We start from the raw sequence: 57,671 nt of genomic DNA, 5'->3' as shown, positions 1-57,671 counted from the left end.
GTAAAAACGAACCAGGTTAAAGGGGAGCTTCCCCGTATACTTCGTTTCCTTGTTGTAGTAGGCGGCGGCAGGGTAAATGAGCGACTCGTGCCCACCCCAGGAAGCGGCCATCAGAAAATGCTGCAGGCTGTTGCAGAAATCCTCTAGCTTCTGCATATCGTCTGTTTTGAGGGCAATCGTGAACTGTCCTGTATTATTGCGCAGTTGCTTTTTGGTGAGTTCATACTGCGGGTTGGAGGGCAGGAAAGGGTAATAAATCTGCTCTACCTTCTCCTGCTGTTGCAACCAGGCCACCACTTTGCGAGTCGTTTCAGCTACGCGTTCCATGCGTACGGGCAATGTGCGCAGGCCGCGCAATAGCAACCAGGCATCGTGTGGCGCCAACACGGCTCCCAGCGTCATGTACTCCCGCTCGAATATCCTGTTGATCATGTCGCGACTGCCGCAGATCACGCCTCCCATCGTGTCAGAATGGCCTCCAATGTACTTCGTGCAGGAGTGCACCACCAGGTCCACGCCCATCTGCAAGGGATTTTGATTGAGCGGCGAAGCAAAGCTGTTGTCGATGATGGTGCTGCAGCCATGTGCCTTGGCCAGTGCTGCAACGGCCTCGATGTCCTGCTGCTCAAAAGTGAAAGAGTTGGGGCTTTCCAGGTATAGCAGCCTGGTATTGGGCCGCATGGCCTGGCGGTAATTCTCTGTGTCGGTGCCGTCTACCATGGTCACTTCCACCCCGAACCGGGGCAAAAAACTCTTCATCAGCACATTCGTCCAGCCGTAAGGTTTGTCGACACTCACCACATGGTCACCTGCCTTGAGCTGCGAAAGCACTGCTGCCGAGACGGCAGCAATGCCACTCCCGAAGGCGATGGCATGCTCGGCTCCTTCCAGCGCTGCTATCTTTTTCTCGATCATGGTCACAGTAGGGTTGTTGCCGCGGGTATAGAGGTAAGCCTCCGCCTCCTGCTGGAGCAGGCGCCGCATTTCGTCCACGGTTTTGCTGGCAAAGTTGCTGGTCTGCAGAATGGGAGGCGCTACCGAATTGAAATACAGCTCGCGGTCTTCGCCCAGCTCGTTGAGAATGTAGGATAGCTCCATGGTATAGCAGATTGGTCCCCCTCTTGTACTCTCATTTCGGGCTTCAGGTTGTTGACAAACCTTTCCATCATTGCCTCCGAGAAAAGGTATAAAAACCACCAAAACCAGCCCGTAAAAGCGACTTCGAAAGCAGCACAACAACATCTGAAAAAATAATTTTTAATTTCATTACAAAACATTGATTATCAATGATTTAAAATTGAAAAAACACTGAATTTATGTCATGAATTTGCAACTGTTAGCGGGCTGAAAATGTTGTAATTACATGAAAGAGAAAGAAGAAGAAAACATCATATCCATGTATCCGGAAGAGCAGAAGCAGCTGGACAAGGAGTGGTATAAATCCATCCCGGCGCAGGTGTTCCTGAACTACTTTTTCGCGATCAATTACCACCTCGACCACTACGAAGGGATGGGTCTGCAGCAGCTAGCCTATTTTAAGGATGTGCCTGCCGAGCTACCCGAAGAAGATGTGGAAGCTATAAAGAAACTATTGTTGAACAGCTGGAACACAGAGTACGCTTTGCGCACGACAGCCGAGCTGGGCGATGAGAACTACATCCGGAACGCCTTGCACTGGACGTTTCCGCAGGCTTACTATGCCGTGTTTGCGAGCCTGCAGGCTTTCCTGTATACCCGCCAGATCAAGACGAGCAACGAGTCGCTGGTGATGCGCGAGGCAGGCCGCCTGATCGTGAAAAACGCGTATCCGCAGGCGATGAGCTTCTACGCATCGGGCCATTTCGACGATTTCCGCATCAACCGCTTGCCATTGGCACATTACAAGCCGGGTCTTCAGATTGCAGGCAAGGAGCTGGAGGCGCAGTCGCAGATCGGGCAGTTTTTGAAGACGACACGCCGCATGAAGGCCAAATCGGTGCGTCAGCAGGTACAGGCGAACCCGAACACGGCCATTCGCAGCAGCCGCACAGGCGAGGTGCTGCAGAAGTTTGGTCCACAGCACTGGCAGCAGCTGACCTGGCGCATGGGCTATACCACGCTCTTCGACTTGCTGGCCAGGCTGCGCATCTCCAACTCACATCGCGAGATCGAGCGCTTTGTGCAGGCCGACATCGACTTCAGGCTGTTCCATGAGTCGCTGCTGCAGATCGTGAGCTACTTAAACGGTATACACGAGTGCTATGTGGCCCAGGCCATGAGTTTACAGCAGTATGAGGCCTTTGTGCAGGAGCTGCCAGCCTATCTGCAAAACTCGTTTGTGGCAGCCAGACTGCAGGATAAAGTAAAACCCCTTTTGCAGGACGACGAGCAGCAACTCCGCACAGCTGCTTAAGTCCGATTTGTTCTACTACATATATAGGAGCCCCGGCAAGTTCTGCTTGCCGGGGCTTTTACTTTTCATACCGCAACCAGGTAACAGTCAACAATCAGCAATTTAATGTTTAAAAGCTCCTGTTTATTTAGCAATTTTGCAGTTTAGATATAACAGTCACCATTAGTACAAAAATCGCATGCAACTCAGCGAACAGGAACTACGCAGACGCCACGAGCGCGAAGAGCTGGAGAAAATGGGCATCAACCCATATCCATCCGAAACATTTGAAGTGACGGCCACGGCCAAAGAGATAAAGGAGAATTTCGATAAGGATAAGAACAACTACCAGGAAGTAACCCTGGCGGGCCGTTTGATGAGCCGCCGCGTGATGGGCAAGGCCTCTTTCGCTGAGCTGATGGACAGCACGGGCCGCATCCAGATCTACGTGTCGCGCGATGACATTGCGCCGGGCGAGAACAAGGATATGTATAACACCGTGTTCAAGAAGATGCTCGACATCGGTGACTTCATCGGCATCAAAGGCTATGCTTTTGTGACCCAGGTTGGCGAGATCTCCGTGCACGTAACCGAACTGAAAGTACTCACCAAGTCGCTGCGTCCGCTGCCGATCGTGAAGCGTGAGATTGACGAGAACGGCAACGAGATTGTGCACGACGGCTTCACAGACCCAGAGCTGCGTTACCGCCAGCGCTACGTCGACCTGATCGTGAATCCGCATGTGCGTGAGACTTTTAAGAAGCGTACGCAGCTGGTGAGCACCATGCGTAACTTCCTCGCAGAGAAAGGTTATCTGGAGGTAGAAACTCCGATTCTGCAGCCTATACACGGTGGTGCAGCGGCCCGTCCGTTCAAGACGCACCACAACACGCTGGACATGACGCTATACCTGCGCATTGCCAACGAGCTATACCTGAAGCGCCTCATTGTGGGTGGTTTCGATGGTGTGTTTGAGTTCGCTAAAGACTTCCGTAACGAAGGTATGAGCCGTTTCCACAACCCGGAGTTTACGGTGATGGAGCTTTACGTTACCTACAAGGACTACAACTGGATGATGGACCTGGTAGAAGAAATGGTAGAGAAAGTGGCCCTTGCCCTGCACGGTAAAACAGAAGTACAGGTTGGCGAGAATGTGATCAACTTTGCCCGACCATGGAAGCGCTATACCATGTACGAAGCCATCGAGCACTTCACCAAGATTGATATCTCGAACATGGAAGAGCCAGAACTGCGCCAGGCAGCACAGCAACTAGGCATTCATGTTGACCCAACGATGGGCAAAGCCAAGATCATTGATGAGATATTCGGTGAGACAGCAGAGCCAAACCTGATACAGCCGACGTTCATTACCGATTACCCGGTAGAGATGAGCCCATTGGCCAAGAAGCACCGCGATAAGCCAGGTCTGGTAGAGCGTTTCGAGGCTATCTGTAACGGCAAGGAAATCTGTAACGCTTTCTCGGAGCTGAACGACCCGGTTGACCAGCGTGCTCGCTTTGAGGAGCAGCTGGAACTGGCAAAACGCGGTGACGTGGAGGCCATGGCCCTGGACGAAGACTTCCTGCGTGCATTGGAGTACGGCATGCCGCCAACCGCTGGCCTGGGTGTAGGTATAGATCGCCTGACCATGATCATGACCAACTCTAACTCTATACAGGATGTGTTGTTCTTCCCACAAATGAAGCCAGAGAGAAGAGAAGAGTAAAAGAGGATTAATTATAAAGCAAAAATGGCCCGCTAAGGTATAGCGGGCCATTTTTGTTTCCTAAGTCATCTATATGCCGGCTGTCTCTAGAAGTTATCGCTATCCTCTCCTGACCTATTGTTCTTCACTTTGTTGGTAGCATCTTTCAGGCCTTTCTCTGACTTGCTGATCCAGGATTCTGTTTTAGCCCTGCCAGTACCGAGCTTCTCGTTGATGCCGCGGCCTACCCAGGCGGCGGAGTCGGACAGACGGCGACGGGTGATGCGGCCACTGTCGGGTGCCATTAATATACCTGCGAGCACACCTACGCTGGCGCCGGCAAGCAAGCCCATCGCGACCCCCAATGTGCCGCTGCTCTCCTTTTGTGAGCCATAGGATGAGGACTTGCGACTGTCGCTGCTGTAGACGGTGCGCTGCTGCACTTGCGGCTGTTGTTTCGGCTCACGCACCGAAGAGTACGTTGTGCTTTCGCTTGACTCTTTGCCCACCTGGCTGTAGGTGGACGAGGTCCGTGGGGTGTTACTGTATGTGCTTTTAGACTCTCCCAAGCTGCTGTAATCCATTTTCGTTCTCATAGTTTGCTTTGGTTTTAGTGTTCATTCATTCTTGCCAACTTGCTATACGCTCTAAAATAATAACGGGAGTATGGTCCGAAGGTTAGCGCAAGTCAAGTCCCCGAGCTCAAAAAGAAAGGCCTGCCCCTTGTCGGGGCAGGCCTTTCTTTTTCACAAAGCTGGGGTTCGCCTCAGCGGGTGCGCATGGACAAGGCACAAGCTTTGTTACAGGTATTTTCCTGCTGGTTGTTGTGTTAAACGTTGGTTACAGAAGAGCCTCCTGTGCTTGTACCAGCAGATGAACCAGTAGAACCAGTTGAACCGGTAGAGCCAGTTGATGAAGAAGACGTGCTGCCACCAGTAGTGCCGCCAGTGTTGCCACCGTTCTTGTTAGCACCACCCATTTTGCTCATCGCTTCGTTGCTCATGTTCTTGATTTCGTCAAGGCCAGTCTGCAGGTTCTTCTCCAGGTCTTTGCTCAGTTTATTCGCCCACTTCTTGATACCAGTTCTGGTATGCTCACCAGTGTCCGGAGCCATCAGTAGGCCTGCAATTACACCAGCGCTTGCGCCTGCCAACAGGGCAAGCATGATCTTTCCGCTATTATCTTTCATAGTTGTGTTATTATAAATTGTTGGATTTGATTTCTCTGATTTTTACTGTTGACCTAATAACGATGAAGCCATGTATTAAGTTATAACTATACTACAGTTTTATACTATACTGCCTCTAAATAACGAAAAAAAGCTCAGCAAAATGATTTGCTGAGCCCTAAATTATAAGCAGGATACTTCTATAAGTCTCTGATCACCTTCATGATCTCGTTTTTGGTTTTGCCCAGCTTCTGCTGTAGGCGGCCCCAAAGCTCGTCCTCCTGTCCTTCTACATAAGTCAGGTCATCTTCGGTAAGCTCAGCGTAATTCTTCTTCAGCTGGCCTTTCACATCGTCCCAGGATCCACGCATCACCAGGCTGCTGCCATCGTCAGTCACTTTGTTGCGCTCGAGCTTGTCCATAAAGTTCTTCACAGTGCGCTCCAGGTCATCACCTGCTTTGCTCAATGTTCTTTTCAGGCTATCGCGGGTGTCCAGGCCGTTATTAGGAGCCAGCAATATGCCAGCCGCTACGCCTACCCCAATACCGGCCAGCGTGGCTAGCAAAATTTTTCCTTTTTCGTCGTTCATGTTGTTTATCATTTTCTGGTGCTGTTTATTTGATAAGGCTTGGTTCCGTAAAACAGAACCTATCGTCCTTATACTTGTATTCGATTTATTTTACGTTCCAATACATACGGGGCGGTGCATACTTGGTTTGCAACACATCACGCCTCCCCGATCAACAACAAGCGCGTATAACTGATAACAAATAAAACATGATGAAAAAAACAGCTTTCGTAACGGCTTTCCTTGCCTTAAGTGCCTTCTACTCCTGCAAAAACAGCGAGATTCCCTGCATCGACCAGGCCAAGATTAACCCTGACCAGATGTGCACCATGCAGTATGACCCTGTGTGCGGCTGCGACGGAAAAACCTACGGCAACTCCTGCGAGGCTGACCGCTCAGGCGTGACTTCCTATACCAAAGGCGAGTGCGCCACCAAATCCTAAGCTATACCTGGCAAGCTATGACCGAGAAAAGATACGTTAAACAGAGCAGGCCTTTCCGGGTGCCAACTACCGACGGAAAACTGATAGAAGAGCATTTCGGCAAAGCCTCTACCCAAACCGATGCCTTCAGCGTGGCCCACATGGTAGCACCTCCGCGCTGGAGCGAACCACATCAAACCCCGGAGTTCGACGAGATCACGATTGTGCTGCGCGGCCGCAAATTAATTGAAATTGACGGTGAAGAAGTGGTTGTAGAGGCCGGCGAGTCCATCCTGATCAAAGCAGGTTCCCGCATCCGCTACTCCAACCCCTACGACGAAGAAACCGAGTACTGGTCCGTCTGCGTCCCCGCCTTCGACTTCACCAAAGTGCATCGGGAGGAGGGTTGATTTGGAGATGGATGGATTTGGAGATGGGTGGATTTGGAGATGTGGAGATGTGGATGTATAATGATTTAGAGATTTTCGGCTGTGCTCAAAAGCAAAGCTAAAAGTGACTTCGGGTTTCGCTTACATGCTAATCTATCCAAAAAAGCCCAACATCAAAAAGCCCCTGGCGCATACAGCACCAAGGGCTTTTTATTTCCGGGATGGGGAGATTCGTTTCCAAATCCACCCATCTCCAAATTTTCAAATCTTAAAACTACTGCTTATTCAGCATCTCCACCACTTCCGCGGAGATACCCATGTAAGAGAAGCCGCCGTCGTGCATTAGGTTCTGCATGGTCACCATACGGGTCAGGTCAGAGAACAGGGTAATGCAGTAGTCAGCGCAAGACTCGGCTGAGGCGTTGCCAAGCGGCGACATCTTGTCAGCATAGTCATAGAACGCGTCGAAACCACCTACGCCGGTTCCGGCTGTCGTTTTAGTAGGTGACTGCGACACAGTGTTAACACGCACCTTCTTCAGGTTGCCGAAACGGTGACCGTAGTTGCGGGCAATCGACTCGAGCAATGCCTTGGCGTGCGACATGTCTGTATAATCAGGGAACACGCGCTGGGCTGCAATGTAGGAAAGGGCCACAATCGAACCCCACTCGTTCATCGCATCCTGCTTTTCAGCCACGTGCATCACCTTATGGAAAGACAGCGCCGAAATGTCCAGCGTCTTCTGGAACCACTCGTAGTTCAGGTCGCCATAAGCCTTGCCTTTGCGGATGTTCGGGCTCATACCAATGGAGTGCAGTACGAAGTCGAGCTTGCCACCCAGGATCTCCTGTGCTTTGGCAAACAGGTTTTCCAAGTCTTCTACAGAGGTAGCATCAGCAGGTATGATCTGCGCATTGCAGGCTTCAGCCAATTTGTTGATTTCACCCATACGCATCGCGATCGGAGCGTTTGTCAGCACAAACTCAGCGCCTTCTTCCTTGGCACGCATCGCTACTTTCCAGGCAATAGACTTTTCGTCAAGCGCTCCGAAAATGATTCCTTTCTTTCCTTTAAGCAGATTGTAAGACATGTATTTGTCAGGTTAATGTTTTAAAATTTCATGATTTCGGACGGCCAGGTATAGCGCGCAGAAATTAAGCAGCAATATAGCAATAACTAGGTATAACTCAAGTCCGATGCAGCTTTCATTCGCATTGGCCCGCTCCTCTGTCCACACCTTCCGAATACAGGTCTAGGATTTCTGCGTGAGTCGTGGCCTTGCTGAACTTACAGCGACAACAACTCTTTGGCGCTCTTGTAGGCGCTTGCACTTGGGTTGGCACCTGCAATCATGTGCGCAATTTCATCTACACGCTCTTTGTCACTTAGCTTTTTGATGCGGCTGATCGTGCGGTCCTCGGTGTCGTGCTTGTACACGAAGTAATGCGAATTACCCTGCGCTGCGATCTGTGGCAAATGCGAAATGGCAATAATCTGGTGTTTCTGCGCCATTTGCTGCATCATCTTACCCACCTTCACGGCTACCTCGCCCGATATACCTGTATCGATTTCGTCGAACACGATAGTCGGCAGGGCGGTCTTGTCGGCCAGCATGTACTTGATACTGAGCATCAGGCGGGAGAATTCACCACCGGATGCGGCTTTTACCAAAGACTGCGGCTGCGCTCCTTTGTTGGCACTGAACAAAATGCTGATCTCGTCGGTACCGGTAGCGCTCGGCGCGGCGGTTTTGTGCTGAATAACAATGCGGGCATTAGGCATTCCGAGATCGGCCAGCAAGGTATAGAGCTCCTTCTCGAACTGACCAAAAGAGGCTTTCCGGCGTTCTGAAAGCACAGTGGCCTTCTCCAGCATTTCCTTCTCCGCTTCCTTCATGGCTTTTTCGGTGCTGGAGAGGGCGTTGTCGAGGTTGAGGACGCTGCCTACTTTGCCTTCCAGCTCACGCTGTATTTCGAGCAGTTCCGCAATGGACTGTACCTGGTGCTTGCGCTGCAAGGTATAGATCACGTTCAGGCGCTCCTGCACCTCCGTGGTGCGGGCCGGATCGGCTTCGGTTCTGCGCTCAGCATCCTCCAGCTCACCAGCCACGTCGTTGAGCTCAATCATGCAGCTCTCGGTGCGGGTGCGCAACTCTTCGTACTTCGGCGAAAAGGCCGCCAGTTGCCCGATTAGCTGCACGGTGTCTTTCAGCGCAGAGGTGATGTTGAACTCCGATTCGGTCAGGTACTGCACGGCCTGCGTCAGCTTCAGCTTGATGTCCTCGGCATTCTCGAGTTCCTTCAGTTCTGTCTCCAGTTGCTCCTGTTCATCTGCCTGCAGTCCTATTTCTTCCAGCTCATTCAGCAGGAAGGTATTGTAATCGAGTTCCTTCTGGGCCTGCGCCAGTTGGTCGGTCAATTTCTTGTAATCGCCTTCGAGCTTCTTATACCTGCGGTAGGTATCGTTGTAGTCCTTCAGGTATGAGAGGTTGCCTGCGTAGATGTCCAGCGAGGTGTTGCCGGCATAAATATCCAGGATGTTAAGCTGGAAACTGGTGTCACCCAGCTGCAGCGTGTCGTGCTGCGAGTGGATGTCCATCAGGTTCTCGCCGATCTTGCGCAGCACGTCGAGCGTTACCGGCGTGTCGTTCACAAAGGCGCGTGACTTGCCGCTCGGGCTAATCTCGCGGCGCAGAATGCACTGCTCATCAAAATCCAGGTCCTCGGCTACAAATACCTCTTTCAGGTTGTACTGCGAGATATCGAACACCCCCTCGATCACACACTTCTGCTCCTGGTTAAAGAGCAGCTTAGAGTCGGCACGGTTACCGAGCAGCAGGCCAATGGCGCCCAGCATGATGGACTTACCGGCACCGGTCTCGCCTGTAATAATATTGAGCACCGGCGATGGATTCATCTCCAACTTTTCGATCAGTGCGTAGTTTTTTATTTTAAGATCAATCAGCATATATCAGGATGCAAGACGCTTGTCACAAGGTATAAGACTTAACGCCCGGACTTAGTTCGATAATTTGGTTGTATTTTAATAAGGTGCTTCGATGTCGTAAATCACTTCCTCCACATCCGCCACAGGTATAGTGTGCTTGTTTCTGCGTCCGTCCAGCAACTCCAGCTCCTCTGCCGAAACATGCTGCAGTTCGCCCTGTACCACCACACGGGTCCTCAGCACCACTTGCACGGTCTGTTGTTGCAGCAGATCGGGCAGGTGGTCGGCCAGTTTGCTCCGATAGATTCTGATCTGACGTTTGCCCATAGGTATAGCGCGCAGGTATAGGCCTCCGCCCCGTGAAGATACGCGCTTTCTGTGAAATTTGGAAAAGGCTTAGCGCTGAAGGAGCACTTCGTATTTGGTGTTGTTAGTGGGGTCTACCTGCGTGAGCAAGGTATAGGCGGCCTGCTTATCAGCTGGAGCGGCTGTTTTAAAAATATTCACCAGCTCATCCGCCTTCGCTTCAAAGAAAGAGCGAATCACTGCCGCGCCAGGCTTCTGCTGGGATATCTTCTGGATGTTGCGCAGCACGTCGAGCGTGGCCTTGCGGGCTTTCTCCGGATCCTGCGCCATCAGGTCCATTCCCTGGCGGTGCATGGTATAGATGCCCTCCCGGAAAGGCACAAAAACTGGATCCTGCATGTTGTCGATCATCCAGTAGCGGTTGCGGTTGCCCTCAAACGGACGCCAACCCGGAAAAATAGAGTTTTGCGAGGCAGCCAGGTTCAGGATGCCACGAGCCCGGTCAAAGGCTGGGGAACCTCCCAGCCTGGCAAAGCTGTCGTTGTCCATCCCGATGATCATGTAGGCGTAGTAGGCCAGCATGGCCGACAGGTTGCCCGTGAAGTTATTTTCGGCATAGTCGAGGGGTTGTGCCTCGTTGAACTGAAAGAGCCAGTCGCGGTCGATGACGGAGAAAAGCGTGGATTCATAACCGGTGCCATAGGCCGGCCTCACTGACACGATCTGCACATTGGCACGGAACGTTCCTACCTCGGGCATTTCGGTCAGGCTGATCAGGATGCGGCACTTGATGCGCTCATCCACCCGGTAGGACTGGTTGGTCCAGCGGCGGTTGTTCATGAACTCGAAAATGCGGTTCTGCATCTCGGTGAACAGTTGCCGGTCTGTAAATGCCACCTGTTCGCTGTTCACCACCACATCGCACTGCAGCTCCTGGGCACGCGCTCCCAGGGCAATGCCCATCGTACACAGCAAAACAAACAGTCGATTAAGCATAGATTCTCTCCCAGATCAGGTTGACGATATCCTGTGCCACTTCGCTCTTGTGCTTTAAGTCAAAAGCTGTGGTCGTATCGTGCTCAATAATAGTGATTTTATTTGTATCGTGCTTAAAACCAGCGCCCGGATCATTGAGCGAATTAAGCACGATCATATTCAGGTTCTTCTTCTGCAGCTTTTCGCGGGCGTTGCTGGCCTCGTTGTCCGTCTCCAGGGCAAAGCCCACGGCAAACTGGTCTTCGCGCTTCTCCTTGCCAAGTGCCGCTGCAATATCAACGTTCTTTACGAGCTCGATCGTTAGTTCGGCGCCTGCTTTTTTTATTTTGCGGTCAGCCACTACTTTGGGTTTGTAATCGGCCACGGCGGCGGCAAATACCCAAATGTCGGCTGCAGGAGCCAGTTTCTGAACGGCCGCATACATTTCGTCGGCTGTTGTCACGGGGGTTACCGCTATACCTTCGTGCTGCGCCTGCAGGTTGGTGGGGCCTGCCACCAGCTTTACCTGAGCGCCACGCTGGGCAAAGCATTCGGCCAGCGCATAGCCCATCTTGCCCGTGGAGTGGTTGCCGATAAAGCGCACCGGGTCAATAGGTTCGTAGGTTGGGCCGGCAGTCAGGACAACAGTTTTGCCCTTAAACAGTTTTTCCAATGCCTGAGAAGTGGTTTTCTAGTACGCGAATAATTTCCTCGGGCTCGGCCATACGACCCTGCCCTACTAGCCCGCTGGCCAGTTCGCCATACCCTGCCTCGATGATGAAGTTGCCATAGCCGCGCAGTTTGGTAAAGTTCGCTTGCACGGCTGGGTGCTGGTACATGTCCAGGTCCATGGCCGGGGCCACAAACACCGGGCAGCGTGCCGACAAATACGTGGCAGATAGCAGGTTGTCGCAAAAGCCGTTGGCGAACTTGGCTACCGTATTGGCACTGGCAGGCGCTACCACCATGGCATCGGCCCACAGGCCCAGTTCCACGTGGTTGTTCCAGACGCCCTGCTCGTTGAGCACAAACTCGGTGAGCACCGGCCGCTTGGAGAGGGTGGCCAGTGTGAGCGGGGTTATAAAGGCAGAAGCAGAAGTGGTCAGGATCACCTGCACTTCTGCTTCTGCTTTCACGAGTAAGCGGACCAGCATGGCTGCCTTATACGCAGCTATACTTCCGCAAACCCCCAATACTATTTTCCGGTTTCGGAGCATGCGCCTTACAGCGACAGTTCTTCGCCTTCTTCGTCTGGTGTGCGCACGTATACTTTAGCTTCCAGGAACTCCTCAATGGCAAGGCTGGTTGGCTTCGGCAGGCGCTCGTAGTACTTTGAAATTTCGATCTGCTCGCGGTTCTCGAATACCTCCTCCAGGTTGTCCACAGTCGTGGCGAACTCAGCCAGTTTAGAGTTCAACTCTTCTTTCAACTTCACCGAAATCTGGTTGGCTCTTTTAGAGATAACCGCAACTGACTTGTATACATTGCCGGTTTGCTCTGCAAAGTCAGCCATGTTGCGGGTAACGATTGATGATGGAACGATTGCCATATATACTTGATTTATGAATTGCTTGGGTTATTTTTCTTTATTTTATCGAGCTCCGACTGCGTGCTCGTGTATACCTGTTCGGCATTGCGCAGGAAGCGGCTATCCGGATACTGGTCAATGAAGGCCTGGTAAAAATCTACTGCCTCCATGAAACGCTCCTCCTGCTTATTTGGCACACTATCCACCGCGTAACGGTATTGAGCGTCTATTCTCAGGTAAGAGGCCTCCTCGCTGTAAGGGGAAGACGCATTTTCGCGCAGAAAGTTTGTGAAGGCCACCACAGCCGACTTATAGTTACGCACTCTGTAGTACAGACGGGCACTTTCAAAGGCTTTCTTGTCCAACTTGGCGCTCAGGTCGTCGAACATCTTGTTGGCCTCTGTTGCGAACTGGCTATTAGGGTAGCGCACCAGGAATTCCTGGATCGACTCCATGGCCGTTACGGTACTCGTCTGGTCCTGCTCAAAGTCAGGCGAATCGTTGTAGAGCGACTTGGCCTGCAGGAACATCGCCTCTTCGGCCATCTCGCTGCGTGGGTAGGTCTCGTAGAAAGTGCGGAACTGGAAGGCGCTCAGCATGTACTCGCGCTGCTTGTAGTGCGTGTTGGCATAATAGAAGCGAGCCTTCTCAGCCTCTTCCCTACCTGTCATCAAAGGCATCACCTGCTCCAGCAGTTGGTTGGCACGGTAGTAGTCCTCCTTCTCGTAGTACTCGAGCGCGGCTTTGTATTTCAGGTCAACGTCGTTGCTTTTCAGTAGCTTCTGGAAGTTGCTGCAGCTGGTTGCAAAAACCAACAGGCACAACATTACGACGGTATGCAGGATTCCTCTGTTCATGAACGGGCAAAATTATACAATATCCCTGTGATTTACAAGCGTGAATATACAGCGTTTACTGGCGTGCAGGCTTTAGTTTGGCTGCCCCTGCGGCAGGTTTTTTGGCTCCGGACTGACCAGCCTTGCTGCCGGAGGTTTTGCCCTTGGCAGGCGTAGTGGCTTTTGCGGGCGTAGCCGGTGCTTTTACCGGCGTGCGTGGCGCCAGCACTTCTTTTTTATCGGGTCTGAGTTCCTCCAGCCAGGCAAAGCCCTCCAGCCTACGGTCGGAGGTCTGCAGCTCGTGCGGCGGTATAAACTTTGCCTCCGGATTTACCAGAAACGTAATAGACTTCACTTTATTTTCCGCAAAGTTCAAAACCATGTCGCTGCACACGGCCCGGTTCATACCTGTCAGCACCGAATCGCCCTCCAACGCAAAGTAAATGCTTTCTCCGTTGCCGTTCACATTCACCCGCCGCATGCGTCCGTTCTGAAAATGTGCCACCATGTTACGGCCTTTCACCTGGTTGTAGTTCTGGAGCGTGTCTTCCGAAGTGATAAAGGAATTGCTGAAAACGTACATCTTATCGATGGTCTTGTTGCGCATGTGGATGCGGATGGTGTCGCCCACGATCTGGCTCTGCTCGCTCCAAAGCGTCGGGTTGCGGTGCATGTACATGAGCGAGTCGGTGCGGTTGTAGCTCAGCGAGTCGCAAGTGCCCTGCAAGTCCGATTTAAAGATTTTGACGTTGTTGAAGGCGAACAGCATGCTCGGCTGCCCATCTGACTTCGCCTCACGGGAGATAAGCGAGTCAGCAGCCATGTAAAGCGTATCGCCATCCATGATCGACTCCATTACCGGGCTTCCCCATACCTTAGCTATACCTTGGTCGCGCCAATAGCGGCCAATTTGCCCCCGAATGGTCACATCGTCTTTGAGGGAGCGCATGGTCATGTTCACTTTTGCCTCACCGTAACCGCTGGCTTCGTCATAATACAGGTCATCGCCTCCCAAGCGGTACTCCGGCGTCACGATATAGGCATTGCGCCCAAAGCGTGACACTTTGGTAACCGTATTATAAGTGCCTTGCTCGGCATAAAGGTCACCGTTCTGGCCTTTGATAAAGGTTGGGCCCTGGAAGTAGACGATCTCGGTTTCGGTGTTGTAGCGCATGTTCTGCGCCGTGATCTCGTAATCGGGCGAGAACACTTTCACGTTCTGCTGGAAGGTAAAGATCTTTGTGTTGGTATCGTAGGTACCGCGCTGGCTCTGCAAACGGTTATTGGGCTGCACGATGGTGCCGCCTTCGGTATAAACCGCCGTGCGCGTATCCAGGTTGTAGTCCAGTGTTGGGGTCGTCAGCGTCATGCTGGGGTCCTGCATGGTCACACCGCCACTCATTTTGGCGGTACGGGCGGCTCCGTCATACACAGCCTTCGTGCCTGTCATGGTTACGGTATCGGCCTGGTTGATGCGCACATTGCCAAAGGCTTCCAGTATCTCACTGTCGCGGTACTGGTATACCGAGTCGGCATACAGGAAGGTCTCTTTCTGCTTGAAGATCACGTTGCCGATCAGTTTGTTGACACGCTTCCCGTTAATGATAGTACCGATCAATTCTTCTGTGTTCTCCAACTGCACACGCTCCTGTTGCCCCTGCTGCTGAGGTCCCTGCTGCGCCGGTGTCTGCGTCGGACGCGCTGTATCCTGCTGTGGTGTAGTGCGGGGTTGCTGAGGTGCTTGCTGCGGCTGGTTGAGGCGTGGCCGTGGTGGCTGTTGCTTCGGCACAATCTTGGGTGGCTGCGGCGGACGTACCTGCTGCGCCGCCTGCCGCGGATTAACCGGAGGCTTCTGCTGCTGCTCCTGCGCCAAAACTGTCAGCGACAATAGCGTAAAGAGAATAGAATAGACTAATTTTGTGATGTTCATGCTTTATAAACAAAAGGCAAGGGCTTGATCAGAGACAACGTCATACTTCCGGCGTTCCTATACCTGCGGCCTTTACCTGTTCTTAACTTCAAAATTATAAAAAATATACCAGCCGCTGCCTTATGCTACAGAAAGTTTCCGGTTTCATCCAATCTCACACCCTTTGCAACCCCGACAGCAAAATACTGGCGGCCGTGAGCGGCGGCATCGATTCAGTGGTGCTCTGCGAACTGCTGCACCAGCTCAAGTATACGTTTGCCATTGCGCACTGTAATTTCGGGCTGCGTGCCGAAGACGCGGAAGCCGACCAACTTTTCGCCAAAAAGCTGGCCAAAAAGTACGAGGTACCCTTTTTCACCGAAAATTTTGACACCCGTACCTTTGCCGCGCAAGAAAAACTCTCGACACAAATGGCGGCCCGAACGCTACGCTATACCTGGTTTGAACAGGTGCGCCAGCAGGAAGGTTACGACTATATTGCCACTGCCCATCATAGCAACGACCTGACAGAGACTGTATTGCTCCATCTGACCAAGGGGACAGGTATAGCCGGCCTCCATGGTATACCGCCAAAGAACGGGCACATTATCCGCCCGATGCTCACCGTCACCAAAGACGATATTTATGACTTTGTAACGGAGCAGCGACTGATCTGGCGCGAGGACACCTCCAACGAGACGACGAAGTACCAGCGCAACAAAATCCGGCATGAAGTGATTCCGGTACTCAAGGAGATCAACCCGAACTTGGAGGAAACCATGCAGCATACTGCCGAGCGGGTCAGCCAGGCCGAGGCCATCGTGCACGCCTACATCGACAACCTGCGCCAGCAAAGTTTGAAGGAGGCGGAAGACGCGGTATACCTGTCGCTGGTGCCGCTGCAAAACGCGACCGGCCTGCCGGTGGTGCTGCACGAGCTGCTGCGCCCGTTCAACTTCAGCTACAGTGTGGTGCTGGAATTGGTAGAAGCACTGGATGGTATACCTGGCAAGCAGTTCGACTCGCCGAGCCATACCCTGGTAAAGGACCGCGACCAACTGGTCATCACACCCCGCAACCTGGTTCGATTTGGCAGTGTAACAATAGCGGAAGGTCAGACTGAAGTAAACGAGGCCCACGTGCAGCTGACCTTGCGCTACGTACCGACTAACGAATACAAGCTCAACACCAAACCCCATGTAGCTGCCCTGGACGCGGGTCTGCTCAAGTTCCCGCTGCGGCTGCGCGCCTGGCAGGAGGGCGACTGGTTTGTGCCGCTGGGCATGAACGGCAAAAAGAAAATCAGTGACTTTTTGATCGACAAGAAGGTTCCGGCCAACCTTAAAGCTAAAACGCTGGTATTGGTATCAGACCAGTCCATTGCCTGGATTGTGGGCCAGCGGCTCGACAACCGCTTTAAAGTGACGGAAAAGACGGAGCAGGTGCTGGAGATTACGCTGAAGCGCAGCACATAGTGCTTTTTCGTATCACGACACACGTATCAAGTATCAAGACCTCGCTGGAGTGTGTTTGGTGAATGAAAAAAAGTCGTGCTACTTGTGTCTTGATACTTGATACGAAAACGAAGTTTTCCAATAGATTTTTATAATTTTACGGAAGTAAACCGAATCTCAAACCATAATTAAAGTATATCCTACAATGAAAGTAACCGTAGTTGGAGCTGGTAACGTGGGTGCAACGTGCGCCGATGTATTGGCTTACCGCGAAATCGCGAACGAAGTAGTTTTAGTGGATATTAAAGAAGGTTTTGCTGAGGGCAAAGCGCTTGATATCTGGCAGAAAGCCCCCATCAACCTGTATGACACGCGCACAGTTGGCGTAACCAACGACTACAGCAAGACTGCTGGTTCTGATGTGGTGGTGATCACATCTGGTCTGCCACGCAAGCCAGGTATGACACGCGATGACCTTATTTCTACAAACGCAGGCATCGTGACGTCCGTAACTGAAAACATCGTAAAGCACTCGCCTGACGCCATCATCATCGTGGTTTCTAACCCATTGGACGTGATGACATACGCAGCGCACATCACTTCCAAGCTGCCACGCACCCGCGTAATGGGTATGGCCGGCATCCTGGACACAGCCCGTTACAGAGCGTTTTTAGCTGAGGCCCTGAACGTGTCTCCAAAAGACATCCAGGCAGTATTGATGGGTGGTCACGGCGATACCATGGTTCCACTTCCACGTTACACAACGGTTGGTGGCATTCCGGTAACCGAATTGATCGACAAAGAAACGCTTGACGCAATTGTGGACCGCACCAAAAACGGTGGTGGCGAACTGGTGAAACTGATGGGTACTTCTGCCTGGTACGCTCCGGGTTCAGCAGCTGCTCAGATGGTAGAGGCCATCGTACGCGACCAGCGTCGTGTATTCCCTGTTTGCGTGAAGTTGGAAGGCGAGTACGGCATTGACGGCGTATACCTGGGTGTTCCGGTAATCCTGGGCAAGAACGGTATTGAGCGCATCATCGAGCTTGACCTGAACGAAGACGAGAAGCAACTTTTGGAGACTTCCCGTGGTCACGTGAAAGAAGTAATGGACGCGCTTGACAACATCAACGCTTCTAAGGCTTAATCGCTATACCTTACTTTGATATGAAAAGCGCCGCTTCTGCCAAGGAGCGGCGCTTTTTTTGTCTGAATCTTTATATAGAGGGCCCCTACCCCCAGGATTTACAGGATTCCGATGCACGATTAACCCACCCCTGCCCCTCCCGAGAGGGGAATTTCTGCTATTGCAAGTCCTAAAGTAGAAGCTTCGTAGATTTTGTGACCGTACATACCACTGGCAGGTATAGCAAGACTAACTTGCACTGAGCCAACGCAGCAACTAGCAGTGCCCGGTGCACTTTACGACGCTCCACTGTTCGAGCGTTCAGCGAGTTTGGAGCGTCTTGATTTTTTTGCTTACTTTTTTCATCAAGGAAAAAAGTGAAGCCCGCCCGGCCAGGGCAAGCTACAGAGTAGTACCGGTATTATACATAAAAGCAGTTGCTACGCCAGGTATAGGCATACTTTACACTGGTTTAGAGCCCTCTCAGTGGTAATCAATAGCATGGACGCTCGCGCCATTGCAAAAAGGCTCCGCTGGCTAAGCGAAAAACCAAGCTATACCTACTTAATCCTTCTGACTCGCTTGAAACAGCTTCTGCTTCTCTTCTTTGGAAAGGCTTTCATACCCAGAAACCGAGATCTTATCCAAGATCAGGTCGATCTCCATTTGGCTGGGCTTGCCGGCATACCCAGTGTGGTAGCCGGAGGAAGGGCGGGAATCATTCCCAACGGTCGCTTTTTGGCGGTGCGTTACCTTTAGCTTCGGACGGCGCTTGAAGAGGTTGGTAAAAAAGTCCATGGTGCTGTGCAACGGGCGCCCCATGTCACGGCCGCGCTGCAGCTGCTTCACGAAGAGCCAGCCAAACAGAGCGCCGCCTAAGTGGGCAATGTTACCGCCGGCATTATCGCCCACGGCCCCGGAAATAGACAAGATCACCAGAAAAGCTGCGATGTACTTGATACGCACCGGACCAATCAGGATCAGGTTGAAGGTATAGTTCGGGATCAGCGTGGCCGCTGCTACCACCACCGCCAGCACGCTGGCTGAGGCACCGATCATCACGGCGTAGGCGGCACGGTCGGCAAAGTAGGGAATTAGGTTGTAGCTCAGCATGTAGAGCAAACCACCGGCTATACCTCCCAAAACGTACAGACTCAGCAATTTCTTCTCCCCCAAATACTCCCGAATCAGCTGCCCGAACCAAAAGAGGTTGAGCATGTTGAAGATGATGTGCAGGAAGCCTTCGTGGGTAAAGAAGTAGGTGATGATCGTCCAGGGACGGGTAATGAAAACGAGTGGGTCAGAGGGCAGCGCGATAAAGCGCATCAGCCCGGTGTAGGCCCAGCTGCCACTGGTCAGGTACAGCACCGTTCGAAGCACGATCAAGGTCACAAACACGATGACGTTAATCAGAATCAGTTGCTTCAGGGTGTTGTTTTGCTGCCGGAAAGAGTCTTTTATGTCTTGGATAATACTCATTATACCTGTTAGCTGAAAAGAGCGGAAAGGCTGCTGCGCCTTGCTATCCTTTACTTGTTGTTTTTACTATTACGTATCCTGATAATCGTTGCGTTGCCACATTTTGATAAGAATGTAAGCAAACAGCATACCGCCGAGGTGGGCAAAGTGGGCTACGTTATCACCCGGCACCCTGTTAAAGCCCGCATATAGCTCATAAGCCCCATACATGAGCACAAAATACTTGGCCTTGATGGGGACGGGCAGGAAGAGCAGGAAGAGTTCGAGATTCGGAAAGAGCATCCCAAACGCCATCAGAATGCCGAAAACAGCCCCTGAAGCACCCAGCATCGGCATGTTGAAGGCTTGGTTGAACACCGCCGTCACAGCTTTCTTGCTTTCGGTGATGTAGCCTTCGTTATCCGGGTTGCGCTGGTACTCTATGGCAAAGCGTTTCTCGTAGCCGCCCGCGTAGTGCGATTCCATAAAATTGTGGAAGCCCGCCGGCGTAGGATTCTCGATGTACTGCACCGCCTCATTTTCGATTGTGTTCAACTCGTATGCCCGCACGCCGGAGTAGAGCATGCTCGCTCCCAGGCCGGTGATCAGGTAAAAGCTGAGAAAGCGCTGAGGACCCCAAAACCGCTCCAGCAGTGGTCCGAAAATGAACAAACTGAACATGTTGCTGAACAAGTGCGCCCAGCCACCATGCAGAAACATGTGCGTAAATATCTGGATCGGCTGGAAATAGTCGGAGCCGAAGTGGTGCAGTGCAAATGGCCGGTAGTCGAACACACCATTCGCCTGCAGTATGAACACCACCACGTTGATGATCAGGAGGTTCCTGACCATGGGGGTTATATTGAACATCGTATCTTATTTTTATTGTGTCGGTTGCTTTGTCGTTGCTATACCTGAGCAAGTATAAGCTCAGAAAAAAAACAATAATTTAACAATCAACCAGTTAACAATTTAAATTACCCCTTCAGGAAAAGCTCATGCAGCTGACCGAGCTCCATGATGACCAGCGTCTTTTGTCCGCCGGGGGTATAGTTGGGCACTTCGCAGCCGAACAGTTTGTCTACAAGCGAGTTCATCTCCAGCTCCGACATGCGCGGCTGCAGTTTGGAGGCCAGGCGCTTGGCCATGGCCCGGGCCAGGTTCTCGCGCTTATCTAACTTGAGTGTGGCCAGATTGTTTTTGTACTGCTCGATCAGCTCCTCGAGCAGCTCTTTCTCGTTGGCCGCCTGCACATCGGCAGGTATAGCATTCAGGATGATGGTGTTGCCGCCAAAGTCCTCGAACTGGAAACCCAGCTCCTGAAACTCAGCCCGCAGCTCCTTCACTAGTGCCGAATCAGCAGGCGAAAGCTCGATGGTCTGCGGGAAAAGAAGCGCCTGCGAGGTCACCATTTTCTTCTGCAGCGAGGCCATGTACTTTTCAAAAAGAATCCGCTCCTGCGCCGCCTGTTGGTCAATGATCATCACGCCGGACTTCACCTGCACCAACAAATACTTGTGATGCACCTGCAAAGTTTTGCTCGATGTAGTCATCGGTGCCGCAAAGGCATCGTCGAGCAGGCCCATACCTGACGGTGAGGTAATACGCTCCTCTTTTTGCTGCACTGGCTGCGCGTTGCGCAAAGGCTCATACAGCTGCTCCCAGCCATTGACACTCGCTTTTTTAGGCGAGGCAGGCGCTTTAAAACCCGGGAAGGAGCCTTCTTTCTCGAAGCCCTCTCCCCCATGCGGCATCCGGATCGGCTGCAGCGGCACAAAATTCACATCGCTCTGAAAATCAAGCGAAGGGGCAATGTTGTGCGTTCCTAATGATTTCTTCACGGCAGCATGCACGATGGCGTAGACCGTCTTCTCGTCCTCGAACTTAATCTCGGTCTTGGTCGGGTGCACGTTGATGTCGATTCGCTCAGGCTCTATGTCGATGAAGAGCACATAAAAAGGATGGCTGTCTTTGGGCAGGAGTCCCTCGTAGGCCGTCATCACGGCATGGTTAAGGTAGCCGCTTTTGATGAAACGGTTGTTGACGAAAAAGAATTGTTCCCCGCGTGTTTTCCGGGCAAACTCGGGCTTGCCAATATAGCCGCGCACGCTCATAAAGGGCGTTTCTTCTTCGCAGCTGGCCATCTGCTCTTTGTAGTTGTTGCCAAACACGCCCACGATGCGCTGCGTCAACTTTCCGGCCGGCAGACTGAAGATTTCCACCTCGGTGTGGTGCAGCGTAAAGGCCACTTCCGGGTAAGCCAGGGCTACCCGCTGAAACTCATCCAGGATATGGCGCATCTCCACCGCATTCGTCTTCAGAAAGTTGCGGCGGGCGGGCACATTATAGAAAAGGTTTTTGACAGCAATGGAGGTTCCGGCAGGTACGGCAGCGGGCTCTTGTGCAGTTACGGCAGAGCCTTCCACCAGCAGGCGGGTACCTGTTTCGGCGCCGTGGGGTTTGGTTTTGAGCTCTACCTGCGCCACCGCCCCAATCGAGGCCATGGCTTCGCCCCGGAAACCCATCGTCCGGATGCGGAACAGGTCTTCGGTTGATTTGATCTTGGAAGTGGCGTGTCGCTCAAAGCACATGCGGGCGTCCGTCTCCGACATGCCGATGCCGTTGTCCACCACCTGCACCAACTGTTTCCCGGCCTCCTTCACAATCAACTGCACGCTTGTGGCGCGGGCGTCGATGGCGTTTTCCAGCAACTCCTTCACCACCGACGAAGGGCGCTGCACCACTTCACCTGCGGCTATCTGGTTGGCAAGGTAATCGGGCAATAAGTGTATAATATCGGACATCCGCTATTTCAAATCTATTTGGTGGTATCTTCCATTCAAAGCACCCAATTTCGGAAATCGGCCGGGTTTTTGAATATACTATTTTGTCAAAACAGAACTTATTCGGAACGAATTTTATTACTAATTTACAGACCGGTAGCAAAAAGTGCCCGGAAATTTAGAGTTTGTCCGGATTCTGAATTCGACAAGAGGAGCCTTTTTAACAAGTGACTCTTGAGGCATGAGCACCTACAGGCACTAGCCGCCATACCTCCTTCAGGGGCAGAAAAGACTGGAAATAATTTTTTCCGTTTTTTGAGCCGCCTTCTGCAAAAATAGGGGTAATTTCGACTTGTTCCAATATTATAATACCAGTACAGGATGTTGAAGAGTTTTAGCTTAGGGTTACTTATACTTATCTTTCTCGGCATGGGTCCGCTGATGTCTCTGACGCCGTCAGACAACATCGTGGTGGCCTCTAAAGAGCAAAGTTGGGTAGACAGCGTCTTCACTTCCATGACTCCGAACCAGCGTATCGGTCAGCTGTTTATGGTGGCCGCGTACTCTAACAAAAACGAAAAACATTTCCAGTCAATCGACACGCTTGTGAGCCGCTATGGCGTGGGCGGCATCATGTTCATGCAGGGCGGCCCCGTACGGCAGGCCCAACTTACCAACCGCTTCCAGAGCAAGGCCCGCGTGCCCATGCTGATCGCGCTTGACGCGGAGTGGGGCCTGAACATGCGCCTCGACAGCAGCATGCATTTCGCCAGACAAATGACCCTGGGTGCGCTCACCGATGACAAGTACGTATACCTGATGGGCCGCGAAATTGCGCTTAAGATGAAGCGTATGGGCGTGCACGTGAGCTTCTCGCCGGTGCTGGACGTGAATGTAAACCCGGCTAACCCAGTGATCGGCAACCGCTCGTTTGGCGAGACGAAGGAAGAAGTGGCCCGCCGTGGCGTGGCTTACATCAAAGGCCTGCAGGACCACGGCATCATTGCGGTGGCCAAGCACTTCCCCGGCCACGGCGACACGGATACCGACTCGCACCTGACCCTGCCGGTGGTGAACCACGACATGAAACGCCTCTCCGAGGTGGAACTCTACCCTTTCCATAAGTCTTTTGAGGCCGGTGTGATGGGCGTGATGGTGGCGCACCTGCACATGCCGAAGATTGACTCCACCAAAAACCAGGCAGCCACGCTCTCCAAGCCGATCGTGACCGGGCTTCTGAAAGAGAAGATGAAGTACAAGGGGCTGGTGTTTACCGACGCCCTGAACATGAAAGGCGTGAGCAGCTTCTACAAGCCCGGAGAAGTGGATTTAAAGGCCCTGTTGGCTGGTAACGACGTATTGCTGTTCCCGGAGGACGTGCCAACTGCCGTGCGCAAGATCAACGAGGCCATTGCCAACAAACAAATCAAGCAGGAAGAAATTGACCAGCGGGTGCGCAAGATTCTGCACGCCAAGTACTGGGCTGGCCTGAACAACTATAAACCCATTTCGCTTACCAATCTGCAGCAGGATGTGGACCGTCCGTTGAGTAATGTGGTGCAGGAGCAGCTGTATGAGCATGCCGTAACGGTGGCCCGCAACAAAGGCAACCTGATCCCCTTCCGCAACCTCGACACGCTGAGCATTGCGTCTGTTGCTATTGGCACAGGCCCTAACAGTATTTTCCAGCAGACGCTGGGCAACTATGCGCCGGTTACCAAATTCAATATCCGGGACCGCTTTGCAGCGGACTCTGCTTTCACCAAGCTTTTCTCAAAACTACAGGACCACGATGTGGTGGTGGTAAGCGTGCATGGCCTGAACAATACGCCTTTCCGCGATTTTGGCATCGGGCTGGGCACGCGTGCTTTCATTAAGTACCTGCAGGAGCGCACCGACAAAAAAGTAGTGGTAGCCGTATTCGGAAACGCCTACAGCCTGAAGTACTTCGACAAGAGCGACTGGCTCGTGGCAGGCTACGAAGACAACCCGACCTCACAGTCGCTGGTGCCGCAGGTGCTGTTTGGTGCCCGCGCTGCCAAAGGCAAGCTGCCAGTAACCGCTTCGGCTAATTTGAAGGCCGGCACAGGTATAGCCACCCCTTCGCTCGGCCGCCTGAGGTATGGCACCCCGGAGAGCGTAGGTATGGACTCCAGGACCCTGGCCCAGATCGACAACATTGCCACCGAAGCCATTGCCTACGCCGCCACGCCGGGCGCACAGGTGCTCGTGGTGAAGAACGGTACTGTGATCTTCAACAAATCGTACGGATACTATACCTACGACAAGAAAAAGCCGGTGACCAACAACACGGTATACGACATTGCGTCCATCACCAAAGTGGCGGCTACGCTGCAGGCCGTGATGTTCCTAAAAGACCAAGGCAAGATCAACCTCGACGAGAAAGTAGCCACTTACCTACCAGAATTGAAAGGCACCAACAAAGCCAATCTGGTGATTCGCGACGTGCTGGCCCATCAGTCGGGTTTGCGGGCAGGTATACCGCACTGGCAGAAAACACTGGACAAGCTGCAGCTGAACCAGACCTTCTACGCCAGCGCCCAAAACGATGTGTTCCCGAACGAAGTGGTGCCGGGCATCTACTCCATTAAATCGATGGAGGATTCACTGTGGGCCTGGACCGTGCGCTCACCTTTGCTGGTGAAGCCGAAGGCCGCCAAAACCTACGATTACCAGTACAGCGACCTGGGTTTCTACATTCTCAAGCGTATGTCGGAGCGATTGCTGAACCAGCCGCTGAACGAATTCATGGATCAGAACTTTTACGGTCCGCTCGGCTTGGGCACCATGACCTACAATCCGCTCCTGAAGCACTCACGCGACGTGATCGTGCCGACTGAGGATGACAATTACTTCCGCAAAAACCTGATCTGGGGCACGGTGCACGACCAGGGCGCTGCCATGATGGGCGGTGTGGGCGGTCATGCGGGTTTGTTCTCCAACGCCAACGACCTGGCCGTGCTCCTGCAGATGAACCTGCAAAACGGCAACTACGGCGGGCACAAATATTACAACACACCAGTGGTAGCGGAGTTCTCGAAGCGACAGTCTACCACCAGTCGCCGCGGCCTGGGCTGGGACAAACCCGACCCGGACGGCAATGGCCCGACTTCGAACCTGGCCTCAAAGTCAACTTTTGGCCATACCGGCTTTACTGGCACAGGTGCCTGGGTGGACCCGGATAACCAGTTGATCTACATCTTTCTGAGTAACAGAGTATACCCGGATGCGGGCAACTCCAAACTGGTGAAGTATAATATCCGCACCCGCATACATGATGTGATTTATAAATCGATTGTTCCTAAAACTTAACATAGAATAGATTGTTGACAAGTGCAGCTCCGCGTGGGGCTGCACTTGTTGTTTTCTCAGCATAAAACCATGAAAATCGGAATAGTTTGTTACCCTACCTTCGGGGGAAGCGGCGTGGTCGCCACCGAACTCGGCAAGGCGCTGGCGCTCAACGGGCACCAGGTACACTTTATTACCTACAGTCAACCGGCCCGCCTCGACTTCTTCAACGAGAACCTGTTCTACCACGAGGTATACATCCCCAATTACCCACTGTTCCAGTACCCGCCCTATGAACTGGCGCTGGCCAGCAAAATGGTCGACATCGCCCGCTTCGAGAAACTTGACGTGTTGCACGTACACTATGCCATACCACACGCGTCAGCGGCTTATATGGCCAAGCAGATCCTGCGCACCAAGGGTATCCACATACCTGTCATCACGACGCTGCACGGCACCGACATTACGCTGGTGGGCAAAGATGCCTCCTTTGAGCCGGTGGTTACCTTCAGTATCAACCAATCGGATGGTGTGACGGCTGTGTCGGAGAGTCTGCGTACCGAAACGTATGAGTTCTTTCAGATCGAAAAGGAGATTGAGGTGATCCCTAACTTTATTGACCTGAACAAATTCAAACGCCAGAAGAAAGATCATTTCAGGGCGGCCATCAGTCCGAACAACGAAAGGTTGCTGGTGCATACCTCCAACTTCAGGGGTGTAAAACGCGTGGAAGACGTAATCCGGATCTTCGCCAAGGTGCGCGAAGAAATACCATCCAAGCTTCTGATGGTGGGCGACGGACCTGAGCGCCCCAAAATGGAGAAACTGTGCCGTGACCTGAATATTTACAACGATGTGCGATTCCTGGGCAAACTGGAGGCGGTGGAAGAAGTGCTCTCCATTGCAGACCTGTTCCTGATGCCGTCTGAGAAGGAAAGCTTCGGTTTGGCCGCCCTCGAAGCAATGGCCTGCGAAGTGCCGGTGATCTCGACCAACGCCGGCGGTATACCTGAGTTGAACATACACGGCGTGACAGGCTTTGTGAGCGAGGTGGGCGATGTGAACGACATGGTCCGAAACGCCCTCTACATCCTCGATGAAACCAACCTGGCTACCTTTAAAGCGAACGCACTGGCCCGCGCCCACGATTTCGATATCAACACGATTGTGCCGCTCTACGAGCAATTCTACCAGCGCACCATCGACGCGCAATTGGCAGAAACAGGTAACTCCTTGTAATTAAGGCATAAAAGATAAAAATCCGGCTACTATACTTGTTGCCGGATTTTTTTATGTCCTATATTTACTTTGGTGTGCATAAAAAGCGCCTTAGCTCGCCTATGGCGAGTGTGAGCTATCCGGCGGACTCAGGCTGCAAGTATGTGAGCCACTTTCTGAAGAATGCTATTTCGGATTAATCAGTCCGAAATCTCAAGAGGGCTCCTATCCCCATCTGTTGCGGATTTGTAATCTGCGTTTAACGGAACACGGGGATTAGGAAATCCCCGACAATTTACTTCTGGATTAGGAAATCCAGAATAGCGGTATGTTGAGGCCAGAGGCCCCACGGTAGCATGTCACGAGCGTGGACGCTCGCGCTATACCTATACCTATACCTATACCTATACCTATACCTATACCTATACCTTACTTAAACCCACGACCCTACGAAACCATGGCAAAAGACCAATACTACATCATCGACTTCGACAGCACCTTTACGCAGGTAGAGGCACTTGACGAACTGGGCGAGATCACGCTCGAAGGCGAAGAGAACAAGGCGGAGATCCTGCAGCAAATCCGGGACCTGACCAATGGCGCCATGGAGGGAAAGAGTTCGTTTACCGAAGGCCTATCCAGGCGTCTGGCTTTGCTCAAGGCAAACCGCCGTCACCTGAAGCCGCTGATCCAGCTTTTGCAGAACAGAGTATCGGATTCCATCAAGCGCAACAAGGCGTTCTTCCAGTCCTATGCCGATAATATTCTGATCGTGTCGAGCGGCTTCAAAGAGTTCATCACCCCGATCGTGACCGAGTACGGCATCAAGGAAGAGAATATCTATGCCAACACCTTTAAATTTGACGAGCAGGGCAACATCATTGGCTTTGATGAAGATAACCTGCTCAGCCTGGACCGGGGCAAGATAAAGCTGCTGGAAGAGTTGGCGTTGGAAGGCGACGTATACGTTCTGGGCGACGGGTATACTGACTATGAGATCAAAGAAGCAGGATTGGCCAACAAATTCTACGCTTTCACTGAGAACGTGGTGCGCGATAATGTAGTAGCCAAAGCCGACAATGTGGCGCCGAGCCTGGACGAATTTCTGTACCAACACAAACTGCCGATGGCCATCTCTTACCCTAAAAACCGGATTCGGGTACTGTTGCTAGAGAATGTGCACCCGAAGGCTGTCGAGTTGTTTAGGCGCGAAGGCTATCAGATCGAAACCGTGTCGGGTGCTTTGAGCGAGGATGAGCTGTGTGAGCGGATCAAAAACGTGACGGTGCTGGGTATACGCTCTAAAACGCAGGTGACCAAACGAGTGCTCGAGCATGCGAACAAACTGATGTGCATCGGCGCTTTCTGCATAGGCACCAACCAGATCGACCTGAGCGCCTGCCTTGATGCGGGCGTGGCTGTGTTCAACGCCCCTTACAGCAATACCCGCAGTGTGGTGGAGCTAGCCATCGGCGAGATCATCATGCTGTGCCGCAACGTGGTGGACAAGAGCACCAAAATGCACCAGGGCATTTGGGACAAGTCAGCGGCGGGCAGTGTGGAGGTGCGCGATAAAAAGCTAGGTATAGTGGGCTACGGCAGCATTGGGGCGCAGCTATCGGTACTGGCAGAAGCGCTGGGGATGGACGTGTACTATTATGATGTGATTGAACGGCTTCAGCTCGGCAACGCCCGCAAATGCGAAACACTGCGGCAACTCCTCGAAATATCGGATATTGTGAGTCTGCACGTAGACGGCCGCACCAGCAACGCAGGTATGTTCGGGAAAGAAGAATTTGCGGCCATGAAGGATGGCGCCATCTTCCTGAACCTGAGCCGTGGCCATATTGTGGACCTGCCTGCGCTGGTCGAGGCAATTAAATCAGGTAAGGTGCATGGGGCAGCGGTGGATGTGTTTCCCTACGAACCTGCCACCAACGACGAAGAGTTTGTCAACGAACTGCGGGGCCTGCCTAACGTGATCCTCACCCCGCACATCGGCGGCAGCACCATGGAGGCGCAGGAAAACATCGGCACCTTTGTACCGAGCCGCATCATGGAGTACATCAACTCCGGCAACAGCTACCAGAGCGTCAACTTCCCGAACATTCAGCTGCCAGAATTGAAAAACGCGCATCGCCTGATTCACATTCACCAGAACGTGCCGGGCGTGTTGGCCAACATCAACAGCGTGCTGGCCGGAAATCAAGTCAACATTCTGGGCCAATACCTGAAAACCAACGAACAAATCGGTTACGTGATCACTGACATTGACAAGTTGTATAACGAGAAGGTGATCGAGGAAATGAAGCGAGTGCCGGCCACGATCAAGTTCCGGATTCTGTATTAGGGGTACGGTTTAAGGTATAGCCTGTGCAAGGTAGGGATAGGTCGCGACCTGTCCCTACAAATGTCATGCTGTCTGCTACCCCACCACGACGTATGGTGTAACGTCGCTACAACTTTCAAACTTTATACCTTCCCAACTTTCTAACTTAAAACACCTGTCCGATCTCCTGCTTCAGGAAGCTGATAGCTTTTGCGGTGGGGTCGATTTCGTTGTTGAGGACGTTTTCCAGGATGCGCTTGGCGAGTTCGGTGCCTTTTGCCTTTTCGCCCAGGCTCTGGTAGGATTTATTAATCAGGTTCACGACCTCTTCGCGGGCGTGGCGCACCTGCTGCCAGGCTTGCTCCGTCATGTAAACCTGCTGCGACATGTTATGGTTGAACTCGTTTCGGATCTCGGTCAGCAGAATGCGGTGGTACTCGGCAGCCGTATGGCCTCCGCCGCTCACCCGCAGCAACAGGTTGCTTGGCGTAATGCGCTCCAGCAAAAGCACAATGCGCTCATAGGCCTGCAGACGGATAGGTGTTACCACTTCGGCACTTTTCTGGCGCAGTTCCAGCAGACGCAGTTTATAGTCGCGCTCGAGCACTTTTTTCAGCATTGAGTAAGCCACTGCAGCCACCAGAATGGCAGGTATAGAAATCTTGAGTATGTCAAGTATAATATTGGTACCTTCTTCCATTTGCGATCGTTTTGAACCTTAAATATCGGAAAAAATTAATTTAGGTTGGCATGAATCATTTTCCGGGAGTCGCTGTTTTGCTATTACATAAGGGGCTGCAGCAAAATTGCGAGTAATTGCGTAAATTGCAGCTCCATTTCAAATTTGAACAGACTATGGCAACTGAAACAAAAACTGCACCGATAGCGCTTACTGAAAGAGCGCTGGCTGAAGTTAAAAATATAATGCAAGAGAAGAACGTGCCCGCTGAATACGGTCTGCGTATTGGCGTGCAGGGCGGTGGCTGCTCTGGTATGTCTTACCTGCTGGGTTTTGATAAGGTGAAGGATTCTGACGAGGTATACAACCTGGACGGCCTGAGCCTGATCATGGACAAGAAGCACGCTATGTATGTACTGGGCATGGAAGTAGACTTCCAGGACGGCCTGAACGCACGCGGCTTCGTTTTCAACAATCCACAGGCTAAGAGTACTTGCGGTTGCGGAAGCTCATTCTCTGCTTAGAACTGCCTTCCTTTCTCTTTAGTAGACAGACAAAGCCCGACCAAATGGTCGGGCTTTGTTGTTTTTATCAGTGGCGGTCGTCGTATTGCGTAACGCTCGCCACTGTATCCGCTTTGAATTCAACACTTAGTACATGAGGCTGCAGTGAAAATGGTCCTGGTAACCGGCCTGTGTAGTATTTCCATCGCGCATTTCTTTGGTTCTCTCTTCCCGTTGTGCCCAGCCACTTTTCTACTTCCGGTCTGGTCTTTCCAACAAGCAGCTCACTCGCTATTAGGTCTCCAGTCATCCTATACCTTTCATCCGGTTCGGCCCACCATCTAGCCTGATCAAATTTTGTATCTGGGTAATAGCGCCAAATAGCAAGGCTCGAAGAGTATATGAACAGAGAACTTAAGAGAATAAAACACAATGTTCCCATCCATACCGTTAGTTTGCCTAACTGATACTTTTCCCTTACAGTCTTAGCATATTGAAAACCTACAAGGCAAATGCCTGCAAAGGCTACTGACAGAAAAAACATCCAGGAAAACGTAGCTATCAGCATAGAATGGTTTTAATAAGTCCTCGTCATACTTGCCGGCACTACTAGAATAAAGTCTGCTTTCTGCTTGTTCTCTTCGGTCAGCTTGTCTAGGTCATCCTGCAGCACAGTGGTAATGGTGAGCGTTTTAATTTGTGGATTGCCCTGCTTCAGGTACCAACCAATCCCCTCAAAATTATCGGAGTGGTAGGCACCGTTCAGGTGCAGCATTTTTTTGCCGCTGTTTACTCGCTGCATTATAAAATGCGCCATGGTGGCATCTTTCAGGGCTTGGGCCTGCACGATGTTCTCGCTCTTGGTATTGCCGTGGGTACTGCCGCCGAACATGGCCAGCATGTTCTTATACGCTGGCAAATTCATGTCCACCTGTACAGGCAGCGGGGCAATAAAGCGTTTTGCGTCAGCCGATACGTTTTCCAGTGCTTTCAAACTTCCGGCAGCTACCATGGCGGCGTAGCGGCGCGGCACGTTAGTCGCGATGAAAGGTATAGCCGCCTCTTTGGCAAAGCGCACCACCGGCCGGTAGTCAGTTTTATAATTGTTCCATGGCCGCGACTCCTGCTCAAAGTTATTCTCGGCCACCTGCCCCGACAGGTATTCATCCAGCACCAGTTGCACATCAGCCTCAAACATCTCAGCACCTATCGTGAAGTTCTGTTGGTGTACCTTGTGCAGGTCTTTGGCTACTTCCAGTTGCATCCAATGGGCAATCGGATCGTTGTGCTGCTCGCCAAACAGCACCACATCGGCTTTCTGCAGCTCCTCCAACATCTTGCTATACCTTACCTGCTTGCCCTTGCTGTTGTAGAGCACATAGGCGGGTTTGTCTTTGTCAGTAGCAGTAGCTATACCTGTGGTGAACATAAGCAGCAGGAGTGTGAGAAGTAAATTTGCTTTCATTTTATTTTACTGTCTAAGTAATCATACCTTCCATTAATGAGTGCATTCAAGACTTCGACCACCTCTTGTTTTGTCTGACCTGTCACATCAGTAAGATAGTCAGGGTTATCACTTTCTATAAGCCCAAAGAATTTCTTTACTCTCTTGGGTCTTTTGTAAAACACATAGAATTCTTCAAGTCTTGTAGATCCCACTCCACTAATGGTTATCCCATGTTTTGTAGCTTTATCTTCAAATTCTAAGGAAGGGGAATAATGTATATCCGAATCCTTGGCCTTCCCCATTTTGGATATAATTTCGTCCCAAGGTATTTGCTCGAATCTGCTGATTATTTCCTGACTCTCTACATCGCCTAGTTCTATAACGTTGGGTTTGAAAGGATCGCAAAAGCTATGTTTGAAGGTTTTCATTTACAAGTATTCAATTTCTCCTATCAAGTTACAAAAAAATAGCTGGCTCCGGAGAACCAGCTATCCTAAATTTATACCTATACCTTGTCAGGCTATACCCTGTAAAACAACCACTTCGACAGTTCTTTGTAGTTGATCTTCTTGCCGTACATAAGTATACCTACGCGGTAAATTCTGGAGGCGATCCAGGTAGTGAAGATGAAGCCCAGGATAAGGAGTCCCATCGAGAGTAGGAGCTCACTGACAGGCACGCCGAACGGAATGCGCACCATCATCACGATCGGCGAGGTGAACGGGATGATCGACATCCAGAACGCCACAGGTCCATCCGGATTTTGTATCACCACCGTGTAGGACATGATGAAGGAGATGATCAGCGGGATCGTGATCGGGAACATGAACTGCTGCGTGTCAGTTTCGTTGTCTACGGCGGCGCCAATAGCCCCGAAAAGCGAGCCATACAGCAGGTAACCGCCCAAAAAGTAGAACAGGAAACAGCCCAGCAGTAGCGGGAAATTCAGGTTAGAAATGGCGCTGCTCACCTCCGACAATGTATCGGCCTGGCTCGTTTCTTCTGTCTGCTCCGGCTCTTCGCCAGTAGCCAAGTCACGGCCTGCCTGCATCTGCTCAATTGGCGTAGGCGCTGGTTTAATGTCGAAAGCTGCCTGCACGCCGCCTACCACAATGGCCGACAGCACCACCCAGAGCAAAAACTGCGTCAGGCCCACGCCGGCTATACCTACAATCTTGCCCATCATCAACTGAAAAGGCTTCACTGAGGAGATCATCACCTCCACAATGCGGTTGGTCTTTTCCTCGATCACGCCACGCATGATCTGCACGCCATACAGGAAAATGAAGAAATAAATGATCACTGCCCCAATGATGCCCGCACCAGAGGTCACCCACACGTTGCTGTCGCGCTCACCGCTCTCGCTCAGGTTCACGGTCGTCATAGTGATGTTGGCCTTCATTTTGTTGAGCATGTCGCGGTCTATACCTGAGGCCATAAATCGCTGGCTCTCAATCTCCTTTTCCAGCATATTCTCCAGCCTGAACTTCACCTGTAGGCTGATGTTCTTCTTGGAGTAAAGACGTACACCCTCCGGTTTTTCCAGGTCGAGCTGCGGGATGTGCAGCAAGGCGGTATAGTCGGTTTCCTGGTAAGCCGTCTTGGCCTGTTCCAGCGAACCGGCGGCTATGGGTATGATTTTCAGGTCCTCTTTACTTTCGAGCTTGTCGGCAAAAACACCGCTCTCGTCCAGCACCATCACCACATCCTCGCTATCGGAGACGGTAGCCAGCCAGGCAGGTATCACCATGAAGGCGGCCAGCAACAACGGGGTCAGGAAGGTCATGATGATGAAGCTTTTCTTCCGCACGCGTGTCAGGTATTCGCGTTGTATGATGAGCCAGATCTTATGCATGGTAGGTTTCTTTTACTTTTCGGATGAATATGTCATTGATACTCGGCACCAGCTCCACAAAAGAGTGTACCTCCACGCGCTGGATCAGGTAGCGTAGCAGATCGTTCGGCGAGGTGCCATTGAGCAAACGAATGGAAGCGCGGAACACACCATGGTTTTCATGCTGCTCCAGTACCTCAAAATCCGGCGACGTGATCATCAGGTGCCCGTTTCCGATCACCTGGTAAGTATCCGTCTTGTAGGTGTCTTTTATTTCGCGCACCGGACCGTCGAGCACTTTGCGGGAGCGGTTGATGAGCGCGATGTTGTCGCAAAGTTCCTCCACCGACTCCATACGGTGCGTCGAGAAAATGATGGTGGCACCGTTGTCGCGCAGGCGCAGGATCTCGTCTTTGATCAGGTTCGCATTGATCGGGTCGAAACCGGAGAAAGGCTCATCAAGGATGATCAAGGAAGGCTCATGCATGACCGTGGCCATAAACTGCACTTTCTGCTGCATCCCTTTCGAAAGGTCCTCTATGTTTTTGTTCATCCACTCCTTTATCTCGAAACGGGCCACCCACTCTTTTATGCGGGCCACGGCTTCGTCACGGGTCAGGCCTTTGAGCTGGGCAAGGTATAGCAACTGCTCCCCTACCTTCATTTTCTTATACAGTCCGCGCTCCTCGGGCAGGTAACCCATGTCCTTGATGTGCGACGGGCGCAGTCTCTCGCCTTTGAAGTAAATTTCGCCAGAGTCGGCGCCGGTTATCTGGGTGATGATGCGGATAAGGGACGTTTTGCCAGCTCCGTTTGGCCCCAGCAGGCCGAAAATGCAGCCTGTTGGGATGTCGAAGCTGACATTGTCGAGGGCGGTATGGTTTGCGTACCGTTTGGTGACGCCATCTATTTTAAGAATGCTCAATGCTTATAAACCTTTTGGTATGTTCAAAAATAGCCTTTTTAGGGCTTAGTGACAAGTAATATCAATAAAGCACTATACTAAATCGACGAACGCAGGTATAGGCTATACCAAGTACGTGCATCAGGTTGTTTAGGACAGCTGCCCATTAGCTAAGTTGAAAGGTACTGCATTGATGACAAAGGAAATTTTGATAAAGGACAAAAGCCCCTGCCATCCCGCAAGTTACCGCTTCGCTCAAACTTGCGGGACAGATAGTTTGATAATGAGCTTTAAAACAAAAGCCTGCCTTCTCTTTCGAAAAGGCAGGCTTTTGTCATACCTAAAAGCGATAAGCTTACTGGAAATAGTCTTTCACTTTCTCAAAGAAGCCTTTGTCGCTCTTGCCCGGGTGCGGCGCAAAGTTGTCTGATGCCCGCAGGCGCTCCAGCATCGCACGCTCATCGCTACTCAAAGACTTCGGCGTCCATACGTTGATGTGGATCAGCTGATCGCCTTTGCCATAGCCGTTGATGTCTTTCACACCTTTGCCGCGAAGTCGGAAAATCTCGCCACTTTGCGTACCCGGCTTGATCGTGATCTTCACACGGCCCGTAATCGTCGGTACTTCAATGTCGGCACCGAGGGCAGCATCGATAAAGCTGATGTACTGATCAAAAATCACGTTGTTGCCGTCGCGCTTCAGGCTTGGGTGCTCTTCTTCTTCAATCTGGATAAGCAAATCGCCCGGCACACCGCCACGCTCCGGCACGTTGCCTTTGCCGCTCATGGATAGCTGCATGCCGTCCATAACGCCAGCCGGCACATTGATCGTGATCACTTCTTCCTGCAGTTCGCGACCACTACCGTGGCAGGCTTCGCAGTTTTTGGTCACGATGCGGCCTTCACCATTACAGGTAGGGCAGGTTGCTGTGCTCACCATCTGGCCCAGCATGGTATTCACCACCTTACGTACCTGGCCCGAGCCCTGGCAAGAGCCACAGATCTGCATGTCAGTACCGTTTTTGGCGCCGTTGCCACCGCAGGTGTTGCAGGCCACGTAGCGTTTTACTTTTATCTTCTTCTCAACGCCGTTGGCTATTTCCTCGAGGTTGAGTTTGAGCTTGATGCGCAGGTTGCTGCCTTTGCGGGTACGTCGGCCACCCTGACGGCTGCTACCGCCAAAGAAGCTCTCGAAACCGCCACCGCCACCACCGAAGATGTCGCCGAACTGGGAGAAAATGTCCTCCATGTTCATGCCGCCACCGCCGCCAAAGCCGCCGTTCATGCCCTGGTGGCCAAACTGGTCGTAGCGCTGGCGCTTCTGCTGGTCGCTCAGCACTTCGTAGGCCTCAGCCGCCTCCTTAAACTTCTCCTCGGCCGTGTGGTCGTCGGGGTTCTTGTCGGGATGATACTTAATGGCGAGCTTACGGTAAGCCTTCTTGATCTCCTCCGGACTTGCTCCCTTGCTTACTCCTAATACCTCGTAATAATCTCTCTTAGCCATTGATTAAGCTCCTATTATAACTTTCGCGAAGCGAATCACCTTTTCATTCAAGGTATAGCCCTTCTCGATCACGTCTACTATTTTGCCTTTCAAATCCTCTGACGGAGCCGGGATTTGCGTTACGCCTTCATGGAAATCACTATCAAACGCATCGCCCGCTTTCACCTCAATCGGCTTCAGGCCTTTGAGTTGGGTCACGTGCTTCAGCTTATGAAACACGAGCTCCAGGCCCTGCAACAAAGCATCCACCTCTTTAGTTGCTTCCATCGACTGATGGGCACGTTCCATATCGTCCATCACAGGCAACAGATCGCTCATCAGTTCTTCGTTGGCTGTTTTCAGCAAGTCCAGGCGCTCTTTGTTCGTGCGGCGTCTGAAGTTCTCAAACTCGGCCATCAGGCGGATGTATTTGTCTTTCATCTCTGCCAGTTCGGCCTCAGCCTGGGTTTCGGAGCCAGTTTCTACTGCCGTCTCTTCGGCATGCTCCTGCCCGTTCGTTTCTTCCGTATTGGCAGTGTTATCCTGTAGTTCTGCGTTTTCCTGCTCTTTCTTGATATCTTTCTCTGACATAATGCCTTAAGAATTATAGGTTGATAGGTCTATTTTGTCTTTTCAATTGTCTTGCCAATTATCATTTCGTGCCAATGTGGCACTTTGGTGATTTAGTGAATGAGTGGTTGAGTGAATGAATGATTTTCACCTTCCATACCTTAAAATTGTCTGAGTCAGGATCCTCAGGATTTAAGAGGGCCCCTACCCCCACGGACTCACAGGATTCCTGTGCACGATTGACACACCCCTGCCCCCTCTCTTCATCCAGGCCCCCTTCCACCAGAAGGGAATTTCTTCTACTAATCCTTCAAAGGTATAAGCCCAATAGTTTCTGTAAGGGGAATTTCTGCAACTACCACACTTAAGGTATAGGTCTGCAGCAAACAAACACTGGCAGGTATAGGAGAAGACTAACTTGCACTTGAGCAATGAATCAAGTAGCCGTGCCAGGTGCACCAAATGACGCTCCACTGTTGGGGGTGAAGGGGTCCCCCTATAAAGAGTGTTCAGCGAGTTTGGAGCGTCTTGATTTTTTTGCCTACTTTTTTATCAAGAAAAAAAGTAGGTGCCCGCCGCACAGGCGAAGCAATGAAACAACATAGGTTACTATACCTACAACACTGCTACATCAGCAAGGTATAGGTATAGGTATAGGTATAGGTATAGGTATACCTGCCACTAGGCCAGAGGGCCCCTCTATACCAGATACGAGCGTGGACGCTCGCGCTATTGAGCTTCCCCCTCAATACAACACCAGATCAACAATTTTATAAATCAGCACCCGGCTAGTGCTTCAAAAAAAATCGGTAGCAAGCCTTGCAGCCACTACCGATGTATATTCTAAACTGGCTACTGCAACTATGAGTTGAGGGCAGACCAGATCATGTCTTTCAATTGCGTAATGTTCTTCTGCGTCATGCTTGAGATAAACACAGTCGGAATATCTTTCGGCAATGTCTCGCGCATTTCAGCCTCCAGCTCATCGTCGATCATATCGGTTTTCGTAATCGCCAATATGCGTTTCTTGTCGAGCAGCTCCGGATTGTAAGTCTCCAGCTCGTTTACCAAGATCTTGTATTCTTCCGCAATATCGGGGCTGTCGCATGAGATCATGAACAGCAGCATGGAGTTACGCTCAATGTGGCGCAGGAAGCGCAGTCCAAGGCCTTTTCCTTCCGAGGCACCTTCGATGATACCTGGAATATCAGCCATTACAAAAGACCTGTAGTCGCGGTAGGCTACTACACCCAGGTTTGGCTCCAGCGTAGTGAAGGCATAGTTGGCGATTTTTGGCTTGGCCGCTGACACCACCGACAGCAAAGTAGACTTACCGGCATTCGGGAAACCCACCAGACCAACATCGGCCAGCAGTTTCAGTTCCAGAATCACCCACTCCTCTATACCTGGCTCGCCTGGCTGTGCATACCTGGGCGTTTGGTTGGTAGGTGACTTAAAGTGCGCATTGCCCAGTCCACCACGGCCGCCTGGCGTTAGGATAATTTCTTGCCCGTCTTCCGTGATCTCACACATGAACTCGCCTGTTTCAGCGTTTCGGGCAATCGTTCCCAGCGGCACTTCCAGCACATCGTCTTTACCCTGCGCACCCGTTGAGTGGCTTGGGCCGCCGTTCTGGCCGTTTTCGGCAATCACGTGCTTGCGGTACTGCAGGTGCAGCAACGTCCACAACTGGGCATTGCCGCGCAGGATAATATGGCCTCCCCTGCCCCCGTCGCCTCCGTCGGGACCACCCATGGCCGTGCGTTTATCGCGGTGCAGGTGCGCTGAGCCAGCGCCGCCGTGTCCGGAGCGGGAACAGATTTTTACGTAATCAATGAAGTTGGATTGGGCCAATGTAGATAATGCTATTAGGTATAAATTATAAGGTATAAGCGAGTGCGGAGCGTTTGAGTTCCGACCTGCTTATACCTCTTATAGTCAATCGTTGAAAAACCGTTCGGAAAGCTATTTCTTCTGCTTCTCTTTCAGGTTGTCGATGTGCTCGCAGATATTGTGGAAGATTTCCTCGATCTCACCGATTCCGTCCACTGCGCAGTACTTGTTCTGTCCGGCGTAGTAATCAGCCACCGGGGTGGTTTTGGTATTGTACTCTACCACGCGCTTGCGAATCAGCTCTTCGTTCTGGTCATCTGGGCGGCCAGATGTCTGCCCGCGCAGCAACAGGCGCTTGGTCAGCTCTTCATCGTCCACTTTCAGGGCGATCATGCAGGAAATCTCCGTACCCAGGTCCATCAGCAGTTTGTCCAGGCCCTGCGCTTGCGGCACTGTGCGTGGAAATCCGTCGAAGATAAAGCCCCCTGCATGGTTGTTCTCTTTCACTTTGTTTGCGATCATGCCGATCACCACTTCGTCTGGCACCAACAGACCGTTGTCCATCAGCGACTTAGCTTTCATTCCGAGTTCAGTGCCGGCGGCAATCTCCGAGCGCAGCAAATCACCCGTCGACAGGTGTATCAGGTTATACTTGTCTATCAGCTTTTGGCTTTGCGTACCTTTTCCAGCACCGGGAGGGCCAAACAAAACGATGTTGAGCATATCTATGATTTATGATAAAAAACAAATTTAAGTATAAAATCGATGTATCGTTCAATAATTTTTGAGCAGCGTCAAATCCTGGGCGGTCACTTTCACCTTAGGTAGACCAAAATTATCAGGATACGATCTTGTAAATATCGCGTAGGTTGCGCCCCAGCCCATTGTAGTCGAGCCCGTAGCCTACCACAAAATCGTTCGGTATAGACTTGGCCACATACTTCACTTCCAGCTGGTGCTGCAGGCACTCGGGCTTCATCAGCAAGGTGACGATCTCGATAGAAGCAGGGTCTTTTTCACGTAGCTGCTTCAGGAGTGCGTTCACTGTATGACCCGTGTCCACGATGTCCTCGATGATCAGCACATCGCGCCCTTCAATGTTCTCGGTCAGGCCCAGCACTTCTTTTACCTGGCCAGTGCTGTGCATGTCCTGGTAAGACGACATGCGGATGAAGGAGATCTCGCAAGGTATGCTGATGCGCTTCATCAGGTCGGCTGTGAACATGAAAGATCCGTTCAACACAGCCAGGAAAAGAGGATTTTTGCCGGCGTAGTCCTGTTCGATCTGCTCTGCCAGCATCACGATGCGGGCGATGATTTCTTCTTCGTAGATGTAGGTACTGAAGTCACAATCGTGAATCGTGATGGTACGGGGCTCCATATAGCGTATCGGTCTTATTGGTAAACAAAGGTAAGGATAATAAAAAATAAGCCCAACCGAAAGGAAGGGCTTATTTCTACTTGCAGGTTTTGTGTTGCTTATCTGGCTGTCAGCGCAGTCACCACAACTGTATTTTCAGGGTTGATCATTTGCCCGGTAGCCGGAGCCTCCTGCTGTATTTCCATGTTCAGGTTCGGCTCTTCAGGTATAGCCGGGGTGCGTTCTGTGGCAATGTGCGGCGCAATTACCAGCGATACAATCGACATCAGCTTGATCAGGATGTTCATGGAAGGACCGGATGTGTCTTTGAAGGGGTCACCCACGGTATCGCCGGTCACAGAGGCCTTGTGCGCATCAGAGCCTTTGTACTCTACCTTGCCATTGATCTCCACGCCCTTCTCAAACGATTTTTTGGCATTGTCCCAGGCGCCACCGGCGTTGGACTGGAACATCGCCATCAACACACCCGACACGGTTACACCGGCTAGCAGACCACCCAGAATTTCGGCAGAAGGAGTGTCCGAAAACACATCTCTGAAGCCGAAGCCCACTACTACAGGCACGATCAGGGCGATAGCGCCCGGCAGCATCATTTCGCGGATAGCTGCCTTTGTGGAGATAGCCACGCATTTTTCGTACTCCGGCTGACCGGTGCCTTCCATAATGCCCGGAATTTCGCGGAACTGACGGCGCACTTCGTGCACCATGGCCATGGCCGCACGGCCTACTGCCGAAATGGCTAGGGCAGAGAAGATAAACGGAATCATGGCGCCGATGAACAGACCAGCCAATACTGGCGCTTTGTACAGGTCAATGGATTCAATGCCGGCTATACCTACGAAAGCGGCAAATAGCGCAAGGGAGGTAAGTGCGGCAGAGGCAATGGCAAAACCTTTACCGGTAGCAGCGGTGGTGTTACCTACTGCATCCAGGATATCAGTACGTCCGCGCACTTCTTTCGGCAATTCGCTCATCTCGGCTATACCTCCGGCGTTGTCGGCAATCGGGCCGAAAGCGTCGATGGCCAGCTGCATGGCAGTGGTGGCCATCATACCGGCAGCTGCAATGGCCACACCATAAAGACCAGCAGAAGCGTAGGACAACACAATGCCAGCCGCCAGCACAATGATCGGCAACACGGTGGAGTGCATGCCCACCGCCAGACCGGCGATGATGTTGGTGGCGTGTCCTGTAGAAGATTGTTGTACAATGGAGTTCACGGGCTTTTTACCCATGGCCGTGTAGTATTCCGTGATGATACTCATCAAAGTACCCACTACCAGACCCACGATCACGGCGATGAACACGCCATTGGAGGTGAATTCGAAGTTACGCAGGTTCATGTTCTCAGGCAGCATCCAATGGATGGCGAAATAAGCACCAACCGCGGTCAGGGCCACAGAAATCCAGTTACCCAGGTTGAGGGCACCCTGCACGTCGCCACCTTCCTTCACCCGGATGAATGCCATACCCACCAGTGAGAAGATAATACCCAGTCCGGCAATGAACATCGGTAAAATGATCGGGGCCATGCCACCAAAATTATCCTCCGAAACCACTTCGCGGCCCAGCACCATGGTAGCCAGAATAGTCGCTACATAAGACCCGAAAAGGTCAGCTCCCATACCTGCCACGTCGCCCACGTTATCGCCTACGTTGTCGGCAATGGTAGCGGGGTTGCGCGGATCGTCCTCCGGTATACCTGCCTCTACTTTACCTACCAAGTCAGCCCCCACGTCGGCCGCCTTGGTATAGATACCGCCGCCCACACGCGCAAAAAGGGCAATACTTTCAGCACCCAGCGAGAAACCGGTGAGCACTTCGAGCGCCACTTCCATTTCGTGGCCGTTCACGTTGCCATTCACGCTCTGCACAAAGAAGTAGTAGAGCACGATAAAGAGCGATCCCAATCCCAGCACTGCCAGACCGGCTACGCCCATGCCCATTACCGATCCGCCGGCAAAAGATACGCTAAGCGCACGCGACAAGCTGGAACGGGCGGCTTCTGCTGTGCGCACGTTGGCCTTGGTGGCAATGCGCATACCAATAAAGCCCGCTATAGCCGAAAAGAGAGCGCCCATGATAAAGGCCAGCACAATCGTCCAATGCGACTTCTCGCCGGTGTAGCCCAGGTAAAAGAGAAATATACTGGCGATGATCACGAAGTAGAAGAGCACTTTGTATTCTGCCTTTAGGAAGGCCATGGCGCCGTCCGCAATGTGACGGGCGATTTCGGTCATGCGTTCGTTACCTGCTGCTTGTTTCGTTACCCAGGCCGACCTTATAAAGGTATAAATGAGGGCCGCCAGACCAAATCCAGGAATTGCGTAGAGAATAGGTTCCATTCAATAAGAGTTAGTTTTGTAGAAAAGAGTTGAGATTCTGAAATTGCTATATAGAGCTATTAAAGAAAGGCTATTCGTTTGACTTTTCCAAATATTTAGTTTCGAAGCTCCAAAGCCAGGCCAAGATGTATAGCGCTATACCTTAGCCGGTTGAGCCGGTTACCTCGGTTACAGTTTGGTTGTACCTTCTGGAATAGGCTTAGGCTGGATTTCTTACTGCATTCGTAGCCATATTTCTATTATTAATACAAACAAAAAGACTGCCTATACCTGGCAGTCTTTTATATTATTCATTCATCCCGATCACAACTTTTCCATCAACTCCCGATAAAGCGCGACCATGCTCTCAATGTCCTTCTTGTGCACAATCTCATTCGGGCTGTGCACATTGTCTTCGGGAGCGCCGACAAAGCACCAGTCCCACGGGTAGGGGCCGTGCTGCAGTTCCTTGGCATCGCTGCCCCCTGCTCCTTCCACTTCCAGCTGATAAGGTATGCCGGAGGCCTTGGCTATACCTATGATCCTCTCAACATAGGACCGACGAGGGATCAGGCTGTCGCGCATCGAGATCACAACACCCTCTCCCGGCCTTACGCCCTCCGTTACCCAGGTAATATCGGAGATGAGCGCCTGGTGCACCCCGTAACGCTCTGAAATGTATTTGGATAGGTAGGCTACCGAACCGCCACCATGTTCTTCCCAACTGCTGAATGCAATGATGCCGTTTTCCAGTGTCTCCGCTACTTTCAATGCGCTCCATACACCCAGCCGGTTGTCCAGGTAGCAGGATTGCACTGTTTCCTCGGTTTCCCGCAAATCGCACTTAAACACAAGCTCTGTTCCCCTTTCTATCTCGCGCTCGTAACTGTAGCTGATCTCGTGTTCCTCTTCATCAAACTTAAGCGTGCACTCGATTTTTCCCTGCGAGTCCTCCCCAACCAGCGTATAGCCGGTTTCCAGGTCGGGCCCGCCGATTCTCACCAGCTGCCTGCCGTAGCGCACCGTAAAACCAATTGAATCGATGTGGGCAAAAATGGCCGTTCTGGGTTTCCCGAATATTAACAAAATGCAATCCTGAAAACCCTCTCCATAAACTACAACAGGTTGTTGTTTCCACTGAACTTTCTGTTCTTCAATGTAGTTAAGCAGAAAATCAGTTAGCTTTTTTTCGTTGCCGGACGGTGCGTGTATGCTGCAGAGCTGTTTCAGAAGTTTCATGCAATATTTCTTTTGTATCAATTCAAAATTAATATAATTGTTGTACTTTTAGTACCTGTTCATCAGATTAGAGCCTATTTGCACGACACCCCGGACTATTCTTTTAACCTATGAAAAAGATTGTACTTGCTTTTCTCGGTATCATGCTGACTAACTTCGCTTTCGGGCAAGGTTCCAAGGCGCAGTCCGACACGGCTATCAGAGAAGTGACGATACAATCAGTGGAGGTGATTCCGGCAGCTGGCAATATAAAAGGCATGCTGCTCATGGACAAAGACATCCAGTACGAACTGGAGGGTGCTGTGGACAACATGTACAACTTTAAGTACGAGCTGGCCGAAAAACAATTCAAATCTCTACGCCGACGCTATCCTAACCACCCGCTGCCTTATTTCCTGATGGGCCTCAGCCAATGGTGGAAGATCGTGCCTACCAATATTCAGACACTGGAGTACGACGACGTCTTTTTCGCTTACATGGACTCTACTATCATGAAAGCTGAAAAGCTATACGATGCCAACGAAAAAGACTACGAGGCCGCTTTCTTCTTATCGGCCGCCAACGGTTTTGCCGGTCGACTGCATTCTGAGCGCAGCAACTGGCGCAAGGCAACTATTGCCAGCAAGCGGTCACTGGAGTACCTCGAGAAAGCCAAAGCCGGTAATGGCCTAAGCCCAGAGTTCCTGTTTGGTGAGGCCCTCTTCAACTACTACTCCATCTGGATTCACGAAAACTACAAAATGCTGCGCCCGGTGCTGGCCTTTTTCCCGAGCGGCGACAAACGCCTAGGTATAAAGCAGTTGCGTTACGTGGCCAACAATGGTTTCTATACCGGTACAGAGGCAAAATTTTTCCTCATGAAGATTTATGCCAACGAAGAGGGAAACATGGAAGCTGCGCTCGATCTGGTGAAGGGACTGGTGGAAAAATACCCGAACAACGCCTATTTCCAACGGTTTTACGCGCGTGCGCTTTTTGTGCAGGGCCACTTTACAATGGCTGAGCGGGTGTGCCTCGATATTCTAAGCAAGCTCGACCGGCGCATGCCAGGCTACGAAGCCGTCAGCGGACGCTATGCCTCCTACATTCTGGCCTACATCAACCAGAACAAGTATCGCGACTTCCAGAAGGCCAAAGCCTATTACCAGAACTCAATTACATTTGCTGAAATGAGCAACGAGCGCGACTCTGGCTATTTTGTCAACTCATACCTGAACCTCGCCCGCATTGCCAAGCAGGAGCGCGAACTGAAGACAGCGAAACGTTACTATGGTATTGTGCTGGAAGCTACTGACAAAAAGCACGCGGCTAACAAAGAGGCGAAAGACTTCATGAAGTCACACAAGAAAATATAAGCTTGCTGAACCTAAAACAAAAGCCCTGACAGAAATCTGTCAGGGCTTTTGTTTTATAGTTGACTTAATGCCTAATTCATCATACGCTCAGCTGGCACCTTCACTTTTTGCTTGAAGTACTCAAGTGTGCGCTGCAGTCCTTCGGCACGGTCCACCTTCGGCTCCCAGCCCAGCACTTCCTTGGCCAGCGTAATGTCCGGCTGGCGCTTCTGCGGGTCGTCGGTCGGCAAGGGCTGGTACTCGATGTTGAGCTCCACGCCAGTCAGTTTGCAGATCTCCTCGGCAAACTGGCGGATGGTGATCTCGGACGGGTTACCGATGTTAACCGGCATGTGATAGTCGCTCAGCAGCAGGCGGTAAATGCCCTCCACCAGGTCGTCTACGTAGCAGAATGAGCGCGTCTGGCTACCATCGCCGAAGATACTCAATGGCTCGCCGCGGAGCGCCTGGCTTAGGAAGGCAGGCAGCACACGGCCGTCGTCCAGTCGCATGCGCGGACCGTAGGTGTTGAAGATGCGTACGATGCGCGTCTCCAGCCCGTGGTGCATGTGGTAGGCCATGGTCATGGCCTCCTGGAAGCGCTTGGCCTCGTCGTAGCAGCCGCGCGGCCCCACCGGATTCACATTGCCCCAGTAGTCCTCGCTCTGCGGGTGCACCAGCGGATCGCCGTATACCTCCGAGGTGGAGGCGATCAGCATGCGCGCGCCCTTGGTCTTTGCCAAACCGAGCAGGTTGTGCGTGCCCAGCGAGCCTACTTTCAGCGTCTGGATCGGTATCTTGAGGTAGTCGATCGGGCTGGCCGGCGAGGCGAAGTGCAGGATGTAGTCCAACTCACCCGGCACGTGCACGAACTTGGACACGTCGTGGTGGTAGAACTCAAACTGCTCCAGCTTGAAAAGGTGCTCGATGTTCTCGAGGTTGCCGGTGATCAGGTTGTCCATCGCGATCACGTGGAAACCCTCGGCTATGAATCTGTCGCACAGGTGGGAGCCGAGGAATCCGGCTCCGCCTGTTACCAATACTCTTTTTCTGGCCATTATATCTATACTGTCTCCTTAGTCTGTTGTGTCACTTTGGCCTGCTTGACGCCGATGCCGAAGTAGGTGAAGCCCTTCTCCTCCATCTCCTTGCAGTCGTAGATGTTGCGGCCGTCGAAGACCACCTTCTCCTTCATCAGCTTGCTCACCACGGCGAAGTTCGGGGAGCGGAACTCAGGCCACTCGGTCACCAGCAGCAGGGCGTCGGCGTCGATCAGGGTCTCGTACTCGTCCTTGCCGTACTCGATGCGGTCGCCGAGCGTGTGGCTGGCCTCCTTCATGGCCACCGGGTCGTAGGCCTTCACCTTGGCGCCCCGCTCCAACAGCTTTTCGATGATCACCAGCGACGGCGCCTCGCGCATGTCGTCGGTTTTCGGCTTAAACGAAAGGCCCCACACGGCGAAGGTCTTGCCTGCCAGATCACCCCCGAAGTAACTGCTCACCTTGTTGAAGAGCACCGACTTCTGCTTTTCGTTCACTGTCTCCACCGACTTGAGCACCTCCATAGAGTAGCCGTTCTCGGAGGCTGTCTTGATCAGGGCCTTCACGTCCTTGGGGAAGCACGAGCCGCCGTAGCCGATGCCCGGGTAGATGAACTTGTTGCCGATGCGGGCGTCCGAGCCGATGCCCTTGCGCACCATGTTCACGTCGGCACCCATGATCTCGCACAGGTTGGCAATGTCGTTCATGAAACTAATCTTGGTGGCCAGCATGGCGTTGGCCGCGTACTTGGTCATCTCGGCAGAGGGGATGTCCATGAAGATGAGCGGGTGGCCGTTCATCAGAAACGGCTTGTAGAGCTTGGTCATCACCTTCTCGGCGCGCTCGGAGTCCACGCCCACCACGATGCGGTCAGGCTTGAGGAAGTCGTCGATGGCGGCGCCCTCCTTCAAAAACTCGGGGTTGGAGGCCACGTCGAAGGCGATCTGCTCGCCGCGGGCCTCGAGCTCCTCTTGGATAGCGCGGCGCACCTTGGCGGCCGTGCCCACCGGCACGGTGCTCTTGGTCACCACCACCAGGTAGTCGGTCATGGAGTGGCCAATCTCGCGGGCCACGGCCAGCACGTACTTCAGGTCGGCCGAGCCGTCCTCGCCCGGAGGCGTGCCCACGGCGATGAAGGCCACCTGGCAGCCCTGCACGCTCTCGGCAAGATTGGTGGAGAAGGAAAGACGCTCCTTCTGGGCGTTTCGGAGCACCATCTCCTCCAGACCCGGCTCGTAGATGGGCAGGATGCCCTGTTTGAGGTTGTCTATCTTCTTCTGGTCAATGTCAATACAGGTCACGTCGATGCCCACCTCGGCAAAGCAGGTGCCCGTCACCAGCCCCACGTAACCGGTGCCAACTACAGCTATTCTCATAGGTAAATGTTATTAATGAAGTACAAATTTAGTTTTTTCAGAATAATCAGTGTGCAATCCCAGTAAATTTATCGTATGCTTTGGCTACTGTTCTTCGCCATTATCTCTTTCTAATGCGTGAGATTTAGAGCAGCAAAAGCCCTGTTAGCAATAAAAGTGTAAATGGATGCACCAGGATGTTTCCCATGAAACATACGCTGTTAAAAAGTCAAAATTAAACATTTTTTTAAGAAGGATTTGAATCTGGCCATTTTGTACTAGCCGCCTGGCTGCTCCATGAACTGATTTCATAGCAGTGCCTATCCTTCAAAATGCCGCGAACCGGCGACTTGTCTTACTTTGTTCAGCACAAAAGAGTTGCGGTATGTCCTCAGAAATTAAAATAAATCGATACACCTTTTTTTCTGACCCGACAGCCTGTGTTGCTGTGGCACCCGCTTTTATGCCTATCCATGACACAGCTGTATTTCCGCTAATTTGATAGCACAGGGCATCTTTTCACTTTTCGCTACAACCTCAGAACCCGTCTCAAGTATAGATAAGGGAAGTTAACACCCTGAGTTACCTATGAAACCAGACTGGCTGGACACAAACGAATATCCCTTCGAATCCAAATTCCTGGAATTAGAAGCCGGCAAGATGCATTACATCGATGAAGGGGAAGGGCACCCGATCGTGATGATCCATGGCACCCCTTCCTGGTCATTCGCGTACCGCAACCTGATCAAGCTCCTGAGCAAGAAATACCGCTGCATAGCCTTGGACCTGATCGGCTTTGGCCTGTCAGACAAGCCCAGGGACTGGAGTTACAAGCCAAGAGCCCACGCCGCCAACTTTGAGCAACTGATGGCACACCTTGGCCTGACCAATATTACTCTGCTGGTGCATGATTTTGGCGCGCCAATCGGTTTGGCCTATGCCATCAAGTATCCCGAAAATATCCGCAGCATCGTGATGCTTAATACCTGGACCTGGTCCTTATCCAATCATCAGATATTTTCAAAAGCCAGCAAATACCTCATCGGCCCTCTGGGCAAGTTTTTGCACTCCAAGCTCAACCTCACTACGAATCAACTGGTGCACGAACTGTTTGGGCAGGAAAGCAACATGCCTGAAAAGCTGAAGGATCAGTACACGCTCGGACTGGGCGGCCCTGACGAGACGGTCAGCTCGCTTGCCTTCGCCCGAGAGCTGGTGGGTGTTAGCAAGTGGTATGACGAACTTTGGAAAGAGCGTAAAAAGATTCAGGATATCCCGACCCTTATATTATGGGGTGAGCGCGATAAACTTGTCAGAATTGAGGCCTTGCAGCGCTGGAAAAAATTTTTCCACGAGTGCTATGTGCTGCATTTTGAGGACAGTGGCCATTTTCTAATGGAAGAGCATGCCGATGAGGTAGCCCAGTACGTTAGTAACTTTATAAAAGAAGAAGACAAAAAGAAGGAAAAAGCATTGCACAACACCTAAAACAAAAGCGACTATGACAGAACCCGATAAAAACCTAAACGAAGCCCTGTTTCGCAGTCACCAGGCGACAGAGCAAAACAACCAAGCCCAGAGCGAACTGCACAACATGCGCACTGGTCAGCCGAAGGGCGAGCCACATGAAAATGCTAAACCTGAGCTGCGCGAGTCACCTCGCCACCTACTCCAGTCCTGGGATACCCTGCGGCAGTTAGACGAAGCATTGGCAGACAAAAAGCCGGACCATGACCGTAAAGCCTGATCTATACCTTGAGCCAAGGTATACCTTGGTCTTATACTTATAAAGAGCGGCAGCCATCACTGGACTGCCGCTTTCTTTTTCTAAAAGATTTTCCCTGGGTTCAGTATACCTTTCGGATCGAAGAGCTGCTTTATACCCTGCATCAGCCGGAGTTGCACATTGCTCAGCGCTATACCTATATAAGGCCGCTGCACCAGCCCGATGCCGTGCTCGCCGGAAATAGTGCCTCCCAGTGAAACGCATAAGCGGAAGATTTCCTTTATACCTTCGGGCAGTTTATTTTGCCAGTCATCGTCCGACATGTCGCCCTTTACGATGTTGATGTGCAGGTTACCGTCGCCGGCGTGACCGTAGCAAACTGACTTGAACTTATACCTTTCCCCTATTTCCTTAACCCCTCGCAACAGCACAGGCAGTTCGGCCCGGGGCACGACAGTGTCCTCTTCTTTGTAAACGGAATTACTCTTCACGGCATGGCCCACACTACGGCGCAGGCGCCAGAGGTCTTCTTTTTGTTTTTTGGTGTCAGCCACCAGTATATCACCCACGTCAAAAGTTTCCAGCACTTCGTACACCCGCTCTGCATCTTTGTAGAGAAGGTCCATGTCGTTGCCGTCGAGCTCAATAAGCAGGTGGGCGCGTTCGTCGGCTGCCATGGGCACCTCCAGACCCAGGTAGCGGCAGGTCCACTCAATGGCTTCGCGCTCCATAAACTCCAGCGCGGAAGGCACTATACCTGCCGTGAAGATCTTAGAGACGGCAGCGGCGGCCTCCTCTTCTTTCCGGAAAGGCACCAGCAACACCAGGTTCTGGGTCGGGTAAGGAATAAGCCGGAACACAATTTTGGTGATGATACCCAAGGTGCCCTCACTTCCGACCATCAGCTGTGTCAGGTTATACCCTGTGGCGTTTTTAAGCACGTTGGCCCCGGTCCAGGTGATCTCGCCAGTTGGCAGCACCACCTCCAGATTCAGCACATAGTCTTTGGTGACGCCGTACTTCACTGCCCTGGGCCCGCCTGAAGATTCGCTCAAATTGCCGCCTAACTGGCAACTGCCCCGGCTGGAGGGGTCGGGCGGGTAAAAAAGTCCGCGGGAGATCACAGCCTCTTGAAATACCTGTGTAATAACGCCCGGCTCCACCGTGGCCTGCAGGTTGCGCTCGTCAATCGAAATAATGGCATTGAGCCGCTCCATGGACAGCACTACACCCCCGTGCACTGCCAGCGCGCCGCCACTTAGTCCGGTACCGGCTCCTCGCGGAGTGACAGGTATAGCGTTTTCGTGGCATAGCCGCATAATACGGCTTATTTCTTCGGCGTTCTTAGGTCGGAGCACCACTTCCGGCAGGTAGCGCAGGTCCTCCGTCTCGTCGTGGGTATAGCGCACCATACCTTCCTGGTCAGCAGGCAGTACCAGGTGCTCCGGCCCGACAATGGCAGCAAAAGCTTCTACCAGATCGGGGGTTATCTTGTTAAAATTCATTTTATATTAAATAGCTTATGCTTAATTTAGCAAGCCCTGAAAAATTTTAGCCATTACTTACCAAGTTACGCTTTGAGAACATCATTTACCAATTACCTATTGTTTATCTTTTTCATCGGGCTGATGGCTTCCTGTCAGTCCGCGAGGCCTACCTTTAGCAAGCGTGGCGAGACGTATAAGTCGGCGCGGGAAATAGCGGAGGAGAAGCGACAGGCCCGTAAACAAGCCCGAATGGCCGGCCGGAGCGGCGGCAAAGGCAAGGTAGCCTCGAAAGACCGCACCAGTCGCACCAACGTTCCCAACGCCCGTCGCCTCGACGAGAACGTGGCCACCGTTATACAGACGGCCCGCTCCTTTACCGGTACTCCTTATAAATGGGGCGGCACTACGCGCGTAGGTATGGACTGCTCCGGCCTGCTTTGCACCTCTTTCCAAAGCATCAACGTGACCCTGCCACGTACATCGGAAGAGCAGAGCCGCTTTGGCAAAACCGTGAAACCAAGAGAACTGAAAGAAGGTGACCTCGTGTTTTTCGGGGCTAACAAGTATAGCCGGGAGATCACACACGTGGGTATGGTAACGGAAGTGATCAATGATAGCGAGGTCAAATTCATCCACGCCTCCACTACCCTGGGCGTTATCGAAAACAACCTCCACTCCGATTACTGGCAAAAGATCTTCCTCAAGGCAGTGCGGCCTTTTGATGAGTAATTCGCACTATACAAGGAGCATTTCGCTGCAAATTTCTAAGGAAAACTGGAGGTCATGGGCATAATTTCATGTGAGCCGTCTCTGTCTATACCTGTACTGAGGTATAGACAAAACTATACCTGCTACACCATTGTATAATTTACAGTAGCTATACCTACGCCCAGCCAGCAGCCACTACTTCATTGGAGGTATACACCCTGTTCGACAGGGTATAAAATTTAACTTCAAAAAAGAGATAAAATACTCATATATACGTACTTATAAGCAGTTATATTTTTTCAACTTAGCTTATAAGTATTATGAGGACTATTTACACGAAGTTACTTATAACCTTCCTTTTGCTGCTGAGCGGTCACCTGGTATGGGCACAGGGCACGACCACCGCGGCCATGAACGGTGTGGTGCAGGACCAGAGCGGCTCCCCACTGCCGGGTGCAACGGTTATTGCGGTTCATAACCCGACCAACACACAGTATGTAGCCGCCACAAATGCAGAGGGGCGCTACAATATCCAGAACATGCGTGTAGGTGGGCCCTACACCGTACGCACCTCTTATGTAGGCTACCAGGAGCAACTGGTAGAGAACATAAGCCTCGCGCTTGGCCAGAATTACCGACTGGACCTTACCATTTCAGAAAGCACCACCACCCTGGGCGAAGTGCAGATCACGGCGACACAGGACAAAGTGATCAACTCGGATCGTACGGGCGCTGCCACCAACGTGTCCACGGAGCAGTTGGAGTCCCTACCCACCATCAGCCGAAGCCTCAACGACTTTACCCGTATCACCCCACAGGCCACTACATCCGGGTCCGGTATATCGTTTGCCGGACAGAACAACCGCTTCAACAACTTCTCGATAGACGGCACCGTGAACAACGACGTGTTCGGCCTCTCGGCAAGCGGCACCAACGGCGGCCAGACCGGCGTGCAACCCATTTCGCTCGATGCCATTGAGGCGATCCAGGTCGTGATCGCGCCTTTCGATGTGCGGCAAAGCGGCTTCACGGGAGGCGGCATCAATGCCATCACGCGCAGCGGAACAAACCAGTTCTCCGGCTCGGCCTATTACTTTGGCAACAACGAGCGGCTGGTGGGCAAGAGCCCAGATGATGCGCGCACCAGGTTGCCGGACTTTACCGACTACCAGACAGGCCTGCGCATTGGCGGCCCGATTATCAAAGACAAGCTGTTCTTCTTTGTGAATGGCGAGAAAACCAAACGGGTGGCCCCGCTCCTCTTCGAACCGGGCACTTCAGGCTCCAACATCACAGTAGACGAGGCAACCCGCGTGCTGAATGTTGCCAACCGCTTGGGCTACGACCCGGGTAGTTTCAGAGGTATAGACGATGAAACCCGAAGCGATAAGATTTTCGCCCGACTCGACTGGAACATCACCGACAACCACCAGCTCACCCTGCGCCACAGCTACGTGTATGGCGAGAACATCGACAACTCCAGAACCCCAAACGCGCTGCGCTTCTCCAACAACGCCGAGTACTTCCCCAGCACGACCAACTCCAGCGTGCTGCAGCTGCGCAGTCAGTTTGGCGGTAAATATGCCAACGAGGCCATTATCGGTTTTACAGCGGTGCGTGACGACCGCGACATCATCGGCGCCCCATTCCCAAGCGTGCTGGTTCGTTTGTCAGGCGGCCGCACCATTGCACTGGGCGGCGAGCCTTTCTCCGGCCAGAACCAGCTCGACCAGGATGTGCTCACCATTACCGACAACTTCAACCTATACCTGGGCAAGCACACGATCACGCTGGGTACGCACAACGAGTTCTACAAAACGTTCAACCTCTTCATCCGGCAGGAGTTTGGCGCCTATGAATATAACTCCTTGGAGGCGTTTGAGGCGATTGGCACACCAGCTGAGACAGCGCCGGGTGCTTTCTTCCGCAATTATTCCCGCACAGACATCCGCCAGCAGGGAGCCGAGTTTTCGGCCTTTCAGCTTGGCTTCTACGCCCAGGACGAATATGCGGTGCTGAATAACCTGAAGCTGACAGCAGGTATACGCCTGGATATCCCGACTTTCAACGAGGAGCCAGCTGCAAACCAGGAGTTCAATGAAGCTTTTAGAAGCAGGGGCCTGGCTACCGATAAGACACCTGGCGCGCAGTTCATGGTGTCGCCCAGACTAGGTATAAACTGGGACGTGATGGACGATGGCAATACGCAGGTGCGTGGCGGTGCGGGTATCTTTACGGGCAGGGCACCGTTCGTGTGGATCGCCAACCAGTATACCAATACAGGCCAATTGCTTGGCAGCTTGTCACTCACCTCGGGCCCAATTCTGGAGCAGATCCGTTTCAACGCGGACCCTAATACCCAGCCTACTGCCACCACAGTGGGCCTGTCGGACAGAACAGCTGAGATCAACATCACAGATCCCGACTTTAAATTCCCACAGCTGTTCCGAGTGAATGCGGCCATTGACCAGCGCCTTCCCTTTGACCTGGTGGCGACCCTGGAAGGTATCTATTCTAAAAACCTGAACAACATCTATTACCAGAACCTGAACCTGGAACAGACCGGCACCTTGGCGGGGGCTGATAACCGGCCCGTATTCGGCCGCATACAGGGCAACAATTTCCAGGACATCATCTACCTGACCAACACCAGCCGGGGCTTTGGCTATAGCCTGACAGGCCAGCTACAGAAGACATATGTGGAGAATGGCTTGTCGGGTTCGCTCGCCTATACCTATTCCAGAGCCAAGGACGTGAATCCCGGTAACTCTAGCCAGGCACGGTCTAACTGGATCAACGTGAACCAGGTAGAGGGCCTCAATAACGTGAAGGAGGCGTTTGCGGACAATGATGTGCGGTCGAGGGTAGTGGCTGGCCTGACGTATAACTTGCGCTGGCTGGGCATCGCTGGTACGACCATCTCCGCTTTCTACAATGGGCAATCGGGCATACCGCTCTCCTATATTTATAACGGGGACGTTAACAATGATGCTGGCAGGACGAACGACCTGATCTACATTCCGCGTGATGCCTCGGAGATAAACTTGGTGCCTTACACCGATCGGGATGGCACCGTTGTTTCGGCTGAGCAGCAATGGCAGGCGCTGGACAACTTTATAAGCGGCAACGATTACCTGAGTGGCAGACGCGGCCAGTATGCTGAGCGCAACGGGGACAGACTACCCTGGACGAACCAGATCGACCTGCGCCTGATGCAGGATATAGGTATAGGACAGGGCGACAACGTGCACCGGCTGCAACTGACTTTCGACGTCTTCAATTTCACGAATCTGCTTAACAAAGACTGGGGCCGCCAGTACACGGCAACTTTCAACGCGTTTCAGGCCATTGACTTTGTAGGCTACGAGGCTGGCACCACAACGCCGCGCTTCAACTATACCGGACGCGGCCTGACCGACGGCGACCCTTATTTTGTGAATGACTTCCCGTCGCGCTGGAGAGCCCAGTTTGGCATCCGATACCTTTTCAATTAGAGGTAAACAGCGTCCTATTTTAACTGATTGCCAAAAAGAAAGGCCGAGCTGTGCAGCTCGGCCTTTCTTTTTGGCAATCAGTGTTTAAACTAATGGCGCGTTCGCAATTTACAATAATTTATTGATGCTGAAAAGCAAATAACACAGGACAGTTTATTAATAATAATTTAATCTCTAAGTAGTTGCATTTCGAAATATACCCTCTAATTTTGCGGGCAAAAATCAATCAATCTTTTATGAAAAAGTTATTACTATCAACACTGCTTATGTTGCTGTGCGTGATTACTATGCACGCACAGGTAACAACGAGCAGCGTCAGTGGATCCGTAAAGGATTCGAAGGGTGAGGCTCTGATCGGTGCAACGGTCCGTGCAACACATCAGCCTTCGGGCACAACGTATGGGGCAGTGACCAACACAGATGGTCGCTTCAACATCGCCAACACCCGTATTGGTGGCCCTTATACGATTGAAGTAAGCTACATTGGCTTCCAGCCGATGAGCTACACAAACATCACGTTACAACTTGGTCGTCCGTACGTGCTGGATGCAGTACTGTCTTCCGGTGGCCTGGAACTGCAGGAGGTAATGGTTACAGCTGACCAGTCTTCTGTGTTCAACGCCCAGAGAACAGGTGCCGCAACAAACGTAAGCACTGAGCAAATTGCAACGCTCCCAACTGTAACCCGCAGCCTTACAGACTTCACTCGTCTGACACCACAGGCAAACGGAAATGGTTTCGCAGGTCGTGATGGTCGTTTTAACAACGTTCAGATTGATGGTGCAAACTTTAACAACGGCTTCGGTCTGAACTCCAACCCACTTCCTGGAGGTCGTTCGCAGCCTATCTCTATCGACGCGATCGAGCAGGTGCAGGTAAACATCGCTCCTTTCGACGTACGTCAGTCAGGTTTTACTGGTGCCGGCATCAACGCCGTTACACGCAGCGGTAACAACGAGTTCTCCGGTTCAGTTTATGGTTTCTACCGTAACCAGGACATGAATGGCAGAAGAGTGAATGGTGAAAAGCTTGATCAAAGCAACGAAACATCTAGCCGCACTTTCGGTTTCCGTTTAGGTGGTCCAATCATTAAGAACAAATTGTTCTTCTTCGTAAACGCTGAGACCATCGATGAAAAAGGTACTAACCCAAATGCGGTAAACCTTTGGAGAGCTTCTGACAATGGTGTAGCTAACCCTGACCAGAACATTGCCAGAACAAGAAGATCTGACCTGGAAGCAGTTCGCAACCACTTGATCAACACGTGGGGCTATGACCCAGGTTCTTATGAAGGTTATGCCAACGACAACGGTACCAAGAGCACAAACTTCCTGACTCGTATTGACTGGAACATCAGCGATAAGCACAAACTGGCAGTTCGTTACAACCAGGTAGTTGGTCAGGCAGGTTCACTGGTAAACGGTAGCTCTGGCCCTAGCCCGCGCTCTTCTGTTAACCGTGTGAGCGACCAGTCTATGGCTTTCTCTAAGACTATGTATGACACAGAGAACATCGTTCGTTCTGCTTCAGCTGAATTGAACAGTACTTTCTCTTCCCGTCTTTCTAACCAGTTCCTGGCGACTTATAGCCGCATTCAGGATACTCGTAAATCTCCAAGCGAAATCTTCCCAATGGTTGACATCTGGGACGGTGATGCCAACGGTACTAACTACATGACCTTTGGTTACGAGCTGTTCACGTTCGGTAACGACGTGTTGAACAACAACTACAGCATCACAAACAACCTGACTTACCTGGCTGGTAAGCACACAATCACGGGTGGTGCCACTTTCGAATCTCAGAAGTTTGGTAACCAGTACATCCGTATGGGTACTTCTTACTACCGTTACAAGTCTGTTGAGGACTTCCTGACTACTGGTACGCCAAACGAGGTAGCTCCTATCATGTTCGGTCTGACTTACCCTTACGAAGGCCAGGACACATATGCTCCAATCGTGCTGGGTACTGCCGGTGCCTACATCCAGGACAAATTTGCCGCTACTGACAGATTGGACCTGACGCTCGGTCTGCGTGCCGACATGCCAGTTTACATGAACGACCTGACTGCTAACCAGTCTATCGATGAGCTTACGCTGAGAACACCAGAAGGCGGTGAGAGAAAGTACACGACGAGCGAGTGGCCAAAATCCAGAATTATGCTGGCTCCACGCATCGGCTTCAACTTCGACGCTCTTGGTGATGGTTCTCTGCAGCTGCGTGGTGGTACTGGTCTGTTCAACGGCCGTGTTCCATTCGTATGGTTGACCAACATGCCTTCTAACTCTGGTGTAATCCAGAACAACGTAGAGCCAAACGGTTATGCTTCAGTAGCTGGTTGGATTGGCGACATCCGTTTCCAACCGGAACAATACTACTGGTTGAACAACACGCCGGCAAGCGCACAGAACGTGTTCATCAAAAACCCAAGAGCTGGTGTTCCTACAAGCTTCGCTCTGGTTGACAACGAGTTCAGAATGCCTAAGGTATGGAGAACCAGCCTCGGTGCTGACTATACCATCCCAGGTACTCCATTGGTAGCTACAGCTGACATCATCTACACAAAAGACGTGAATGCTGCTTACCAGTTTGGTGCTAACAGAAAAGACGCTCCTACAACACTGAACTATGGTGGTGAAGGTGAGAACGACAACAGAGGATACTACCCAGATGGCGCTAACAGCACAAAGTATAACAATGCTGTAAACGCAAACACTGCCGTAGTATTGACAAACACTTCTGCTAAAGGTGAATCATTCAGCAGCACTGTAGGTCTGTCACTTCCTGCCCGCAACGGTCTGTATGGCTCTCTTTACTATACCTACACGCACGCAACTGAAGTATCTGGTAACCCAGGTTCAAACGCTTCTTCTGCCTGGTTAGGTAGCCCATCTGTTAACGGCCCGAACGAGCAGATTCTGTACAAGTCACAGTATGCAGTGCCTCACAACGTAGTAGGTAACCTGTCTTACAAAGTGAACTACTTCGGCAACCTGGCTACTACTGTGTCATTGTTCTACAATGGTTCACACCAGGGACGCTTCTCTTACACCTACAACGGTGACATCAACAAGGATGGTATCAACGCTGACCTGTTGTACGTGCCAAATGACGTGAACAACATGAACTTCGTTGACATCATTGACAGCAAGACCAAAGAGGTAGTGTTCACTGCCCAGCAGCAGCGCGATGCCTTCAACACGTTCATCGAGAACGACGACTACCTGAAGACAAGACGCGGCCAGTACGCTGAGCGTAACGGTGCTCTGATGCCATGGTTGAACCGTTTCGACTTCAAATTGATCCAGGATGTTTACACGAACATTGGTGGCAAGCGCAACACGCTGCAGCTGACTGCTGACGTAATGAACGTAGGTAACCTGCTTAACTCTGAGTGGGGTATCATGACAGGATTCAACAATGCTCAGAGCGTGCTGACTACCAACTCAAGCACTACTCCAATCAGCAAAGAAGGTGTTCCAAGCTTCCAGATGAGAACTGTAACTGAAAATGGCCAGACTGTACTTCC

Annotated in this window: 48 protein-coding genes (2 of these 48 running past the window's edge); 16 read left to right on the top strand and 32 right to left on the bottom strand. The window is 51.9% G+C overall.

Annotated elements, in window-relative coordinates:
• Nucleotides 1-1,098, bottom strand: the 5' portion of a protein-coding gene (locus B0B12_RS18650) for a trans-sulfuration enzyme family protein (protein WP_076672017.1). 63 nt of this gene lie to the left of the window's left edge; only the first 1,098 of its 1,161 coding nucleotides appear in the window; it begins with the start codon at nt 1,096-1,098; the stop codon falls past the left edge of the window.
• A 265-nt stretch (nt 1,099-1,363) separates the two neighbouring features.
• Between B0B12_RS18650 and B0B12_RS18645 the strand changes: the two genes are divergently transcribed.
• Together B0B12_RS18645 and lysS are read left to right on the top strand one after the other, a co-directional pair.
• Complete coding sequence (locus tag B0B12_RS18645) at nt 1,364-2,392, top strand: hypothetical protein (protein ID WP_076672015.1); 1,029 nt, start codon at nt 1,364-1,366, stop codon at nt 2,390-2,392.
• A gap of 178 nt (nt 2,393-2,570) precedes the next feature.
• Nucleotides 2,571-4,097 carry a lysine--tRNA ligase gene (lysS, locus tag B0B12_RS18640; RefSeq protein WP_076672013.1) on the top strand — a complete coding sequence of 509 codons (1,527 nt, stop codon included), beginning with the start codon at nt 2,571-2,573 and terminating at the stop codon, nt 4,095-4,097.
• Between the two features lie 86 nt (nt 4,098-4,183).
• Here the strand turns inward: lysS and B0B12_RS18635 are convergent, their stop codons facing one another.
• The 3 genes from B0B12_RS18635 to B0B12_RS18625 form a co-directional block, all read right to left on the bottom strand.
• On the bottom strand, nt 4,184-4,672 hold the full coding sequence (locus tag B0B12_RS18635; RefSeq protein WP_083704303.1) for a YtxH domain-containing protein: 489 nt from the start codon (nt 4,670-4,672) through the stop codon (nt 4,184-4,186).
• A 233-nt stretch (nt 4,673-4,905) separates the two neighbouring features.
• Nucleotides 4,906-5,265 carry a YtxH domain-containing protein gene (locus tag B0B12_RS18630; protein ID WP_076672009.1) on the bottom strand — a complete coding sequence of 120 codons (360 nt, stop codon included), beginning with the start codon at nt 5,263-5,265 and terminating at the stop codon, nt 4,906-4,908.
• 179 nt (nt 5,266-5,444) lie between these two features.
• A complete protein-coding gene (locus tag B0B12_RS18625) occupies nt 5,445-5,846 on the bottom strand; it encodes a CsbD family protein (RefSeq protein ID WP_076672007.1) in 402 nt (133 codons plus the stop codon).
• Nucleotides 5,847-6,025: 179 nt separating this feature from the next.
• On the opposite strand from B0B12_RS18625, the gene B0B12_RS18620 reads away from it, so the two are divergent.
• Together B0B12_RS18620 and B0B12_RS18615 are read left to right on the top strand one after the other, a co-directional pair.
• The gene (locus B0B12_RS18620) at nt 6,026-6,256 is read left to right on the top strand and encodes a Kazal-type serine protease inhibitor family protein (RefSeq protein ID WP_076672180.1); all 231 of its coding nucleotides are present in this window, start codon (nt 6,026-6,028) and stop codon (nt 6,254-6,256) included.
• 17 nt (nt 6,257-6,273) lie between these two features.
• A complete protein-coding gene (locus B0B12_RS18615; protein WP_076672005.1) occupies nt 6,274-6,645 on the top strand; it encodes a cupin domain-containing protein in 372 nt (123 codons plus the stop codon).
• A 253-nt stretch (nt 6,646-6,898) separates the two neighbouring features.
• Here B0B12_RS18615 and B0B12_RS18610 read toward each other — a convergent pair whose 3' ends face one another.
• From B0B12_RS18610 to B0B12_RS18570, 9 genes are all read right to left on the bottom strand, one after another.
• Nucleotides 6,899-7,714, bottom strand: a complete 816-nt coding sequence (locus B0B12_RS18610; protein ID WP_076672003.1) for an enoyl-ACP reductase FabI — start codon at nt 7,712-7,714, stop codon at nt 6,899-6,901.
• Nucleotides 7,715-7,911: 197 nt separating this feature from the next.
• The gene (gene recN / locus B0B12_RS18605) at nt 7,912-9,591 is read right to left on the bottom strand and encodes a DNA repair protein RecN (protein ID WP_076672001.1); all 1,680 of its coding nucleotides are present in this window, start codon (nt 9,589-9,591) and stop codon (nt 7,912-7,914) included.
• Between the two features lie 75 nt (nt 9,592-9,666).
• Nucleotides 9,667-9,897 carry a hypothetical protein gene (locus B0B12_RS18600; protein WP_076671997.1) on the bottom strand — a complete coding sequence of 77 codons (231 nt, stop codon included), beginning with the start codon at nt 9,895-9,897 and terminating at the stop codon, nt 9,667-9,669.
• A gap of 69 nt (nt 9,898-9,966) precedes the next feature.
• A complete protein-coding gene (gene porD / locus B0B12_RS18595) occupies nt 9,967-10,872 on the bottom strand; it encodes a type IX secretion system protein PorD (RefSeq protein ID WP_076671996.1) in 906 nt (301 codons plus the stop codon).
• Nucleotides 10,865-11,524, bottom strand: a complete 660-nt coding sequence (coaBC, locus tag B0B12_RS20760; protein WP_076671994.1) for a bifunctional phosphopantothenoylcysteine decarboxylase/phosphopantothenate--cysteine ligase CoaBC — start codon at nt 11,522-11,524, stop codon at nt 10,865-10,867. Before coaBC ends, porD begins: the two co-directional genes overlap by 8 nt.
• On the bottom strand, nt 11,508-12,005 hold the full coding sequence (locus B0B12_RS20755) for a flavoprotein (protein ID WP_317046895.1): 498 nt from the start codon (nt 12,003-12,005) through the stop codon (nt 11,508-11,510). The genes coaBC and B0B12_RS20755 overlap by 17 nt, the downstream gene beginning before the upstream one ends.
• 68 nt (nt 12,006-12,073) lie before the next feature.
• A complete protein-coding gene (locus B0B12_RS18580) occupies nt 12,074-12,400 on the bottom strand; it encodes a DNA-directed RNA polymerase subunit omega (RefSeq protein WP_076671991.1) in 327 nt (108 codons plus the stop codon).
• 11 nt (nt 12,401-12,411) lie between these two features.
• Nucleotides 12,412-13,236 (bottom strand): outer membrane protein assembly factor BamD, encoded by an 825-nt coding sequence (locus B0B12_RS18575; RefSeq protein ID WP_244554769.1) that lies wholly within the window; start codon nt 13,234-13,236, stop codon nt 12,412-12,414.
• A gap of 55 nt (nt 13,237-13,291) precedes the next feature.
• Complete coding sequence (locus B0B12_RS18570; RefSeq protein WP_076671988.1) at nt 13,292-15,145, bottom strand: OstA-like protein; 1,854 nt, start codon at nt 15,143-15,145, stop codon at nt 13,292-13,294.
• 122 nt (nt 15,146-15,267) lie between these two features.
• Here B0B12_RS18570 and tilS point away from each other — a divergent pair, with 122 nt between their 5' ends.
• The gene (gene tilS, locus B0B12_RS18565) at nt 15,268-16,599 is read left to right on the top strand and encodes a tRNA lysidine(34) synthetase TilS (RefSeq protein WP_076671986.1); all 1,332 of its coding nucleotides are present in this window, start codon (nt 15,268-15,270) and stop codon (nt 16,597-16,599) included.
• Nucleotides 16,600-16,783: 184 nt separating this feature from the next.
• Nucleotides 16,784-17,725 (top strand): malate dehydrogenase, encoded by a 942-nt coding sequence (mdh, locus tag B0B12_RS18560; RefSeq protein ID WP_076671984.1) that lies wholly within the window; start codon nt 16,784-16,786, stop codon nt 17,723-17,725.
• 543 nt (nt 17,726-18,268) lie between these two features.
• On the opposite strand, the gene B0B12_RS18555 is transcribed toward mdh, so the two are convergent.
• The 3 genes from B0B12_RS18555 to mutL all read right to left on the bottom strand — a co-directional run bounded on the left by B0B12_RS18555 (nt 18,269) and on the right by mutL (nt 21,966).
• Nucleotides 18,269-19,183, bottom strand: a complete 915-nt coding sequence (locus tag B0B12_RS18555; protein WP_083704302.1) for a rhomboid family intramembrane serine protease — start codon at nt 19,181-19,183, stop codon at nt 18,269-18,271.
• Nucleotides 19,184-19,252: 69 nt separating this feature from the next.
• Complete coding sequence (locus B0B12_RS18550; protein ID WP_076671980.1) at nt 19,253-20,032, bottom strand: rhomboid family intramembrane serine protease; 780 nt, start codon at nt 20,030-20,032, stop codon at nt 19,253-19,255.
• Nucleotides 20,033-20,139: 107 nt separating this feature from the next.
• Nucleotides 20,140-21,966 carry a DNA mismatch repair endonuclease MutL gene (gene mutL, locus B0B12_RS18545; RefSeq protein WP_076671978.1) on the bottom strand — a complete coding sequence of 609 codons (1,827 nt, stop codon included), beginning with the start codon at nt 21,964-21,966 and terminating at the stop codon, nt 20,140-20,142.
• A gap of 408 nt (nt 21,967-22,374) precedes the next feature.
• On the opposite strand from mutL, the gene B0B12_RS18540 reads away from it, so the two are divergent.
• The 3 genes from B0B12_RS18540 (at nt 22,375) to serA (ending at nt 28,825) form a co-directional block, all read left to right on the top strand.
• Nucleotides 22,375-25,278: a serine hydrolase domain-containing protein gene (locus tag B0B12_RS18540; RefSeq protein WP_083704301.1), complete on the top strand. Its 2,904-nt coding sequence runs from the start codon at nt 22,375-22,377 to the stop codon at nt 25,276-25,278.
• Nucleotides 25,279-25,347: 69 nt separating this feature from the next.
• Nucleotides 25,348-26,496: an N-acetyl-alpha-D-glucosaminyl L-malate synthase BshA gene (bshA, locus tag B0B12_RS18535; RefSeq protein WP_170871914.1), complete on the top strand. Its 1,149-nt coding sequence runs from the start codon at nt 25,348-25,350 to the stop codon at nt 26,494-26,496.
• Between the two features lie 436 nt (nt 26,497-26,932).
• Entirely contained in the window at nt 26,933-28,825 is a 1,893-nt protein-coding gene (serA, locus tag B0B12_RS18530; protein ID WP_076671972.1) for a phosphoglycerate dehydrogenase, read from the top strand.
• Between the two features lie 145 nt (nt 28,826-28,970).
• Here the strand turns inward: serA and B0B12_RS18525 are convergent, their stop codons facing one another.
• The gene (locus B0B12_RS18525; protein WP_076671970.1) at nt 28,971-29,504 is read right to left on the bottom strand and encodes a DUF7935 family protein; all 534 of its coding nucleotides are present in this window, start codon (nt 29,502-29,504) and stop codon (nt 28,971-28,973) included.
• A 155-nt stretch (nt 29,505-29,659) separates the two neighbouring features.
• Here B0B12_RS18525 and B0B12_RS18520 point away from each other — a divergent pair, with 155 nt between their 5' ends.
• Complete coding sequence (locus B0B12_RS18520) at nt 29,660-30,007, top strand: HesB/IscA family protein (RefSeq protein WP_076672178.1); 348 nt, start codon at nt 29,660-29,662, stop codon at nt 30,005-30,007.
• A 556-nt stretch (nt 30,008-30,563) separates the two neighbouring features.
• On the opposite strand, the gene B0B12_RS18510 is transcribed toward B0B12_RS18520, so the two are convergent.
• The 12 genes from B0B12_RS18510 to B0B12_RS18460 all read right to left on the bottom strand — a co-directional run bounded on the left by B0B12_RS18510 (nt 30,564) and on the right by B0B12_RS18460 (nt 43,001).
• A complete protein-coding gene (locus B0B12_RS18510) occupies nt 30,564-31,451 on the bottom strand; it encodes a ChaN family lipoprotein (RefSeq protein WP_076671966.1) in 888 nt (295 codons plus the stop codon).
• A complete protein-coding gene (locus B0B12_RS18505; RefSeq protein ID WP_076671964.1) occupies nt 31,448-31,861 on the bottom strand; it encodes a hypothetical protein in 414 nt (137 codons plus the stop codon). Before B0B12_RS18505 ends, B0B12_RS18510 begins: the two co-directional genes overlap by 4 nt.
• A gap of 92 nt (nt 31,862-31,953) precedes the next feature.
• Nucleotides 31,954-33,288 carry an ABC transporter permease gene (locus B0B12_RS18500; RefSeq protein WP_076671962.1) on the bottom strand — a complete coding sequence of 445 codons (1,335 nt, stop codon included), beginning with the start codon at nt 33,286-33,288 and terminating at the stop codon, nt 31,954-31,956.
• Entirely contained in the window at nt 33,281-34,192 is a 912-nt protein-coding gene (locus B0B12_RS18495) for an ABC transporter ATP-binding protein (protein ID WP_076671960.1), read from the bottom strand. Before B0B12_RS18495 ends, B0B12_RS18500 begins: the two co-directional genes overlap by 8 nt.
• A gap of 334 nt (nt 34,193-34,526) precedes the next feature.
• A complete protein-coding gene (gene dnaJ, locus B0B12_RS18490) occupies nt 34,527-35,675 on the bottom strand; it encodes a molecular chaperone DnaJ (RefSeq protein ID WP_076671958.1) in 1,149 nt (382 codons plus the stop codon).
• Nucleotides 35,676-35,678: 3 nt separating this feature from the next.
• Nucleotides 35,679-36,245: a nucleotide exchange factor GrpE gene (locus B0B12_RS18485; protein ID WP_076671956.1), complete on the bottom strand. Its 567-nt coding sequence runs from the start codon at nt 36,243-36,245 to the stop codon at nt 35,679-35,681.
• Nucleotides 36,246-36,850: 605 nt separating this feature from the next.
• Nucleotides 36,851-36,973, bottom strand: coding sequence for a hypothetical protein (locus tag B0B12_RS20720; protein ID WP_280173758.1), 123 nt, complete (start codon nt 36,971-36,973; stop codon nt 36,851-36,853).
• Nucleotides 36,974-37,085: 112 nt separating this feature from the next.
• Nucleotides 37,086-38,078 carry a GTPase ObgE gene (gene obgE, locus B0B12_RS18480; protein ID WP_076671954.1) on the bottom strand — a complete coding sequence of 331 codons (993 nt, stop codon included), beginning with the start codon at nt 38,076-38,078 and terminating at the stop codon, nt 37,086-37,088.
• A gap of 111 nt (nt 38,079-38,189) precedes the next feature.
• Nucleotides 38,190-38,780: an adenylate kinase gene (locus B0B12_RS18475; RefSeq protein ID WP_076671952.1), complete on the bottom strand. Its 591-nt coding sequence runs from the start codon at nt 38,778-38,780 to the stop codon at nt 38,190-38,192.
• A 115-nt stretch (nt 38,781-38,895) separates the two neighbouring features.
• On the bottom strand, nt 38,896-39,438 hold the full coding sequence (gene hpt, locus B0B12_RS18470; RefSeq protein ID WP_076671950.1) for a hypoxanthine phosphoribosyltransferase: 543 nt from the start codon (nt 39,436-39,438) through the stop codon (nt 38,896-38,898).
• A 98-nt stretch (nt 39,439-39,536) separates the two neighbouring features.
• Entirely contained in the window at nt 39,537-41,783 is a 2,247-nt protein-coding gene (locus B0B12_RS18465) for a sodium-translocating pyrophosphatase (RefSeq protein WP_076671948.1), read from the bottom strand.
• A gap of 303 nt (nt 41,784-42,086) precedes the next feature.
• On the bottom strand, nt 42,087-43,001 hold the full coding sequence (locus B0B12_RS18460; RefSeq protein ID WP_076671946.1) for a M20/M25/M40 family metallo-hydrolase: 915 nt from the start codon (nt 42,999-43,001) through the stop codon (nt 42,087-42,089).
• A gap of 110 nt (nt 43,002-43,111) precedes the next feature.
• Here B0B12_RS18460 and B0B12_RS18455 point away from each other — a divergent pair, with 110 nt between their 5' ends.
• Nucleotides 43,112-44,356, top strand: coding sequence for a tetratricopeptide repeat protein (locus B0B12_RS18455; protein ID WP_076671944.1), 1,245 nt, complete (start codon nt 43,112-43,114; stop codon nt 44,354-44,356).
• A 71-nt stretch (nt 44,357-44,427) separates the two neighbouring features.
• Here B0B12_RS18455 and B0B12_RS18450 read toward each other — a convergent pair whose 3' ends face one another.
• Nucleotides 44,428-45,393, bottom strand: coding sequence for a UDP-glucuronic acid decarboxylase family protein (locus tag B0B12_RS18450; RefSeq protein ID WP_076671942.1), 966 nt, complete (start codon nt 45,391-45,393; stop codon nt 44,428-44,430).
• A 5-nt stretch (nt 45,394-45,398) separates the two neighbouring features.
• Entirely contained in the window at nt 45,399-46,751 is a 1,353-nt protein-coding gene (locus B0B12_RS18445) for a UDP-glucose dehydrogenase family protein (RefSeq protein WP_076671940.1), read from the bottom strand.
• A gap of 567 nt (nt 46,752-47,318) precedes the next feature.
• Between B0B12_RS18445 and B0B12_RS18440 the strand changes: the two genes are divergently transcribed.
• Complete coding sequence (locus B0B12_RS18440; protein ID WP_076671938.1) at nt 47,319-48,218, top strand: alpha/beta fold hydrolase; 900 nt, start codon at nt 47,319-47,321, stop codon at nt 48,216-48,218.
• A 13-nt stretch (nt 48,219-48,231) separates the two neighbouring features.
• A complete protein-coding gene (locus B0B12_RS18435; protein ID WP_076671937.1) occupies nt 48,232-48,477 on the top strand; it encodes a hypothetical protein in 246 nt (81 codons plus the stop codon).
• An 80-nt stretch (nt 48,478-48,557) separates the two neighbouring features.
• Here B0B12_RS18435 and B0B12_RS18430 read toward each other — a convergent pair whose 3' ends face one another.
• Complete coding sequence (locus tag B0B12_RS18430; protein WP_076671935.1) at nt 48,558-49,961, bottom strand: FAD-binding oxidoreductase; 1,404 nt, start codon at nt 49,959-49,961, stop codon at nt 48,558-48,560.
• Nucleotides 49,962-50,033: 72 nt separating this feature from the next.
• On the opposite strand from B0B12_RS18430, the gene B0B12_RS18425 reads away from it, so the two are divergent.
• From B0B12_RS18425 to B0B12_RS18415, 3 genes are all read left to right on the top strand, one after another.
• The gene (locus B0B12_RS18425) at nt 50,034-50,672 is read left to right on the top strand and encodes a C40 family peptidase (protein WP_244554768.1); all 639 of its coding nucleotides are present in this window, start codon (nt 50,034-50,036) and stop codon (nt 50,670-50,672) included.
• Nucleotides 50,673-50,971: 299 nt separating this feature from the next.
• Complete coding sequence (locus tag B0B12_RS18420) at nt 50,972-54,145, top strand: TonB-dependent receptor (protein WP_076671933.1); 3,174 nt, start codon at nt 50,972-50,974, stop codon at nt 54,143-54,145.
• Nucleotides 54,146-54,381: 236 nt separating this feature from the next.
• Nucleotides 54,382-57,671, top strand: the 5' portion of a protein-coding gene (locus B0B12_RS18415; RefSeq protein WP_244554767.1) for a TonB-dependent receptor. The gene runs 79 nt beyond the window's last position; the window shows 3,290 of its 3,369 coding nt (coding positions 1-3,290); the start codon lies at nt 54,382-54,384; its stop codon lies off the right edge, out of view.

The sequence above is a fragment of the Pontibacter indicus genome (genome assembly GCF_900156345.1).
Classification (GTDB): domain Bacteria; phylum Bacteroidota; class Bacteroidia; order Cytophagales; family Hymenobacteraceae; genus Pontibacter; species Pontibacter indicus.
This window is presented reverse-complemented; position numbering and strand designations above follow the sequence as displayed.

What these genes read in the sequence shown, in the direction of transcription:
- B0B12_RS18645 (WP_076672015.1), top strand. Translation starts at nt 1,364, where the DNA reads ATGAAAGAGAAAGAAGAAGAAAACATCATATCCATGTATCCGGAAGAG.
- lysS (WP_076672013.1), top strand. Translation starts at nt 2,571, where the DNA reads ATGCAACTCAGCGAACAGGAACTACGCAGACGCCACGAGCGCGAAGAG.
- B0B12_RS18635 (WP_083704303.1), bottom strand. Translation starts at nt 4,672, where the DNA reads ATGAGAACGAAAATGGATTACAGCAGCTTGGGAGAGTCTAAAAGCACA.
- B0B12_RS18630 (WP_076672009.1), bottom strand. Translation starts at nt 5,265, where the DNA reads ATGAAAGATAATAGCGGAAAGATCATGCTTGCCCTGTTGGCAGGCGCA.
- B0B12_RS18625 (WP_076672007.1), bottom strand. Translation starts at nt 5,846, where the DNA reads ATGATAAACAACATGAACGACGAAAAAGGAAAAATTTTGCTAGCCACG.
- B0B12_RS18620 (WP_076672180.1), top strand. Translation starts at nt 6,026, where the DNA reads ATGAAAAAAACAGCTTTCGTAACGGCTTTCCTTGCCTTAAGTGCCTTC.
- B0B12_RS18615 (WP_076672005.1), top strand. Translation starts at nt 6,274, where the DNA reads ATGACCGAGAAAAGATACGTTAAACAGAGCAGGCCTTTCCGGGTGCCA.
- B0B12_RS18610 (WP_076672003.1), bottom strand. Translation starts at nt 7,714, where the DNA reads ATGTCTTACAATCTGCTTAAAGGAAAGAAAGGAATCATTTTCGGAGCG.
- recN (WP_076672001.1), bottom strand. Translation starts at nt 9,591, where the DNA reads ATGCTGATTGATCTTAAAATAAAAAACTACGCACTGATCGAAAAGTTG.
- B0B12_RS18600 (WP_076671997.1), bottom strand. Translation starts at nt 9,897, where the DNA reads ATGGGCAAACGTCAGATCAGAATCTATCGGAGCAAACTGGCCGACCAC.
- porD (WP_076671996.1), bottom strand. Translation starts at nt 10,872, where the DNA reads ATGCTTAATCGACTGTTTGTTTTGCTGTGTACGATGGGCATTGCCCTG.
- B0B12_RS20755 (WP_317046895.1), bottom strand. Translation starts at nt 12,005, where the DNA reads ATGCTGGTCCGCTTACTCGTGAAAGCAGAAGCAGAAGTGCAGGTGATC.
- B0B12_RS18580 (WP_076671991.1), bottom strand. Translation starts at nt 12,400, where the DNA reads ATGGCAATCGTTCCATCATCAATCGTTACCCGCAACATGGCTGACTTT.
- B0B12_RS18575 (WP_244554769.1), bottom strand. Translation starts at nt 13,236, where the DNA reads ATGAACAGAGGAATCCTGCATACCGTCGTAATGTTGTGCCTGTTGGTT.
- B0B12_RS18570 (WP_076671988.1), bottom strand. Translation starts at nt 15,145, where the DNA reads ATGAACATCACAAAATTAGTCTATTCTATTCTCTTTACGCTATTGTCG.
- tilS (WP_076671986.1), top strand. Translation starts at nt 15,268, where the DNA reads ATGCTACAGAAAGTTTCCGGTTTCATCCAATCTCACACCCTTTGCAAC.
- mdh (WP_076671984.1), top strand. Translation starts at nt 16,784, where the DNA reads ATGAAAGTAACCGTAGTTGGAGCTGGTAACGTGGGTGCAACGTGCGCC.
- B0B12_RS18555 (WP_083704302.1), bottom strand. Translation starts at nt 19,183, where the DNA reads ATGAGTATTATCCAAGACATAAAAGACTCTTTCCGGCAGCAAAACAAC.
- B0B12_RS18550 (WP_076671980.1), bottom strand. Translation starts at nt 20,032, where the DNA reads ATGTTCAATATAACCCCCATGGTCAGGAACCTCCTGATCATCAACGTG.
- mutL (WP_076671978.1), bottom strand. Translation starts at nt 21,966, where the DNA reads ATGTCCGATATTATACACTTATTGCCCGATTACCTTGCCAACCAGATA.
- B0B12_RS18540 (WP_083704301.1), top strand. Translation starts at nt 22,375, where the DNA reads ATGGGTCCGCTGATGTCTCTGACGCCGTCAGACAACATCGTGGTGGCC.
- bshA (WP_170871914.1), top strand. Translation starts at nt 25,348, where the DNA reads ATGAAAATCGGAATAGTTTGTTACCCTACCTTCGGGGGAAGCGGCGTG.
- serA (WP_076671972.1), top strand. Translation starts at nt 26,933, where the DNA reads ATGGCAAAAGACCAATACTACATCATCGACTTCGACAGCACCTTTACG.
- B0B12_RS18525 (WP_076671970.1), bottom strand. Translation starts at nt 29,504, where the DNA reads ATGGAAGAAGGTACCAATATTATACTTGACATACTCAAGATTTCTATA.
- B0B12_RS18520 (WP_076672178.1), top strand. Translation starts at nt 29,660, where the DNA reads ATGGCAACTGAAACAAAAACTGCACCGATAGCGCTTACTGAAAGAGCG.
- B0B12_RS18510 (WP_076671966.1), bottom strand. Translation starts at nt 31,451, where the DNA reads ATGAAAGCAAATTTACTTCTCACACTCCTGCTGCTTATGTTCACCACA.
- B0B12_RS18505 (WP_076671964.1), bottom strand. Translation starts at nt 31,861, where the DNA reads ATGAAAACCTTCAAACATAGCTTTTGCGATCCTTTCAAACCCAACGTT.
- B0B12_RS18500 (WP_076671962.1), bottom strand. Translation starts at nt 33,288, where the DNA reads ATGCATAAGATCTGGCTCATCATACAACGCGAATACCTGACACGCGTG.
- dnaJ (WP_076671958.1), bottom strand. Translation starts at nt 35,675, where the DNA reads ATGGCTAAGAGAGATTATTACGAGGTATTAGGAGTAAGCAAGGGAGCA.
- B0B12_RS18485 (WP_076671956.1), bottom strand. Translation starts at nt 36,245, where the DNA reads ATGTCAGAGAAAGATATCAAGAAAGAGCAGGAAAACGCAGAACTACAG.
- B0B12_RS18475 (WP_076671952.1), bottom strand. Translation starts at nt 38,780, where the DNA reads ATGCTCAACATCGTTTTGTTTGGCCCTCCCGGTGCTGGAAAAGGTACG.
- hpt (WP_076671950.1), bottom strand. Translation starts at nt 39,438, where the DNA reads ATGGAGCCCCGTACCATCACGATTCACGATTGTGACTTCAGTACCTAC.
- B0B12_RS18465 (WP_076671948.1), bottom strand. Translation starts at nt 41,783, where the DNA reads ATGGAACCTATTCTCTACGCAATTCCTGGATTTGGTCTGGCGGCCCTC.
- B0B12_RS18460 (WP_076671946.1), bottom strand. Translation starts at nt 43,001, where the DNA reads ATGAAACTTCTGAAACAGCTCTGCAGCATACACGCACCGTCCGGCAAC.
- B0B12_RS18455 (WP_076671944.1), top strand. Translation starts at nt 43,112, where the DNA reads ATGAAAAAGATTGTACTTGCTTTTCTCGGTATCATGCTGACTAACTTC.
- B0B12_RS18450 (WP_076671942.1), bottom strand. Translation starts at nt 45,393, where the DNA reads ATGGCCAGAAAAAGAGTATTGGTAACAGGCGGAGCCGGATTCCTCGGC.
- B0B12_RS18445 (WP_076671940.1), bottom strand. Translation starts at nt 46,751, where the DNA reads ATGAGAATAGCTGTAGTTGGCACCGGTTACGTGGGGCTGGTGACGGGC.
- B0B12_RS18440 (WP_076671938.1), top strand. Translation starts at nt 47,319, where the DNA reads ATGAAACCAGACTGGCTGGACACAAACGAATATCCCTTCGAATCCAAA.
- B0B12_RS18435 (WP_076671937.1), top strand. Translation starts at nt 48,232, where the DNA reads ATGACAGAACCCGATAAAAACCTAAACGAAGCCCTGTTTCGCAGTCAC.
- B0B12_RS18430 (WP_076671935.1), bottom strand. Translation starts at nt 49,961, where the DNA reads ATGAATTTTAACAAGATAACCCCCGATCTGGTAGAAGCTTTTGCTGCC.
- B0B12_RS18420 (WP_076671933.1), top strand. Translation starts at nt 50,972, where the DNA reads ATGAGGACTATTTACACGAAGTTACTTATAACCTTCCTTTTGCTGCTG.